The organism is Providencia sp. PROV174, assembly GCF_028480685.1.
GTDB lineage: Bacteria > Pseudomonadota > Gammaproteobacteria > Enterobacterales > Enterobacteriaceae > Providencia > Providencia rettgeri.
Genome location: NZ_JAMPOT010000022.1, coordinates 1 through 56,908, shown reverse-complemented (window position 1 = coordinate 56,908; position 56,908 = coordinate 1). Strand labels below are relative to the sequence as shown.

The 56,908-nt window shown below is 38.5% G+C and carries 46 protein-coding genes; 26 read left to right on the top strand and 20 right to left on the bottom strand.

Annotated elements, in window-relative coordinates; translation table 11 throughout:
• Nucleotides 1-389 precede the first annotated feature (389 nt).
• From metA to aceK, 4 genes are all read left to right on the top strand, one after another.
• On the top strand, nt 390-1,319 hold the full coding sequence (gene metA, locus PSE60_RS17835) for a homoserine O-acetyltransferase MetA (protein WP_210840517.1): 930 nt from the start codon (nt 390-392) through the stop codon (nt 1,317-1,319).
• A gap of 364 nt (nt 1,320-1,683) precedes the next feature.
• Nucleotides 1,684-3,282: a malate synthase A gene (gene aceB, locus PSE60_RS17830; RefSeq protein ID WP_272666319.1), complete on the top strand. Its 1,599-nt coding sequence runs from the start codon at nt 1,684-1,686 to the stop codon at nt 3,280-3,282.
• Nucleotides 3,283-3,338: 56 nt separating this feature from the next.
• Entirely contained in the window at nt 3,339-4,646 is a 1,308-nt protein-coding gene (gene aceA / locus PSE60_RS17825; RefSeq protein ID WP_272666318.1) for an isocitrate lyase, read from the top strand.
• Nucleotides 4,647-4,773: 127 nt separating this feature from the next.
• Nucleotides 4,774-6,513 (top strand): bifunctional isocitrate dehydrogenase kinase/phosphatase, encoded by a 1,740-nt coding sequence (aceK, locus tag PSE60_RS17820; RefSeq protein ID WP_272666317.1) that lies wholly within the window; start codon nt 4,774-4,776, stop codon nt 6,511-6,513.
• Nucleotides 6,514-6,574: 61 nt separating this feature from the next.
• On the opposite strand, the gene PSE60_RS17815 is transcribed toward aceK, so the two are convergent.
• Together PSE60_RS17815 and edd are read right to left on the bottom strand one after the other, a co-directional pair.
• On the bottom strand, nt 6,575-7,216 hold the full coding sequence (locus tag PSE60_RS17815) for a bifunctional 4-hydroxy-2-oxoglutarate aldolase/2-dehydro-3-deoxy-phosphogluconate aldolase (RefSeq protein WP_272666316.1): 642 nt from the start codon (nt 7,214-7,216) through the stop codon (nt 6,575-6,577).
• 27 nt (nt 7,217-7,243) lie between these two features.
• The gene (gene edd, locus PSE60_RS17810; protein WP_371032014.1) at nt 7,244-9,094 is read right to left on the bottom strand and encodes a phosphogluconate dehydratase; all 1,851 of its coding nucleotides are present in this window, start codon (nt 9,092-9,094) and stop codon (nt 7,244-7,246) included.
• A gap of 313 nt (nt 9,095-9,407) precedes the next feature.
• On the opposite strand from edd, the gene PSE60_RS17805 reads away from it, so the two are divergent.
• From PSE60_RS17805 to PSE60_RS17795, 3 genes are all read left to right on the top strand, one after another.
• On the top strand, nt 9,408-10,199 hold the full coding sequence (locus tag PSE60_RS17805) for an N-acetylmuramoyl-L-alanine amidase-like domain-containing protein (RefSeq protein WP_272666315.1): 792 nt from the start codon (nt 9,408-9,410) through the stop codon (nt 10,197-10,199).
• A gap of 442 nt (nt 10,200-10,641) precedes the next feature.
• The gene (locus tag PSE60_RS17800; protein ID WP_238563030.1) at nt 10,642-10,899 is read left to right on the top strand and encodes a helix-turn-helix domain-containing protein; all 258 of its coding nucleotides are present in this window, start codon (nt 10,642-10,644) and stop codon (nt 10,897-10,899) included.
• Between the two features lie 526 nt (nt 10,900-11,425).
• Entirely contained in the window at nt 11,426-12,313 is an 888-nt protein-coding gene (locus PSE60_RS17795) for an N-acetylmuramoyl-L-alanine amidase (RefSeq protein WP_210838992.1), read from the top strand.
• Nucleotides 12,314-12,388: 75 nt separating this feature from the next.
• Here PSE60_RS17795 and iclR read toward each other — a convergent pair whose 3' ends face one another.
• On the bottom strand, nt 12,389-13,219 hold the full coding sequence (gene iclR / locus PSE60_RS17790) for a glyoxylate bypass operon transcriptional repressor IclR (RefSeq protein WP_210838990.1): 831 nt from the start codon (nt 13,217-13,219) through the stop codon (nt 12,389-12,391).
• Between the two features lie 203 nt (nt 13,220-13,422).
• On the opposite strand from iclR, the gene metH reads away from it, so the two are divergent.
• The 3 genes from metH (at nt 13,423) to PSE60_RS17775 (ending at nt 19,407) form a co-directional block, all read left to right on the top strand.
• Entirely contained in the window at nt 13,423-17,106 is a 3,684-nt protein-coding gene (metH, locus tag PSE60_RS17785) for a methionine synthase (RefSeq protein WP_272666314.1), read from the top strand.
• A gap of 70 nt (nt 17,107-17,176) precedes the next feature.
• Nucleotides 17,177-17,767, top strand: a complete 591-nt coding sequence (locus PSE60_RS17780) for a hypothetical protein (RefSeq protein WP_181937095.1) — start codon at nt 17,177-17,179, stop codon at nt 17,765-17,767.
• 164 nt (nt 17,768-17,931) lie between these two features.
• Nucleotides 17,932-19,407, top strand: coding sequence for a tetratricopeptide repeat protein (locus PSE60_RS17775; protein ID WP_247605416.1), 1,476 nt, complete (start codon nt 17,932-17,934; stop codon nt 19,405-19,407).
• Between the two features lie 61 nt (nt 19,408-19,468).
• Here PSE60_RS17775 and lysC read toward each other — a convergent pair whose 3' ends face one another.
• The gene (gene lysC, locus PSE60_RS17770; protein ID WP_210838982.1) at nt 19,469-20,845 is read right to left on the bottom strand and encodes a lysine-sensitive aspartokinase 3; all 1,377 of its coding nucleotides are present in this window, start codon (nt 20,843-20,845) and stop codon (nt 19,469-19,471) included.
• A gap of 370 nt (nt 20,846-21,215) precedes the next feature.
• Between lysC and pgi the strand changes: the two genes are divergently transcribed.
• The 3 genes from pgi (at nt 21,216) to ubiA (ending at nt 24,691) form a co-directional block, all read left to right on the top strand.
• Nucleotides 21,216-22,862 (top strand): glucose-6-phosphate isomerase, encoded by a 1,647-nt coding sequence (pgi, locus tag PSE60_RS17765; RefSeq protein ID WP_210782687.1) that lies wholly within the window; start codon nt 21,216-21,218, stop codon nt 22,860-22,862.
• 319 nt (nt 22,863-23,181) lie between these two features.
• A complete protein-coding gene (gene ubiC, locus PSE60_RS17760; protein ID WP_272666313.1) occupies nt 23,182-23,685 on the top strand; it encodes a chorismate lyase in 504 nt (167 codons plus the stop codon).
• Between the two features lie 151 nt (nt 23,686-23,836).
• Nucleotides 23,837-24,691 carry a 4-hydroxybenzoate octaprenyltransferase gene (gene ubiA / locus PSE60_RS17755; protein WP_272666312.1) on the top strand — a complete coding sequence of 285 codons (855 nt, stop codon included), beginning with the start codon at nt 23,837-23,839 and terminating at the stop codon, nt 24,689-24,691.
• Nucleotides 24,692-24,774: 83 nt separating this feature from the next.
• Here ubiA and plsB read toward each other — a convergent pair whose 3' ends face one another.
• Nucleotides 24,775-27,264 (bottom strand): glycerol-3-phosphate 1-O-acyltransferase PlsB, encoded by a 2,490-nt coding sequence (gene plsB, locus PSE60_RS17750; protein ID WP_272666311.1) that lies wholly within the window; start codon nt 27,262-27,264, stop codon nt 24,775-24,777.
• 126 nt (nt 27,265-27,390) lie between these two features.
• On the opposite strand from plsB, the gene PSE60_RS17745 reads away from it, so the two are divergent.
• Both PSE60_RS17745 and lexA read left to right on the top strand, forming a co-directional pair.
• Entirely contained in the window at nt 27,391-27,765 is a 375-nt protein-coding gene (locus tag PSE60_RS17745) for a diacylglycerol kinase (protein WP_004915220.1), read from the top strand.
• A gap of 136 nt (nt 27,766-27,901) precedes the next feature.
• A complete protein-coding gene (gene lexA / locus PSE60_RS17740; protein ID WP_004915217.1) occupies nt 27,902-28,519 on the top strand; it encodes a transcriptional repressor LexA in 618 nt (205 codons plus the stop codon).
• A 167-nt stretch (nt 28,520-28,686) separates the two neighbouring features.
• Here the strand turns inward: lexA and zur are convergent, their stop codons facing one another.
• The gene (gene zur, locus PSE60_RS17735) at nt 28,687-29,202 is read right to left on the bottom strand and encodes a zinc uptake transcriptional repressor Zur (protein WP_272666310.1); all 516 of its coding nucleotides are present in this window, start codon (nt 29,200-29,202) and stop codon (nt 28,687-28,689) included.
• Between the two features lie 964 nt (nt 29,203-30,166).
• Between zur and PSE60_RS17730 the strand changes: the two genes are divergently transcribed.
• From PSE60_RS17730 to PSE60_RS17700, 7 genes are all read left to right on the top strand, one after another.
• Nucleotides 30,167-30,760 carry a fimbrial protein gene (locus tag PSE60_RS17730; RefSeq protein WP_125894947.1) on the top strand — a complete coding sequence of 198 codons (594 nt, stop codon included), beginning with the start codon at nt 30,167-30,169 and terminating at the stop codon, nt 30,758-30,760.
• A gap of 96 nt (nt 30,761-30,856) precedes the next feature.
• Nucleotides 30,857-33,346, top strand: coding sequence for a fimbria/pilus outer membrane usher protein (locus PSE60_RS17725; RefSeq protein ID WP_272666309.1), 2,490 nt, complete (start codon nt 30,857-30,859; stop codon nt 33,344-33,346).
• 33 nt (nt 33,347-33,379) lie between these two features.
• Entirely contained in the window at nt 33,380-34,117 is a 738-nt protein-coding gene (locus PSE60_RS17720) for a fimbria/pilus periplasmic chaperone (RefSeq protein ID WP_272666308.1), read from the top strand.
• Nucleotides 34,118-34,128: 11 nt separating this feature from the next.
• The gene (locus PSE60_RS17715; protein WP_272666307.1) at nt 34,129-34,620 is read left to right on the top strand and encodes a fimbrial protein; all 492 of its coding nucleotides are present in this window, start codon (nt 34,129-34,131) and stop codon (nt 34,618-34,620) included.
• Nucleotides 34,621-34,631: 11 nt separating this feature from the next.
• Entirely contained in the window at nt 34,632-35,126 is a 495-nt protein-coding gene (locus PSE60_RS17710) for a fimbrial protein (protein ID WP_272666306.1), read from the top strand.
• Nucleotides 35,126-35,680, top strand: coding sequence for a fimbrial protein (locus PSE60_RS17705; protein ID WP_272666305.1), 555 nt, complete (start codon nt 35,126-35,128; stop codon nt 35,678-35,680). Before PSE60_RS17710 ends, PSE60_RS17705 begins: the two co-directional genes overlap by 1 nt.
• Before the next feature lie 66 nt (nt 35,681-35,746).
• Nucleotides 35,747-36,613: an MrpH family fimbial adhesin gene (locus tag PSE60_RS17700; protein WP_272666304.1), complete on the top strand. Its 867-nt coding sequence runs from the start codon at nt 35,747-35,749 to the stop codon at nt 36,611-36,613.
• A gap of 79 nt (nt 36,614-36,692) precedes the next feature.
• Here the strand turns inward: PSE60_RS17700 and PSE60_RS17695 are convergent, their stop codons facing one another.
• From PSE60_RS17695 to PSE60_RS17660, 8 genes are all read right to left on the bottom strand, one after another.
• Complete coding sequence (locus PSE60_RS17695) at nt 36,693-37,169, bottom strand: FidL-like protein (RefSeq protein WP_272666303.1); 477 nt, start codon at nt 37,167-37,169, stop codon at nt 36,693-36,695.
• Nucleotides 37,170-38,141, bottom strand: coding sequence for a winged helix-turn-helix domain-containing protein (locus tag PSE60_RS17690; protein ID WP_272666302.1), 972 nt, complete (start codon nt 38,139-38,141; stop codon nt 37,170-37,172).
• Nucleotides 38,142-38,581: 440 nt separating this feature from the next.
• A complete protein-coding gene (locus PSE60_RS17685; RefSeq protein ID WP_272666301.1) occupies nt 38,582-40,576 on the bottom strand; it encodes a TonB-dependent receptor plug domain-containing protein in 1,995 nt (664 codons plus the stop codon).
• Nucleotides 40,577-40,706: 130 nt separating this feature from the next.
• Nucleotides 40,707-41,552, bottom strand: a complete 846-nt coding sequence (modD, locus tag PSE60_RS17680) for a ModD protein (protein WP_272666300.1) — start codon at nt 41,550-41,552, stop codon at nt 40,707-40,709.
• The gene (locus PSE60_RS17675; protein ID WP_272666299.1) at nt 41,549-42,367 is read right to left on the bottom strand and encodes a class I SAM-dependent methyltransferase; all 819 of its coding nucleotides are present in this window, start codon (nt 42,365-42,367) and stop codon (nt 41,549-41,551) included. The genes modD and PSE60_RS17675 overlap by 4 nt, the downstream gene beginning before the upstream one ends.
• An 11-nt stretch (nt 42,368-42,378) precedes the next feature.
• Complete coding sequence (locus tag PSE60_RS17670) at nt 42,379-43,146, bottom strand: ABC transporter ATP-binding protein (protein WP_272666298.1); 768 nt, start codon at nt 43,144-43,146, stop codon at nt 42,379-42,381.
• On the bottom strand, nt 43,143-44,159 hold the full coding sequence (locus tag PSE60_RS17665) for a FecCD family ABC transporter permease (RefSeq protein ID WP_272666297.1): 1,017 nt from the start codon (nt 44,157-44,159) through the stop codon (nt 43,143-43,145). The genes PSE60_RS17670 and PSE60_RS17665 overlap by 4 nt, the downstream gene beginning before the upstream one ends.
• A complete protein-coding gene (locus PSE60_RS17660) occupies nt 44,156-45,193 on the bottom strand; it encodes an ABC transporter substrate-binding protein (RefSeq protein ID WP_272666296.1) in 1,038 nt (345 codons plus the stop codon). The genes PSE60_RS17665 and PSE60_RS17660 overlap by 4 nt, the downstream gene beginning before the upstream one ends.
• A gap of 200 nt (nt 45,194-45,393) precedes the next feature.
• Between PSE60_RS17660 and gntR the strand changes: the two genes are divergently transcribed.
• The 3 genes from gntR to gntU all read left to right on the top strand — a co-directional run bounded on the left by gntR (nt 45,394) and on the right by gntU (nt 48,714).
• Entirely contained in the window at nt 45,394-46,389 is a 996-nt protein-coding gene (gntR, locus tag PSE60_RS17655) for a gluconate operon transcriptional repressor GntR (RefSeq protein ID WP_004915189.1), read from the top strand.
• A gap of 430 nt (nt 46,390-46,819) precedes the next feature.
• Entirely contained in the window at nt 46,820-47,362 is a 543-nt protein-coding gene (gntK, locus tag PSE60_RS17650; protein WP_210839312.1) for a gluconokinase, read from the top strand.
• Entirely contained in the window at nt 47,359-48,714 is a 1,356-nt protein-coding gene (gene gntU, locus PSE60_RS17645) for a gluconate transporter (RefSeq protein WP_272666295.1), read from the top strand. The genes gntK and gntU overlap by 4 nt, the downstream gene beginning before the upstream one ends.
• An 86-nt stretch (nt 48,715-48,800) precedes the next feature.
• On the opposite strand, the gene PSE60_RS17640 is transcribed toward gntU, so the two are convergent.
• From PSE60_RS17640 to PSE60_RS17615, 6 genes are all read right to left on the bottom strand, one after another.
• A complete protein-coding gene (locus tag PSE60_RS17640; protein WP_272666294.1) occupies nt 48,801-50,588 on the bottom strand; it encodes an ATP-binding cassette domain-containing protein in 1,788 nt (595 codons plus the stop codon).
• 184 nt (nt 50,589-50,772) lie between these two features.
• Nucleotides 50,773-51,273 carry a hypothetical protein gene (locus PSE60_RS17635; protein ID WP_198641976.1) on the bottom strand — a complete coding sequence of 167 codons (501 nt, stop codon included), beginning with the start codon at nt 51,271-51,273 and terminating at the stop codon, nt 50,773-50,775.
• 4 nt (nt 51,274-51,277) lie between these two features.
• Nucleotides 51,278-52,528, bottom strand: coding sequence for an HlyD family efflux transporter periplasmic adaptor subunit (locus PSE60_RS17630; RefSeq protein WP_238563033.1), 1,251 nt, complete (start codon nt 52,526-52,528; stop codon nt 51,278-51,280).
• Complete coding sequence (locus PSE60_RS17625; RefSeq protein WP_272666293.1) at nt 52,509-53,735, bottom strand: TolC family protein; 1,227 nt, start codon at nt 53,733-53,735, stop codon at nt 52,509-52,511. Before PSE60_RS17625 ends, PSE60_RS17630 begins: the two co-directional genes overlap by 20 nt.
• A gap of 4 nt (nt 53,736-53,739) precedes the next feature.
• Nucleotides 53,740-54,660, bottom strand: coding sequence for a hypothetical protein (locus PSE60_RS17620; protein ID WP_238563034.1), 921 nt, complete (start codon nt 54,658-54,660; stop codon nt 53,740-53,742).
• Nucleotides 54,611-55,066: a hypothetical protein gene (locus PSE60_RS17615; RefSeq protein ID WP_198641979.1), complete on the bottom strand. Its 456-nt coding sequence runs from the start codon at nt 55,064-55,066 to the stop codon at nt 54,611-54,613. The genes PSE60_RS17620 and PSE60_RS17615 overlap by 50 nt, the downstream gene beginning before the upstream one ends.
• A 222-nt stretch (nt 55,067-55,288) precedes the next feature.
• Between PSE60_RS17615 and PSE60_RS17610 the strand changes: the two genes are divergently transcribed.
• On the top strand, nt 55,289-56,908 hold a 1,620-nt coding region (locus tag PSE60_RS17610; protein WP_272666292.1), incomplete at its 3' end, for an Ig-like domain-containing protein.

Sequence of the window (56,908 nt, the reverse complement as noted above, 5' to 3'; positions counted from 1 at the left end):
TTAGCATTCAGGGGAGGAATGCGATTGAGGGATATAAAGTAGTGAGTAACAACTCTGATTTCATATTTGTAATGGAAATTAAATCATCACCATAACTTGGCCGGTGGTATAGAAGTTAACCTGATAGGCCAATCAAATAACGGTATCTTAGATATAATTTATCGAAAAATTTAAATAGTTTATGGTAAATAAAAATAGCAGTCATTAATACAATATATTGAAAATAAAAAGATTAATGTTTGTATATAATCATTAGGAATAAGCTATAAATTACAGTGCTTGAAATTATTTCATTTAACCTTGAAACGCTCGACAAGACGAATAACATTGGTTAGATTATTTAGCATTCTAGAAGTCTAAACGTATATATGTGTAAAAGGGGATGAATGATGCCAATTCGTTTACCAGACGAGTTACCTGCTGTTAATTTCTTGCGTGAAGAAAATGTTTTTGTCATGACAACGACAAGAGCGAGTCTTCAGGAGATCCGTCCCTTGAAAGTGCTGATTCTGAACTTGATGCCTAAAAAAATAGAAACGGAGAATCAGTTTCTTAGGCTTTTATCAAACACGCCTTTGCAAGTTGATATCCAATTATTGCGTATCGATCAGAGAGAGTCTAAAAACACCCCTACTGAGCATTTGAATAATTTTTATTGTGATTTTGAAGATATTAAAGATCAAAACTTTGATGGGTTGATTGTAACTGGTGCACCGCTTGGGCTAGTTGAATTTACTGATGTGTGCTATTGGGAGCAGATTGAAAAAGTTATCGAATGGGCAAAAAAGCATGTTACTTCAACGCTTTTCGTGTGTTGGGCTGTACAAGCTGCTTTAAAGGTATTGTATGACTTACCAAAATGGACCAGAGAAGAAAAATTATCAGGGATTTATCAGCATGATACGTTAGAACCGTACGCTTTATTGACTAGAGGGTTCGATGGATCATTTTATGCACCTCACTCTCGTTACGCTGATTTTCCTGAAGATCTTATCCGACAGCATACTGATCTAGAGATCTTAGCAAGTTCACAGGAGGCAGGCGCTTATTTATTTGGGTCAAAAGATAAACGCTTAGCATTTGTGACTGGCCATCCTGAATATGATGGTGACACTCTGGCACAAGAATATTGGCGTGACCTAGAGGCTGGAATTTCGCCTGAGATCCCATGTAATTATTTCAAAAATGATGATCCCAACGGCCCTCCGATCGTGAGTTGGCGTAGTCATGGGCACTTGTTGTTCTCAAATTGGCTGAATTATTATGTGTATCAGATCACACCGTTTGATCTTACGAATATGGAACCAACATTAGATTAAAAAAAGAAATATAAATTTAAGAATTACAATTAAATAAGAATTTAAACTGGTTATACCAGTTTAAATCAAGCTTATATAGTAAAAAGTGGAACCATAGTTAGTCTGAAAGCAGCTATTTTTAGCTGCTTTTTTTGTTTCCAAAGAAAAATTTTAAAAATACAGTTTTCTATAATTAGTTGATTTAACGACTATTTAACATTTAAATATAGTTAAAGGAATTGATAGTCAATTTGTAATTTTTTTAAAAATTCATTTTTATCAATACGATATGATTGTTTTTAAATATAATGGAAATCGTTTTTGATTTATTTCTATTTTGATCTTATGCTTAATTCATAGTCAACGATGAATGAGGGTTTGGTCGATGGAGCAGCAATTATCTATATCGGAATTAACATTCACAAAGAATATTAAACAGCTTGATAATCAAGTATTACATACTGATTCCATTGCATTTCTTTCTAGGCTGGTTGAAGAGTTTCTTCCTCATAGAGAAAAACTATTAAAAGATAGAGTGCTCAGACAGCAAAAGATAGACGCAGGTTCTTTTCCTAATTTTATTTCGGAATTTAATTCCATAAAAAAATCAGACTGGAAAATACAAGGTATTCCTAAAGATTTACAAGATCGCCGTGTCGAAATTACGGGGCCGGTTGAGCGTAAAATGGTTATTAATGCTTTGAATGCTAATGTAAAAGTATTTATGGCAGATTTTGAAGATTCCCTCTCACCTTCATGGGAAAAATTGATCGATGGACAAATCAATTTAAGGGATGCAGTTCGCGGTGATATTTCTTATACCAATGAAAATGGAAAGGTCTACCAATTAAAATCAGCTCCTGCAGTTTTGATTGCACGTGTTCGTGGTCTTCATTTAGATGAAAAACACGTTTTATTAGGCGACAAACCGATTCCTGGTGGACTATTTGATTTCGCTATTTACTTTTTTAATAACTACCAAGCGTTATTAGAAAAAGGAAGTGGTCCTTATTTTTACATCCCAAAACTTGAGTCTTGGGAGGAAGCTAAATGGTGGAGCGATGTCTTTAGTATGGCAGAGGATCTGGTGGGCATACCTCGGGGAACGATTAAAGCAACCGTACTGATTGAGACATTACCCGCAGTATTCCAAATGGATGAAATCTTGTATCACATGCGTCACCACATCGTGGGGCTAAATTGTGGGCGCTGGGACTACATATTTAGTTATATCAAAACACTGAAAGAGCATGCAGACCGAGTATTGCCTGACCGCCAAGTTGTCACAATGACACAATCATTTTTAAGTGCTTATTCACGCTTATTAATTAAAACATGCCACCGGCGTGGCGCATTTGCGATGGGGGGAATGTCTGCTTTTATACCGAGCAAAGATCCTCAAGAAAATGAAACTATTTTAGCGAAAGTAAAAGCAGACAAAGAATTAGAAGCGAAGAATGGGCACGATGGTTCTTGGGTTGCGCACCCAGGTTTAGCAGATACCGTTATGAACGTGTTTGATCAAGCACTTGCTGGGCACCAAAACCAGCTACATGTATCTCGTGATTTAGATGAAGAAATTACTGCTAATCAGCTGTTAGAGCCTTGTGAGGGCGAGCGAACCGAAGTAGGGATGCGGGCTAACATTCGTGTTGCTGTGCAATATATTGAATCATGGATTTCAGGGAATGGCTGTGTACCTATCTATGGTTTGATGGAAGATGCTGCGACAGCAGAAATTTCACGTACTTCAATTTGGCAATGGATCCGCCACGGTAAAACATTGTCCACTGGTGAAAAAGTCACTAAGGCATTATTTGAAGAAATGCTGGATGAAGAGTTACAGGTTATCCAAAAAGAACTCGGTGATAAGCGTTTTCAAAGCGGCCGCTTTCGTGAGGCTGCGGAATTAATGAGGCGCATTACAACGCAGGATGAACTTATAGAATTCCTAACTATCCCTGGATACCAATTATTAGATTAAGCATAGTAAATAGAAAATTCGATAAACCCTACATATTCTTATAAAGGAATTGGATCATGACAACATCGCGCTTAGAACAAATTGCCCAATTAGAAAGTGAATGGAAAAAACCACGTTGGAAAGGTATTACTCGCCCATATACTGCGGAAGAAGTAGTGAAATTACGTGGTTCTGTGAATATCGAACACTCTTTAGCACGCAAAGGTGCAGAACGCTTTTGGGATCAATTACATGGCGGTTCAAAGAAAGGTTATGTAAATGCACTGGGAGCTTTAACGGGTGGGCAAGCGCTACAACAAGCGAAAGCAGGTATTGAAGCTATTTATTTATCAGGTTGGCAGGTAGCCGCGGATGCAAATACTTCATCAAGTATGTATCCAGACCAATCACTTTACCCTGTTGATTCAGTGCCATCGGTAGTTAAGAAAATTAATAATACTTTCCGTCGTGCAGACCAAATTCAGTGGGCGAATGGTATTGGCCCTGACAACAAAGAGTATATTGATTATTTTTTACCTATTATCGCGGATGCGGAAGCTGGGTTTGGTGGGGTATTAAATGCCTTCGAACTCATGAAAAATATGATAGAGGCAGGGGCTGCGGCTGTCCATTTTGAAGATCAATTAGCCGCGGTTAAGAAGTGTGGTCATATGGGTGGGAAAGTCCTTGTACCTACTCAAGAAGCTATTCAGAAGCTGGTTGCTGCTCGTTTAGCGGCGGATGTTTCAGGTGTACCAACTATTTTGGTTGCTAGAACGGATGCCGATGCAGCAGATCTCCTAACATCTGACTGCGATGCTTATGATGCGGCTTTTGTTACTGGAGAGCGCACCTCTGAAGGTTTTTTCCGTACCAAAGCAGGAATTGAGCAAGCGATTAGCCGCGGGCTAGCTTATGCACCATATGCAGATCTTGTTTGGTGTGAAACGTCAAAACCTGACCTTGAAGCAGCAAGGCAGTTCGCTGAGGCTATTCATGCTAAATTTCCTGGTAAATTGTTAGCTTACAACTGCTCTCCATCATTTAATTGGAAAAAGAATTTAGATGACAGCACGATCGCGCGTTTTCAGGATGAACTTTCAGCAATGGGCTATCGCTTCCAATTCATTACGCTGGCAGGTATTCACAGTATGTGGTTCAACATGTTTGATTTAGCCCACTCCTATGCACAAGGTGAAGGCATGAAGCATTATGTTGAAAAAGTTCAAGAATGCGAATTTGCTGCAATTAATAAGGGTTATACCTTCTCTTCGCATCAGCAAGAGGTGGGAACAGGTTATTTTGATAAAGTGACAACCGTTATTCAAGGTGGTACTTCATCAGTGACGGCTTTAACTGGGTCGACTGAAGAAGAGCAATTCTAGTCAGATTATTTTCCTTTTGATCGGTGTTTCTGGTGTCTTTGTTGGTTAGCTATATCTGTTAATTTTTCAGGCACGTTTAGTGCCTGTTTTTTATTCAAAATGAGTCTGTATTCTAATAGGGGTGGTTATGATATTGACGACAGAACAGATAATAGCTCAGACTATTTTACAGGGGTTTGATGCTCAATATGGTCGTTTCCTTGAAATAACCTCAGGTGCACAAGAAAGGTTTGAACAGGCAGATTGGCATGCAATTCAGCATGCAATGAAAAGGCGAATTCAACTGTATGACCACCATGTTGGGTTAGTTGTCGCTCAGCTACAGTTTATGGGGTTAGTTCAATCTTTAACGCCAGATAAACTGGCACAGATAAAAAATGTTTATAAAACCTTATTACCGGATTACCCAAGGTTTGAAATTGCGGAAAGCTTTTTTAATTCAGTTTACTGCCGGCTATTTCAGCATCGGGAGCTGACACAAGATAACCTATTTATTTTTACGTCTCAGCCTGCGAGACGCTTTTCTATTGCTCCTAGGCCTCTAGCTCGAGAATACGTTGTTAATAATAATTTAGGTGAGTTATTGTTTGCAATATTAAGTGGATTGCCACTAAGGCTAAAATGGCGGGATTTGAATTTAGATATTCATTGTATTATCAATGTATTAAAAACAAAATTTCCCAATATTGAAAGCCAGAAAGTCAGCTTTCATATCGCAAATGAGCTATTTTATCGTAATAAGGCCGCTTGGCTGATTGGTAAAATTTATATTAATGATGAGGCTTATCCATTCTTACTTCCTATTCATCATGATGATTTCCAGAACATTTATATCGATACGTGTTTAACCGAGTTTGATGAAGCCAGTATTGTGTTTGGTTTCGCTCGTTCCTATTTTATGGTGTATGCCCCTTTTCCTGCAGCACTGGTTTTTTGGTTGAGGGAGATCTTACCCAGTAAATCAATTGCTGAATTATATATGGCAATTGGCTGTCAAAAGCATGGAAAAACAGAGTACTACAGAGAATACCTCGCCTATATTAATTTTTCACGAGAGCAATTTACGGTTGCACCAGGTGTGAAAGGAATGGTGATGCTGGTCTTTACATCGTCTTCTTTCGATCGGGTTTTTAAAATTATTAAGGACCAATTTGCACCACAAAAACAGGTAACACGAGAGCGGGTTTTAGAATGCTATCGTTTGGTTAAAGAGCACGATAGAGTTGGTCGTATGGCTGACACCCAAGAGTTTGAAAATTTTGTGATTAGTAAATCCTCTATCAGCGATGAACTAATGACGGAGTTATTGAAAGAGACTCCATCTCAAATTGAAGATTTAGGTGATAACATATTGATTCGTCATCTGTATATGGAAAGAAAGATGATCCCATTGAATATCTATATGGATAATGCCTCTGATACACAATTGCATAATGCATTAAATGAATATGGCTGGGCGATTAAGCAATTAGCGGCTGCAAATATTTTTCCTGGAGATATGTTATTTAAAAACTTTGGGGTAACGCGTCATGGCCGTGTTGTTTTCTATGATTATGATGAAATCTGTTATATGACTGAAGTGAATTTTCGTAAAATTCCTGAGCCATTATACCCTGAGCAAGAGTTGTCTAGTGAGCCATGGTATAGCATTGGTGAGCAAGATGTTTTTCCTGAAGAGTTTGCCTCTTTTATTTGTCAAAATGAGAAAATTCGTCATTACTTGCAACAATATCATGCAGATTTATTTTCAGCAGATTATTGGCAAAAGTTACAAAATAGGATTTTAGCGGGGCATGTAGAAGATGTTTATGCCTACCGAGAAGAATTACGTTTTTGTCATAACTTCAATGAGGTTGCATCATTATAATAGTATTCATTAAAGGCAGTTAAAAACGACCCAGCAAGGGACTGAGTCGTTTTTCGAGGCGTTATTTTTTTACGCCTTGTACAGCCTCTTGTGCAAGCTGGGTAATTTTTTCGTAATCACCTGAATTCAAAGCATCTTCAGGAACTAACCAAGAGCCGCCAATGCACATAACACTATCTAGCTCTAAATAGCTAAGGTAATTAGCGAGTGATATTCCACCCGTTGGGCAAAATTTGACTTGTGAGAAAGGGCCGGCAATAGCTTTTAGCGCCTTAACGCCACCGTTGGCTTCCGCTGGGAAAAATTTAAATTCTTTCAAACCATACTGCATGCCAAGCATAAGTTCAGAAACAGTTGAAATACCAGGGATTAAAGGAATATTTCCTTTGGTAGCGGCATTGAGTAATTCATCCGTCAAGCCGGGGCTAATTGCAAATTGTGCTCCAGCTTCAGTGACTTCGGCGAGTTGTTTTGCATTGATAACAGTACCTGCACCAATAATCGCTTCAGGTACTTCTTTGGCAATGAGGCGAATAGCATCAATAGCACACTCAGTACGTAAAGTAACTTCTAAAACTTTAACGCCACCTTTGACTAATGCTTTTGCAAGAGGAACCGCTTGTTCTAATTTTTTGATAACAATAACAGGGACAATAGGGCCTTGTTTTAATACGCTTTCAGCGGTCATTTTCCAATTATTCATTTTCTATTCCTATTCAATGAAAATAGATTAAAAATCAATGCTACAAGCGCCTTCTTCGGCACCTGATAAGTGTCTTCTTAATGCACCGAAAAGTTCCCTTCCACAACCACTACGTTCTGCAGTTAAATCAGCTTCAAAGGATTGGCGTTTATTGAGTTCTTCTTCATCAACCAGTAATTGTAATTCTCCAGTCAATGCATTTACCCTAATGATATCGCCATTTTTTACTTTTGCTAACAGTCCGCCATTATAAGCTTCAGGTGTGACATGAATTGCGGATGGTACTTTGCCGGATGCACCGGATAAGCGGCCATCAGTAACTAGCGCGACTTTGTAGCCTTTATCCATAAGGACACCAAGAGGTGGCATTAGCTTATGAAGCTCAGGCATACCATTTGCAGATGGGCCTTGGAAGCGGACAACGATGATACAATCTTTATTGAGTTCGCCTGATTCAAAGTGTGCTGCAATCTCATTTTGGTTATTAAATACGACTGCTGGAGCTTCAATGATTTGATTTTCTGCAGGAACTGCTGATGTTTTCATCACAGCGCGTCCTAAATTCCCTGAGAGTAATTTTGTACCGCCATGGGGCGAGAAAGGGCGGTCTATTTCAGCAATAACTTCAGGATTGAATGAGGTTTTAGGGCCTTCTCTCCATTCTAATTGACCATTATTTAGCCATGGTTCCATAGTATAACGTGCTAGTCCAAACCCTGAGACGGTGTGGACATCATTATGCAATAAACCTTTTTGCAATAGCTGGTGGATAAGCAAAGCGACGCCACCTGCGGCTTGGAATTGGTTGATATCCGCTTGGCCATTAGGATAGATACGGCAAATAAGTGGAACAATGGCAGAAATATCGGAGAAATCATCCCAATTGATAATGATCCCAGCCGCTCTAGCTATAGCCACAAGATGCATAGTTAAGTTAGTTGAGCCGCCCGTTGCAAGTAATGCGACGATGCCGTTGACAATCACTTTTTCGTTAACCAGTTGACCGATAGGTAAGTACTGACCTGATTGTTCAGTTAAACGCGTAATTTGTCGTGCGGCAGCTTCTGTTAATGCATCTCGTAGTGGAGAATCAGGTGGTACAAATGATGCGCCGGGTAGATGTAATCCCATCACTTCCATCATCATTTGATTTGAGTTGGCAGTACCATAAAAAGTACAAGTACCGATACCATGATAAGACGCAGCTTCCGCTTCTAATAAGGCGAGTCTATCAACTTTGCCTTCAGCATACAGCTGGCGAATGCGAACCTTTTCTTTATTTGGTAAACCCGTTGCCATTGGGCCTGCTGGGACAAATATCGCAGGAAGGTGGCCAAATGAAAGTGCGCCAAGCATTAAACCTGGAACAATTTTGTCGCAAATACCTAAATAGAGCGCACCATCAAACATATTATGGGATAAGCCAATGGCAGTTGACATTGCAATGACATCTCGACTTAGCATCGATAGCTCCATCCCATCTTGACCTTGTGTTACACCATCGCACATTGCGGGAACACCTGCAGCGACTTGGCCAATTGAGCCTGCTTCTAATAATGCTTTTTTGAGTTGTTCTGGGTACTTGTCATAGGGGCGATGCGCTGAAAGCATATCATTGTAGGAGTTGATGATAGCAATATCAGAGCGAGTCATGCTTTTAAGAATTTGTTTTTCTTCGCTTTGGCATGCTGCAAAGCCATGGGCAAGGTTACCACAAGCGAGTGATGCTCGATGGACGGTCATACTACGAGCCAGCTCTATTTTTTTGAGATAAGCAGCTCGAGTTTTCACTGAACGAGAGATGATACGTTGAGTGATGCGATCAAGTTCTTTATTGATCACCGAAGGATTTGTCTCTTTAGAGGTGGTCACGCTCATGATAATTGCTCCATAGTGCAGTAAAAAGATGAATCAAACTGCAAGTCAATTTGGGTTATGCCTATCGTTATTTACTCGAGTACTATAGCACTAATGTTACCGGTAACATTGTTAAATGAAAGCGAAGGCGTTGCAATATAGAAAATGAATATTCGAAGCTATCTGTGATCTGAATCAAATTTATAATATGGTATGGACAGGGTAGGAAATAGACAAATAAGCATGCTATAGTGGCTTTTTTGGTGATTTTATCATCAAAATTCAATTAGATAATTGTCGAAGATTAGGTTGTATTAATGAGAAGAACGGTGGAATGTTAAGGTTAGCTATAGCTGCATTTATATTGTTATTAGCAAATTTTGTTAGGGCTGAGGTTGTTTTAGCTTCGGGGTCATATAACATTTTAACTGAGGTTTTTAATGGACAAGCGGCAATGCAATTACACAATGCCTCACAAGCAGAAAAAATTGATGCATTGACACAATACTTTTTAACCACACCTTACAATAAACAAACATTGAATATGAGCCCACTTTTAGCCGAAGAATTAGTGATTAATTTGAAAGAGATGGACTGTATGACATTCATAGAGTACACCGAAGCGTTTAAGCGTTCAAAAAATTACGAACAGTTTGTATTAAACTTAACCAATATTCGGTATATCAACCAAAATATTACCTTTAAGCATCGTCGGCATTTTTTTTCTGATTGGGCGCAAGAACCTGAAGCTATTGTGGTAGATATTACTAACGAACTAAGTTCACATGCCATTAAAGTCAATAAACAACTTAATTTAAAATATCATGATCAGCGATATATATCGGGTTTGCCTATAAAGGATAGAGTAATAAACTATATTCCAGTTAAATATATAGATGATGATTTAGTGTCAAGATTAAGAACGGGGGATTACATTGGTATTTATTCAGAAAATCATGGGTTAGATGTGAGCCATGTAGGGGTTGTAATACGTAAAGAGAATAAAACAATATTTAGAAATGCTTCTTCACTGCGTAGAAGTTTTCAGGTTATTGATATCGAACTGAATAGTTATTTAAAAGGGAAGGCAGGGATTGTTGTTTTTAGGCCTAAATCAGATTATTAATCTGGTTATTATGGGAATTATAATAATAAAATAAATTATTAGCCTGTTTTTTTGATTTAAAAAATGAGTAAATCCAATATTTATGTCTGTATAAAATTAACACATAAAATGGAAAATAATTAATAATAAAAAACATACAATTATTTTGATTGGTTACTAATTATTGCTAGTAACATTTAAAATGTAAAAGTATATTAAATTATCGATTTGATCAAAAAAAATATAGGGTGATGATTTTTTTATAAAAATAAAAAAACTATTGTAAAGCAATAGATTGCTTTATGCATATTATGCAGGTCTTTTTTTTTGTATATAAAAATGATGTTTGCCTATCAATCTTGTGACATTTGATTGCTCATAACTATTTTAAATAGTTATGATTAATTTTATAATGAATAAGACTAGCTAAATTATTTTTCTTATTTAAATTTAGGAGATGGTTATGCATATAGCTAAAAAGAAAAATGTTTATGCATTATTAGGTAATCATTTACGTAAGGCTAGAGTAAGTAAGGGATTGTCAGGAAATGAGTTAGGTTCAATTATTCATTTGAGTCAACAGCAGGTATCACGGTATGAATTAGGTGTTAATAAGTTGAGCTTAGATAAACTAATTGAAATTGTCATTTTTTTAGATATTGATATTAATGAAGTTACTAAAATAATTGCTAAGCAGGTTGAGTATGAAAAAATGAGCTAGCAGTAAACTAAGTAAGATTATTTTTTTATTTCTCTTTATAAAATTTTATGAATTACCTTATTCTTTATAGAAATCTCCAGTATAAGAAAATAGTTTATAACTTATACGTTACAGAGAACTAAACGATTAATTTTACATAGTAGCTGGAAAATTATTTTTTATGATAAGTACTTAAAATTGAAAATAATTTAAAATCTAGCTTCTAGAAATAAAAATAATCAATTCAATTTATCTTTATTTTAATGGTCGATGAATTTGTTGGTACTCATAATGATAACTTTTCTAGTACTTACTTCTGTTTTTGTGATATCTCCTACTTTTTAATGCAAAAGGAACTTTCTACGGAGTAATGAAACCTTTTTTGTTTCTAATATGAACTGAAAAGGTTTTAACACTATGTATTTTAACATTTATTTTATTGTTTTATCTATATTATTAGGTTTTTGGTGTATGAAAATTGATAGTATTGTTGACCACGGAATGCTTAAATATAGCTTAATTAATAGTAGAGTAAGGTTATGGTTCGATGTTCAAATATATAGGGATATTATTTACCTTTTTACTACTAGGCTGTTCGGCCTCGAACAAGGGTTACTATCTCGATAACCGTTACCCATCAAAAAATAGTAGTCAACGTATTCAATATGTCATTATTCACTACACCGTTTCTGATGATGCGCATTCTATAGTCACATTAACGCAAGGTAAGGTGAGCTCCCATTACCTCATTCCAAGTGTACCTGAAACTAAAAATGGCCGGCCTGTTGTATTACAACTCGTTCCTGAGTCATTAAAATCATGGCATGCAGGTGAAAGTTATTGGCTACAGCATAATGGTTTGAATGATACTTCTATTGGGATTGAAATCGTCAATGCTGGATTACAAAAAGATGTAAAAGGAAAACGATATTGGGCTCCTTATAATGAAGCGCAAATTACTGCATTGATCCCTCTCCTCCAAGATATTATGAAGCGCTATAGCATTCCCCCAGAAAATATTATTGGTCACAGTGATATCGCACCACTGCGCAAGCAAGATCCAGGTAAAGCATTTCCATGGCAACGTCTTGCTCAACATGGTATAGGGGCTTGGCCAGATCCTAAAACCGTGACTAAATTTTTGGCGGGGCGTAATGCTAATGAGCCTGCAAGCGTGTTACACATTCAAAAAGCACTTCATTTTTACGGCTATTCAACAATTCCTCTATCAGGTCAGTTAGATTCACAGACGAAAAAAACATTACGTGCTTTCCAACTGCATTTCCGGCCGAGAGATATTGAAGGACAAGCGGATGCTGAAACAGAGGCTATCGCGTTGGCACTCATTGAAAAGTACCGTGATATGCAAAAATTTAAGTTATTTGAAAAGACCTCGCTGTTGCCTAATGTATCAACAAACCAGCAAGGTGATTAGAGGGCAGTAAAAGCTCTGTAAGGTTAAGCTAAAGTGAAATACAGGTTGCTTTGTATTTCACTTTTCACCGTTAAGCTAGCGGTTTGCACCATATTCATGGCTTATTTCTTTTGCGGCCTTGATTACCATGGCGCCTAATTCAGTAATACGGTCATCCGTGATACGTGATAATGGGCCTGAAATAGAAATAGCTGCAAACGCTTCTTTGTGCTCATCATAAATACAAGCCCCAATACAGCGTAGCCCTAAAGCATGCTCTTCATCATCATAAGAAAAACCTTGTTTTTTAGCCTGTTGTAAATTCTCTTTTAAGGCGGATGGGTTAGTTAATGTATAAGGCGTATAAGCATGTAAACCTTTACGGCTTAAAAGTGGAATCAGTTTGTCTTCTGTTAAATTAGCAATAAACGCTTTGCCTGCACCCGAAGCATGTAATGGCAGTTTTCCACCGATCGGTGCTGACATTCTCATTAGCGCATTGCATTGTACTTGGTCAACAATGACGGCATCGTACTCTGTATGGTCTAGGATAGCTAAATTGACGGTTTCCCCAGATTCATCCATTAAGCGACGCAGTATCGGGTGAACGAGGGCTAACAAATTACGACTCTCTAAGAAGCTACTACCAATGATAAAGGCATGAGAAGCAATAACCCATAGGCCTAAATCGCCGGTTTGGCGAACAAATCCATGTTGTTCCAACGTCATTAATAGGCGATGTGTTGTTGAGTTTGGTAAGCCAGCTTGCATCGCAAGGTCAGTGAGGGCGATTCCCCCTGTTGATTCGGAAATATATTCCAACAGTGTTAATCCACGACTTAATGATTGAACTTGTCCTGCTGCAGCTGCGCCACTTGCCGGCCCTTTTGCTTTTTTAAGTTTCTTAGTAATTGGTGCCGTTGCCATTAAGTCTCTCCTGACTGTCATTTAGCTTCTATTATGAACTATTTCACTTGAAAATACTCATCGGATCAGTGAAAAGTGTGCTCTTGTGCAACCTTGAAAAACTCTCATCATAACAGCGAATTTTCACGAGAAAAGTTGTGATAGGATGTTAAAGGTAAAAATTTGACTTATTTCTCAGTGTTCCATTTCAGGAGGGCAGTGCAGTGTCCGCAAAAGTTAATCAATTAGAACAAGAATTAAAAAAACGTATATTGGTATTAGATGGCGCTATGGGAACAATGATCCAACAACATAAGTTGTCGGAAGCCCAGTTTCGCGGAGAGCGATTTGCGGATTGGCCGAGTGATTTAAAGGGAAATAATGATCTATTAGTCTTAACTCAACCAGATATTATTCGAGATATTCATTCTCAATACTTTGAAGCTGGAGCGGATATTGTTGAAACCAATACTTTTAACTCAACATCCATTGCGATGGCTGATTATAAAATGGAATCTCTTTCCGCTGAAATTAATGAAGTTGCTGCGCGTCTTGCCCGTGAATGTGCTGACGAGTGGACACGTAAAACGCCAGAGCAACCGCGTTATGTTGCTGGAGTCTTAGGCCCGACAAACCGTACCGCTTCTATTTCTCCGGATGTTAATGATCCCGCTTATCGCAATATCACCTTTGATCAACTCGTTGAAGCTTACCGAGAATCTACCCGATCTTTAGTCAAAGGTGGGGTAGATCTGATCATGATCGAAACCATTTTTGACACATTAAATGCGAAGGCAGCGATCTTTGCGGTAGAAACCGAATTGGAAGCTTTGGGCGTATCTCTACCGATTATGATCTCGGGGACGATCACGGATGCCTCCGGTCGAACATTATCAGGGCAAACAACAGAAGCATTTTATAATTCATTGCGCCATGCACAGCCGATATCATTTGGCTTGAATTGTGCATTAGGTCCTGATGAGTTACGCCAGTATGTTGCTGAATTATCAAGAATTGCTGAATGTTATGTCAGTGCGCACCCCAATGCAGGGCTACCCAATGCGTTTGGTGAGTATGACCTTGATGCGCAAAATATGGCCGAAAAAATTCATGAATGGGCAACCGCAGGGTTCTTAAATATTGTTGGTGGATGTTGTGGAACAACGCCATTACATATCAAAAAAATGGCAGATGCAGTAAAAGGCATCACTCCACGCCAATTACCGTCACTACCTGTTGAATGCCGTTTATCTGGTTTAGAACCGCTAAATATTGGCAAAAAATCATTATTTGTGAACGTTGGGGAAAGAACCAACGTGACAGGCTCGGCAAAATTTAAGCGGCTGATTAAAGAAGAAAATTACCAAGAAGCTTTAGATGTGGCACGTCAGCAAGTTGAAAATGGTGCACAAATCATCGACATCAATATGGATGAAGGAATGTTGGACTCCCATGCGGCGATGGTACGTTTCTTGAATTTGATTGCTGGCGAGCCAGATATTGCACGCGTGCCGATTATGATTGACTCCTCAAAGTGGGAGGTCATCGAGGCGGGGCTTAAGTGCATACAAGGTAAGGGGATCGTCAATTCAATCTCAATGAAAGAGGGAGTTGAGGCATTTATTGAGCACGCTAAACTATTACGCAAATACGGTGCTGCAGTGGTCGTCATGGCATTTGATGAAGTTGGCCAAGCAGATACACGCGAGCGGAAAATTGAAATTTGTCGTCGTGCTTATCAGATCCTGACCGAAGAGGTCGGCTTCCCTCCTGAAGATATTATTTTTGACCCAAATATTTTTGCCGTAGCCACAGGAATTGAAGAGCATAATAACTATGCAGTTGATTTTATTGAGGTCTGTAAGGATATCAAGGCTCAGTTACCTCATGCGATGATTTCTGGTGGGGTTTCCAACGTCTCTTTTTCATTTAGAGGGAACGACCCTGTACGCGAAGCGATTCATGCTGTTTTCTTGTACTACGCCATTCGTAATGGAATGGATATGGGGATCGTTAATGCGGGGCAGCTCGCTATCTATGATGACTTACCTTCTGAATTAAAAGACGCTGTTGAAGATGTGATTTTAAATCGTCGTGATGACAGTACGGAACGCTTGCTTGAACTGGCGGAAAAATACCGTGGAGCAGGAGCCGGAGAGCAGCAAGTTCAACAAGCGGAATGGCGTAGTTGGGAAGTTGAAAAGCGTCTTGAATATGCACTAGTGAAAGGGATTACTGAATTTATTATTGAAGATACTGAAGAGACTCGTCAACGTGCTTCTAGCCCAATCGAAGTGATTGAAGGCCCCTTGATGAACGGTATGAATGTGGTTGGAGACTTGTTTGGGGAAGGCAAAATGTTCTTACCTCAAGTGGTGAAATCCGCCCGTGTAATGAAACAAGCAGTAGCCTATTTAGAGCCTTATATTCAAGAGCTTAAACAATCAGGTAGCAGTGCAGGAAAAATCTTACTCGCTACGGTAAAAGGCGATGTCCATGATATTGGTAAAAATATTGTTGGCGTTGTTTTACAGTGTAATAACTATGAAATCATTGATTTAGGCGTGATGGTTCCATGTGAAACTATTCTAAAAACAGCGCGTGAAGAAAACGTCGATATTATTGGGTTATCTGGTTTGATTACACCATCTCTTGATGAAATGGTGCATGTCGCTAAAGAGATGGAAAGACAAGGGTTTACCTTACCATTACTGATTGGTGGGGCGACGACATCAAAAGCACATACTGCCGTGAAAATTGAGCCAAATTACAGTGGGCCAACAACTTACGTGCAAAATGCTTCTCGAACAGTGGGGGTTGTCTCGGCGTTATTGTCAGCAACACAAAAAGCAGATTTTGTTGCGCGTACGCGCCGTGAATATGACACTGTGCGCTTACAGCATGGCCGAAGAAGGCCAAAAACACCCCCAGTGGCACTGGATGTGGCACGTGCGAATGCGGTAAATATTTATTGGCAAAGCTATCAACCACCTGTACCAAAATTTCTGGGTATTCAAAAAGTCACAGCATCTATTTCAACGCTGAGAGACTATATTGATTGGACACCATTTTTTATGACTTGGTCGCTGGCGGGGAAATACCCGCGGATCTTAGAAGATGAAGTGGTTGGTTCTGAAGCGCGTAAGCTATTGAAAGATGCTAATAATATGTTAGATAAGCTTGATAAAGAAAGCTTACTAACACCAAAAGGTATTTTTGGTTTATTCCCTGCAAACCGAGTTGGCGATGATGTGGAAATTTATACCGATGAGTCAAGAAGCCATGTACAAGTGATGGGGTTGAATTTACGCCAACAAACCTTAAAAACTGAGTTTCCAAACTATTGTTTATCTGACTTTGTCGCGCCAAAAGATAGTGGTAAAGCCGATTATATTGGGGCTTTCGCAGTGACAGGGGGCTTAGAAGAAGACGCGCTTGCTGATGAATATGAACAACAGCATGATGATTATAATAAAATTATGGTTAAAGCGCTGGCGGATAGGCTAGCGGAGGCATTTGCTGAATATCTACACCAACAAGTCCGCAAGCAATATTGGGGTTATGCAGCTGATGAAAACTTGAGTAATGAAGAGCTTATTCGTGAAAATTACCAAGGTATCCGCCCTGCACCGGGGTATCCGGCTTGTCCTGAGCACACAGAAAAGGCCAAAATTTGGCAGTTATTGGATGTGGAAACGCAAATCGGCATGAAACTCACCAGTTCCTATGCGATGTGGCCAGGTGCTGCGGTATCAGGCTGGTATTTTAGCCATCCCGAAAGTAAATATTTTGCAGTAGCTCAGCTACAAAAAGACCAAATTGAGGATTATGCAGAACGTAAAGGGATGTCGGTAACCGAGTTGGAGCGTTGGTTAGCACCAAACTTAGCTTATGACCCTGAAGATTAAAAACCAGATCAATACATTGATTTTTCATGTATTCGGCACCATCTTATAGGTAATACATTAGAGGGGTCCAATGATGAGCTATGAATTTATTATTGAAGAGGAGCTGCCGCGTTCGGCAGTTTTTCCTTATCAGATCCAAAACAGTGCGGCGCCTGAAACGTTTATGATGAGTGAAGACGCGGTGAGCGCCATGATGAGTGTTTTACAGATCATGGATAAGCTTGATACCGATGATTCACTGAATGAGCACTGTTTTAATCAAATTTGGTTGAAAAGCGAGCTAACACCGGCAAGAGCAGAAGAAATTTATCTGTTTTTAGAAGAAAATCTAGCGGTAGAACCCGTGCCTTCAGAGGAAGAAATCGCTGCTTTTCATCAAGCCCAAGTTGATGAAAATAAACTGTTATCCCAAGAAAGCCCTAAAGACGGTATGGTACCCGTACATAAATTTTCGACTAATGACGGTTGGTTGGTGACCACGAAAGAGTGTGAGTGGATTGCGGAAGTGTTTTCACCAGAACTCGTGAGTGAAAATCACTTTGTTGTTTCTCAGATTTCTGAGCTGTGTAAAATTAGCCACCGCACATTGGAAGCCCTGTTAATTGAGTGGGGTAAATTTAATTTATTTGCCAGTAAACATGGTGGTTACCGCGTTAATTAAGCTCTGCGGTTTATTTTGGAGACAAAAGTTTCGGTAAGAAGCTGGCGTCTCCTCCATTTTCTTAATAATTCTTTTGTAATTCTACTTTTTCAGCCAACATCCCTTATGAATTTTTTATTGGAGTGATATGTTAATGAGATAACGCCAATAAATAGGTCATGGTGATGAAATTACGTTCTTTTCTGTTAGTTCTCTATGTTAGCGGTATTTCCCTTGCGCAAGCTGGCAATATCGTTGAAGCACCTTCTGTGAAAGATAAGCCGAATGCGCTACAGGCGCAGCCTAAAAGTACGCCTATACCTGATGAATTCAAAGCAAAATTGAAGTTAGCGACTGCCGGAGATGAAGAAGCGATGGTGGATGTTGGGCTTGCTTATATGGATGGGACTGAATTTTTAGCTGTCAATGAGCAAGAAGCTTATCGCTGGTTCAAAAAGGTGGCTGACCGAGATAATACAGATGGCGATTACTATCTTGGGATGTTGTTGCACAATCAGGAAAAATACCAGCAAGCGGAACAATGGTATCGCCGAGGCGCCGAAAAAGGCGACGCATATTGCCAATATGCGATGGGTTACTTATATGAACATGGTATTGGGGTGGAGCAAAATTTAAAACAAGCGAAAGCATGGTATGCAGAAGCCGCAGAGCAAGAGCACGCTAACGCACAGTTTGCGATGGGGCTGTTTTATCATGATGGGCTAGGTGGTGATACCGACTACCAAAAGGCGAGAGAATGGTATGAAAGAAGTGCGGGAAATAATATTGCCGCTGCTGTGAATAACTTAGCGGTGATGTATGAAAATGGCGAAGGTGTAGAGCCGGACGACGAAATGGCGATTTACTTATATCGCCAAGCCGCCAATATGGGTTCTGCGACAGCACAAGTGAATATGGGTGACTTTTATCAAGAAGGCCATAGTGCAATAGAAAAGAATAGCTACCAAGCGATGTACTGGTATAAACGTGCTGCGCAACAAAACAATATTGCAGCGCAACTGGCGATTGCGAAAGCCTATGAACAAGGCGATGGCGTTGGTAAAGACCTCGCCGAAGCCTTTATCTGGTATGAACGTGCGGCACAAAACAAATCCCAAGATGCAGGAATGAAAGTGGCTGAATTCTATGAAAAAGGGTTAGGTGGCGTTAAAAAAGACCCAGAAAAGGCCATTGAGTGGTATATGTCACTTGCTAATAGTGATGATAATGCGGCTCAAATTAAGTTAGCGAAGATGTATGTGTCTGGTGAATTGAAAAATGTGGATGTAAATAAAATTGTGAGTTGGCTGCAACTGGCACAAGAAGATAGCATCGAAGCTCAAAACCAGTTAGCTATCTTTTATTTAACGGGAACGGGTGTGGCGAAAAATTCGCAGAAAGCTCGGCAATTACTGGAAAAAGCGGCATTTAAAAAGAACAGTGATGCACAAAATAACCTTGCGGTGATGTATGCACGAGGCGAGGGAGGGGAAAAAAATATTTTCCGTTCGGTAATGTGGTTTGAACGAGCGGTAGAGCTCGATAATGAAACAGCAAAAGGGAATTTAGCGCTTTTAACACAGAATAAAGGTGTGACAGGTAAAATGTTGCAATACACCAGCAGTGTTGCACAACCCAACAAAAATACTGGAAGGGATTAATTTTATAAAAAAGAAGGCGATCGTGATGATCGCCTTTTGGTATTTTGATCAAACTTCTACACTATTCAAATAAGTTACTGTGCAAGGTACGAACGATCTCTTCAGCATCATTTCCTGGGACCAATAAACAAATATTGTGGCTACTTGCGCCATAGCTGATCATGCGAATATTGAATGACTCAAGTGCGCCAAAAATTTGCCTTCCTAGGCCGTTCACTTGCGACAGTTCATTACCAATGATTGCAACGAGCGCTAAATTCTCTTCCACTTCGACACGACATAATGCGGATAACTCTGTCATCAGCGCATTGGTGAGTAAGCTGCCGTTAGTTCCCGTTGAGCCCGTTGTATCTAAAGTGAGTGCGACACTGACCTCTGACGTCGTAATTAAATCCACGGAAATATTGTGGCGCAGTAAAATGGTGAAAATTTCCGCTAAGAAACCTCGAGCGTGCAACATTTTTAGGCTGTGTAAGGTGAGTAATGTTTGTTTGCGGCGCAGTGCTAATGCCCTAAATTGTGGTGGATTAGTGGTTTTATCACACACAATGGTACCGCCAGCTTCGGGTGCTTTACTTGAACCAACAAAAACGGGGATCCCAGCACGTACTGCAGGAAGGAGTGTCGCTGGATGCAAAATTTTTGCACCAAAAGTCGCCATTTCAGCCGCTTCATCGAAAGCAATTTCATCAATGCGTTGGGCATTCGGTACGACGCGAGGGTCTGTGGTGTAAATTCCAGGAACATCAGTCCAAATATCGACGCGTGATAAATTAAGTACTTCAGCTAACAGAGCGGCGGTGTAGTCACTTCCACCACGTCCAAGCGTTGTCGTACGGCCTTTTTCATCACGGCCAATAAACCCTTGGGTGATCACAACCGACTCGGAAAGGCGCGGCATGAGTTGTTGTTCTGACAATGCTTTTAGCTGAGTCAGTTCTGGCTCAGCACGACCAAAACTGTCATTCGTTCTCATCACTTTGCGTACATCAAACCATTGGGAATTAGCATTACGTTGGCGTAGGACTTCAACAAATAGTAAGGTTGACATTAATTCGCCATGGCTGACCATTTCATCCGTTAATGCATCGGAAGTGGCTAAAGCAGCCGAATCAGCTAAATGTGCAATATTATCGAGTAACCGATTGATTTCTTCACGAATAACATCAGCTGTTTGTAGATTATCAATAATTGCGTATTGAATATCCTTCACTTTTTTTAGCAGTTCATTGCGTTTATCCGCATCGCAGCCTTCAGCCAGTTCGATTAATAAATTGGTAATGCCAGCAGAAGCTGAAAGTACCACAACTCGCACATTTGGGTTGGAAAGAACGATATTGGCGCTGTTGTTCATCGCTTCAAAGTTAGCGACGCTGGTGCCGCCAAATTTGGCGATAACATACTGATGGTTGCCTGTTGAAGGCGCTGCGGTATTCATGGTGTCAATCCCTTTGGTTAAACCTAATCTTTATATAGATTTATCGGGTAAATGGGATTGCGTCAATCAAGAATCGAAGTAAATCAGTAATTCTAATGATAGGTAATTTATTATCGGTTTTCTCAATATACTCGTCATACTGCAAGCTACATGGGTGTTGGCTGCGTTCATTGAATTATTGAGAACATATACCCGCTGTTTTTTTAAGTGGTATGCATTGAAAGTGCGTATTTTAATAAAAGGGGTAATTAAGTCTGGAAAAGTGCGGCAGAATTGGGGAATATCAATGTAACGCAGAAAACCGATAAGTCTCGTTTTCGTGACGGGGTACAATCTATTTCTATTTAATATTATTTGGAGAGTGTTATCCATGAGAAGTATTAATCCAAGCCAAACGGCTGCATGGCGGGCGCTAGAGCAACATTTTGCGCAAATGAAAAATGTCCATATGCGCGATTTGTTTGCACAGGATAAAGACCGCTTTACTCATTTTTCGGCGACGTTCGATGGTCAAATCTTAGTGGATTTCTCCAAAAATAGAATTACACAAGAAACATTGGAACATTTATTAGCCTTAGCAAAAGAAACAGAGCTAGAAAGCGCTATTAACAGCATGTTCCAAGGTGAGAAAATTAACCGTACTGAAGACCGTGCTGTATTACATACTGCTTTGCGCAACCGCGATAACACCCCTGTTTATGTCGACGGCAAAGATGTCATGCCTGAAGTGAATGCGGTATTGGATAAAATGCAGCAATTTAGTCAGCGCATTATCAGCGGTGATTGGAAAGGGTACACCGGTAAAGCGATTACTGATGTGGTGAACATCGGTATTGGTGGTTCAGACCTTGGTCCATTTATGGTGACAGAAGCACTACGTCCATACAAAAACCACCTAAATATGCACTTTGTATCGAATGTGGATGGTACACAAATTGCGGAAACGCTGAAAAAACTGAACCCAGAAACGACACTGTTTTTAATTGCGTCAAAAACGTTTACAACGCAAGAAACGATGACTAATGCGCATTCTGCTCGCGATTGGTTCTTGGCTGCGGCAAAAGATGAAAGCCAAGTGGCTAAGCATTTTGTGGCTCTTTCAACGAATAGCGAAGAAGTTGCGAAGTTTGGTATTGATACCAACAATATGTTTGAATTCTGGGATTGGGTTGGTGGCCGCTATTCATTATGGTCAGCAATTGGTTTATCAATTATTTTATCGGTTGGCTTTGATAATTTCGTTCAATTATTGAGCGGCGCCCATGCGATGGATAAACATTTTACCCAAACTCCATTAGAAAAGAATATCCCTGTGTTGTTAGGTTTGATTGGCATTTGGTACAACAATTTTTTTGAAGCAGAAACTGAAGCGATTCTGCCATACGACCAATACATGCATCGCTTTGCTGCATACTTCCAACAAGGCAATATGGAGTCGAACGGTAAATATATTAGCCGTGATGGAAAACCTGTTACTTATCAAACAGGCCCGATTATTTGGGGTGAGCCAGGAACCAATGGCCAACATGCGTTTTATCAGTTGATCCACCAAGGAACGAAGATGATCCCATGTGATTTTATCGCACCTGCGGTAACGCATAACCCGTTAGGGGATCACCATGAAAAATTGTTATCGAATTTCTTTGCGCAAACCGAAGCACTGGCATTTGGTAAAACGCGTGAAGTGGTCGATGCCGAGTTTGCTGCACAAGGTAAAAATGTCGCGGATATGGAATATGTTGCACCTTATAAAGTGTTTGAAGGCAACCGTCCAACTAACTCTATCTTATTGAAATCCATCACACCATACTCGTTAGGTGCATTGATTGCGATGTATGAGCACAAAATTTTCACCCAAGGGGCGATTTTAAACATCTTCACTTTCGACCAATGGGGGGTTGAATTAGGTAAACAGCTCGCAAGCCGTATCCTGCCTGAATTAGAAAATAGTGATACCGTGAGTAGCCATGATAGTTCGACCAATGGTTTGATTAACAGTTATAAAGCTTGGCGATAAATTACTAACGTATTACTTAAATACTTCAATATAAGGTAGGAGCTTCCTACCTTATATTGTTTGGTTGATATATTGTTTATTCGATTGTTTTTTAAGCAATCAAATCTAGTTTATTATGATATTAATGAATTTTATTATTATCGATAACTAGCTAGTAATTAAAAAACTTTTCACTATATTTTTACATTTTGTGTTGAAAATGTGACTTTTTATATAAATTGTTAGCTAACTTTAACCTTGTCGTAAAACAACGTGATATCCTATTGCGTAAGAAATACAGTAAATCATAACCATGTTATTCATGGTGGAATTTTAAGTAATGGATGAAACGCTTTTTACTTCTCAGCCGATTCACTGGCTGGCGGAGAACGATAAAATAGTGCCTGCCAATGTATTAGATTGGCTATTAGAGCTCGGCTCCATGACAAAACGTTTTGAGCAACATAGCCAGCAAGTTACCGTGATACCTTATTTAGAGCGCTATATAACGCAAAATAAGCTGAGCGCAGATGAAGCGCAGTCTTTACCTGAAAGCCAGCGTTATTGGGTCAGAGAAGTTGTCATGTATGGCGATGGTATCCCTTGGCTACTGGGCCGAACGATAATCCCTGAAGAAACACTGACCGATGATGACCAGCAGCTGGTGGATATTGGGAGAATGCCGTTAGGGCGTTATTTGTTTAGCCGTGATAGCTTAACTCGAGATTATATTCATATTGGTTCTTGTGCAAACCGTTGGGTACGTAGTTCTCGGTTAAGATTATCGGATAAACCTTTACTATTAACAGAAATATTTTTACCTGAATCACCTGCATATCGTTAACTATTCTAAGTATTTTGAATTTTCAGGTCTTTGCAATGACACTATGCCAACAAATATAAATCAGTAAGTTGCAGAGGTTGGTGGTATTAAAATATACCCAATTTGAAGTATGATGGAATTCGAAAAGGAGCACGACAAAGTGGAGGGAAGTATGACGCTCAGTAAATGGCATGCATACAGCCGTTTAATGCGTATTGATAGACCCATTGGTTCACTGTTGCTATTGTGGCCGACATATTGGGCATTATGGATTGCGGCTCAAGGTACGCCAAGTTTACATCTTTTAATTGTATTTACTGCTGGCGTATTTTTTATGCGTGCAGCTGGTTGTGTCATTAATGACTTTGCTGATCGCCATTTTGATGGCCACGTAGAGCGGACTAAACACCGCCCACTCCCGAGTGGCGACGTAACAGAAAAAGAAGCAAAAATATTGTTTGCTAGCCTCGTTGGCCTTTCTTTTCTGCTGGTTTTGACACTCAATTCAATGACTATTTGGTTGTCGATTGCAGGTTTGGCCTTAGCATGGGTTTACCCTTTTGTTAAGAGAGTCAGTAACTTACCTCAAGTGGTGTTAGGTGCGGCTTTTGGTTGGTCAATTCCAATGTCTTTCTCTGCTGTTGGTGAAACCTTGCCTGTTGTTTGTTGGTTACTGTTCTTAGTTAATATTATTTGGTCGGTGATCTACGATACTCAGTATGCAATGGTAGACCGCGATGATGATTTAAAAATTGGCGTGAAATCAACCGCTATTTTATTTGGGCAATATGACAAACTGATTATTGGCTTACTGCAACTATTGATGGTTGGCTTATTATTGGTAATTGGCTCACTGGCGGGCTTGGGAACTCTTTATTATGTTTCATTGGTGTTAGTTGCAGGTCTATTTATCTATCAGCAGCAATTGATGGTTAATCGTGAACGTGCACCTTGCTTTAAAGCCTTTATGAATAATAACTTTGTTGGCTTAATTTTGTTCATTGGTATTCTTATTAGTTATTTTTAAATTACCGTTATTGAGCCAAAGTAAAAAAGGTCATGTTATTTCTAACATGACCTTTTTGGTTTTACGGATTTGAGAAAACGCAATTAGCTTTTCACTTGTTCCGGAGATTGCGTGCTTTCAGTTGGTTTTTTTTCAGAAAACTCATCGTCTTGGCTAACACTTTCAATGGTTAAACGAATCTCAGGTGACATCAAGCGAGCCAGAACTGCGTACAGTTTCTGTGCATTGGTAACAAAGATATCATTTTCATTATTATCAATGTAGCCTTCCTCTCTTAGGGTATCGACCAATGTCGAGAATACCGCTTTATCAAAGAATTCAGGAGCGTTAATACCGTGCAAAACAGAAAGGCGTTGCGCAAGGATACGACTTTGTTTTTCCAATGTATTACGGCTAATTTCAGGGCTCGCATTGAGTAATGACAATGTGATTGCATAACGTTGCAAAGTCTCCCGAACGCCTGCGGCTAAGAGCTGCAATGGGCGAATACGGCGAGGATTTAGCACCACCATATCGTCTTCTTTTAGGCAAATTAGCTTTTGGTTATTCAGTTCATCAATTAGCGTATCTACCGTCTCATGTAGCTCATCACTGTTATAACGCATAAACAGTTCTGCTTTTAAGAATGGGTAAATTTGGCCTACTTGATAGTGAATATCTTGGCGGCTAATGCGTTCATGGTGTAACACAATGCTAGTTATTAGCGATGGTAATACTAATAAATGATGGATATTGTTACGGTAATAGGTCATCAAGACGGCATTTTCGCGAGGAAGAATGATAATATCCCCCATGCTGTCTTTTTCGACTTCAAATTTATCCATTTGCAAAGCATGTTCTAACAATTGCTCGGCGGTTTTATTTGGCGTTGTAGCATCTGCGGTGTATGGCACATTGCGCAATAATTGCAGGTAACAGTCGACTTGTTCAACCAGTTGCTCACGAGTCAGTGAGCGTTGACGAGAAGCCAGTAACGCAGTCGCACACAGGTTAATTGCATTGGCTGCGGCTGCATTATTAATATTGACCATAATGTTATCGGCTAACGAACTGACTGTTGGGTTTAGCCAAGTTGGTCTTTGTGGTTCGATAGGGTCGATAGAGTCGCGCCAATCAGGTACACGCTGGTTGAGATAGTGTGGAAGCGAAATTGGCTGGCCAAAGTTAACATAGCCTTGGCCTAGGTTGCGCAATTTACGTAAACCGCGAACCATAGAGAAAAAGCCTTCTTTCTCTTTTTCTGCACCGCGCAGTTCTTTGGCGTAAGTACCCACTTCCATCACATGCTCATACCCGATGTAGATAGGAACAATGGTGATAGGGCGTGAGTCACCGCGCAACATCGCTTGTAACGTCATGGAGAGAGTACCCGTCTTAGGCTGTAATAAACGACCGGTACGTGAGCGCCCGCCTTCCACAAAGTACTCGATGGAGTAACCTCGGGCAAATAGCTCACTTAAATATTCGCGGAAAACGGTTGAATACAGTTTATTGCCTTTGAACGTTCGGCGAATAAAAAAGGCCCCTAAACGACGGAAAATAGGCCCAGCAGGCCAGAAATTGAGGTTGATCCCCGCGGCAATATGGGGGGGAACTAGCCCTTGATGGTATAGCACATATGAGAGCAGTAAGTAGTCCATATGGCTACGGTGGGATGGCACATAAACGATTTCATGGCCGTCTTGTGCTAGCTGGCGGACTCGTTCAGCGTGCTGAACATTAATGCCTTGATAAAGGCGATTCCAAGTCCAACTAAGAACCCTATCCGTTAAACGTACTGCTTCATAAGAGAAATTGGCTGCGATTTCTTCCATCATCCCAACGGCATTTTGCTGAGCTTTTTTGAGTGGAATTTTTTTACTGCGCGCTTCGTCTTCAACGGCTTTTTCAATTGCTTTTGACGTCAATAACTTATTAAACAGCTCATAACGTGCAGGGAGTTTTGGCCCAACTGCCGCGAGACGTTGGCGCGAATAGTGAATACGTGCGACACGAGCAAGTTTGTTGGCAATAATGGTGTCTGTACCGTGGTCTTGTGCCATTTTCCCAATAGAGACAATCGGAGATAAACGTACGAAGCTGTCACGTCCTAACCATAAAACGGCGAAGAATTTTTGGATACCGTTTAACAGTTTCAGTGGTGGTGCTGGGGTATGGCCTTCACGGCCAGGTGAACGCCCAAACATCACGGATGCCGGTAGCATTTGAATATCTAGATTTGGGTTGTTTTTATGCAAATCTAAATAAGCATGGAATGTTTTTACTGAATCCTTACGTGGATTCGGTGAATAATAGCGAAAAACACGTGGGCCATCATCGATAAAAACGTAGGCCGGAAGCTTCGTTCCATTGATATCATTGTCGACCAGCGGGTCTGGCAGACCAATAGCTAAGCATTGGTGCCGTAGCGTGAGGAGGTCAGACTTCGAATGATAAGGTAATACGTATAGGGTTGGCCTGTTGACATCAAGCTGCAACTCAGTGACGGGATCCGAAGGAATTAGTTTACTTTTTACCAATAATTTAAGTGGTAAATTCAACGTGTTGTAATATATTTTACGCCATAGTGACATAAATGATTATAGCCTCTTGTTAACAATGCTGCACAATCATACCAGAAATACATGGTTAGATCTGTTACTGACAATTCACTTTGACCGTAAAAATCGATTATTGTTTGTATTTTTTAAGGAATAAATATGGCGAGTCAAGTTAAGGGCTTCACGCGAGTGATTAAAGCAGCGGGGTATTCCCTTAAAGGTTTGAAGGCAGCTTGGGTTAATGAAGCGGCATTTAGGCAGGAATCTGTTGCTGCGATTATTGCAATTTTTATCGCATTTTATTTAGATATCAGCTATATAGATAGAATTTTGTTAGTGAGTTCTGTTGTACTGGTGGCAATAGTCGAATTACTGAATAGCGCGATAGAAGCCGTAGTTGACCGTATCGGAAGTGAATATCATGAACTTTCAGGGAGAGCTAAAGATATTGGTTCTGCCGCAGTATTTGTGAGTATCGGTTTAGCGTTGTTTATTTGGGTACTCGTATTATGGCAGCGCTATTTCCCTGGTTAAGGTGTTTGGTTACTTAATCAGGTAAAAAGAAAATAAATCGATAACAAATGCTTAAATTGAGCGATTTAACTGTTCCAAATCTTCATTTACCTGTATATACTCACAGCTTGACTGTATAAACAAACAGGGGAACGGAATGAAAGCACTGACGGCTCGACAACAGCAGGTTTACGATCTGGTGCGTGACCACATTTCGCAGACGGGTATGCCTCCTACACGTGCTGAGATAGCAGCAAGCCTTGGTTTTCGTTCGCCTAATGCGGCAGAAGAACATTTAAAGGCTTTAGCACGTAAAGGGGTTATTGAAATCGTTTCAGGCGCATCTCGAGGTATTCGTCTGCTTCTTGAAGAAGAAACCGAAGATCAGGGGTTACCTCTGATTGGACGTGTAGCCGCTGGCGAACCATTATTAGCACAGGAACATATTGAGAGCCACTATCAAGTTGACCCTGAGCTGTTTAAACCACATGCCGATTTCTTATTGCGTGTGAATGGGATGTCCATGAAAGATATTGGTATTATGGATGGCGATTTATTAGCTGTGCATAAAACACAAAATGTACATAACGGGCAAGTGGTTGTTGCACGCATCGAAGATGAAGTCACTGTTAAACGTTTTAAGCAACAGGGTAACCGTGTTGAGTTAATAGCAGAAAACCCAGAATTCGAACCTATTGTTGTTGACTTGCGTCAGCAAAATTTCACTATTGAAGGTTTAGCGGTTGGGGTTATTCGTAACAGTGATTGGTATTAATTTTCGTTAGCAACCAGCTGTAATAGTAGGTTACAGACGGCGAAGACGATTGCAGGCAGATTTCATGGTTTTATTCTGAAGTCTGCCTGTTTTGTTTCCTTTCTTATATTTTTTCTCTTCTCTATTTTCTCTTTGCATTTCATCAAACGATATAGCAATACAGCTATTTATTTCTTCTTAGGGGTTATAGGTTGTTCATGATTATGATGACAATGTTCGTGATCTTGGCAGCTATTCACCTCGTCGCAATTTTTACATAAGCCATGGTTTTCCACAACGGTATGCCTTAAGCGGAATTGGTGCTCATCTGCTAAATTAATAATTGCGGCTTCTATCGTTGTGCAATCACTTTCCGTTACGCTTCCGCACTGGTCGCAAATTAACATAACAGAGATATGGCTTGGGTTATCAAAATGGTGACAGACAACATAGCTGTTGGTTGATTCGATTTTATGGATAAAACCTTGCTCCATTAAGAACTCAAGGCCACGATAAACAGTAGGTGGCTTAGCTTGAGGTTCAATTTCACGTAGTAAGTCGAGTAAATCATAAGCACTGATCGCACCATGCTGTTGTGCTATTAGGCTCAATACCGTTTCTCTCTGTGGTGTCAGCCTGACGCCTCTTGATTGGCAAATATGTTCTGCCATCGCAAGAACTTTTTTTTCACTCATCTTTTCCATTTTACTGACCCCACCCGTTGAAAAATGCAAATGTTTACTGCACACAAGTTTATCACAGTTTCTTGAACTATAGAGAATCAAGAGATGAATGCGTTGCTATCAAAAAATTTTAGCTTTGTTGAGTATTTTTTTGACTAATAAAGAAAATACAGGGAGTAATTAAATAAAATATAAAAAATGATATTTCATTTTATTTAAAAACAAACAGACAAAATGAAACATATATTAAACAAATGTATTATATATACATAACTAATTATGAACAGTTAATTGAAATGTTTGGTTTCAATTTGATGTAATTTTAATTAAGACTTATCTTACCTGTAATTTACAACCTTCGATTTATCACTTCTTAATGCTCAGTTTTCGAACCTAATGTTTGTATTTGATAATTATAACCGATTTAAATTCTAATAAATCAATTTATATAGATTTAAACTCCAATATAAATTTATCTATAATTTGACATATTTTGAGATATTTATAAGTAAGAAATGATGGTTTTATATAAATTTTTCTAAGTAATAAATTTGAAATGTATATTTTAGCATTGCTTTGGTTTTATATATCTTAACTTTTAATTTGTAAGGTTGTTTATTCTGGTTTAACTCTAAATTTGTGTTCATTTTGACAATAAATATCGGTTATGTAGAATTGACATCAGAAAGTTTTGGCAGGTATGTGTAAAAAATCATTTTCTATTTCTATATCAATTTTTGAGAATTAACTTTCACAGGAATTATTAATATTGAATAGAAAATAATGAATTAAAAAATTTAAACTTTTTAAAAATCATAAGTGAGAAGGATCTTATTTATATATTCACCTCTAATCTGAATGAAATTAATGATGTTGGATGACTGAAAAATTTCACTGTTAAGTAATCAAAAAAATAAAACTGATTCCTTATCAATAAAAATCAGAAAAGAGACAGCTACTTCCTACTCATTTAAAGGAAATGTTTATGAAACTGAATAAATTAGCATTAACTCTGGCTTTAGGTTTAGGTGTTGGGATTTCTGGTGTTGCAGTGGCTGAAGATCCAGTAACTCCACCAACGGTTGAAAGCTCACAAGGTGAAGTTCGTTTCACTGGTTTCATTAATGATGTTCCATGTTCAATTGATGCAAACAACTTAAAACAATTAGTTGAGTTTGGTGAAATTGCATTACATGAACTGACATCTAACCAATACCGTTCAGATAACAGAGACTTCGATATCGTATTGAAAAACTGTTCAACTGAAACGTATAAAAACGCAAAAATTACCTTCACTGGCCCAACTATTTCTGGTTTCCAAGGTTTCACTGGTGACTTACTTGGCTTAGGTGGAAAAGTTAAAAATGCGGGTATCGTAATCACTAATGGTGCTGACAAAGTTGTTGAATTTGGTAAAGCATTCCCAGGTACAGGTGATGGATACGCATTAAATGCAGGTGATGGTAAAGAAACCACTCTTCATTTCTCTGCATACGTTAAAGGTAATGAAGCAGCGGACGCAAAAGCAACAACTGGTAGCTTTAACACCGTTGCTAACTTCAAAATTATTTACCAATAAGTTCAAGCTTAGTTAAGTAAAAACATGTGGCGTATTGATGACGCCATATGTTTCTACCTTCTTTTTCATTTTTAGTCTGATAGGCGGCATAGTTGAATGAAAAGCATGAAACTCAATTTAATTACAAAATTAATGCTTTTAATATTAACGCCAATGATTGCATTTTCTGAAGAGGCGGTTGATTTTAATACTGACTTTTTAGAAGCAGACAGTACTGAAAATGTTGATTTTAGTAAATTTTCTCACGCCAATTATATCCCACCTGGAAATTACTCTTTAGCTATCTCTGTAAATAAAGTCAAAATTTCCATGGAACAATCTATTATATTTTTTACGCCTAATTATGATGAAAAAATATCATTAGCTTGTATTACGCCTGAATTATATGAGCAATTAGGATTAAAGCCAGAGTGGAAAAATAAAGTCACTTGGTTACTTGATGGCCAGTGTCTAGATATTCGTTCTGTACCCGAAATGCGAATTCAAGGTGACCTTGCAAAAAATATTGTCGACATCAGTATTCCTCAAGCTTATATGGAATATGAAGACCCGAATTGGGATCCACCTTCACGTTGGGATGATGGCATTTTAGGTGCTTTTATCGACTATAATGCAACGGGCCGGGTTGTTAAAAAACAAACGGGTGACAAAGGAACAGATTCAGGTATTACCGCAACTGGGACAATGGGCACTAATATTGGAGCTTGGCGTTTTAGAGGTGATTGGCAAACACAGAAAGGCCAATTAAATAAAGGTGGCCAATCATGGTCATGGAATCAGTTATATGCATATAGAGCTATTCGCTCTTTAAATTCAAGGCTAACGTTTGGTGAACAGTATCTGTCTTCAACACTGTTCGACAGTATTCGTTATATTGGTGCGAGTTTAGAAACCAATGAATCTATGCTACCTCCGCGTTTACAAGGCTATGCACCTGAAATTGCGGGAGTTGCCAAAACCAATGCGACCGTTATTGTGAAGCAAGATGGCCGTATTATTTATCAAAAAGAAGTTAGCCCTGGGCCGTTTCGTATTCAGGATGTGAACTCTTTTGGTGGCGGTACGTTAGATGTTTCTATTCAAGAACAAGATGGTAGTGTGACCAACTATAAAGTGGAAACCTCTCGTTTAGGGACATTGACTCGACCAGGTCAGCTGATTTACCAGTTTGTTGTGGGTAAACCGACTAAGAATGAACATGATACTCAAGGGCCAGCATTTAGCTTGGGATCTTTATCATGGGGTGTGACTAATAATACAACCGTTTATGGTGGTGTTCTTGGTTCATCAGAGTATCAAAATATTGCGATTGGTTTAGGCCGTGACTTAGCGCCATTTGGTGTATTGTCAGGGAACTTGAGTATTTCTCGTGCTGAAATGGGAAGAACCGAAAATAACCAAACATTGACGGGGAATTCGTATAACTTAACTTACTCCAAGCAATTTGATGGTATTAATAGCCAAATTACGTTTGCGGGTTATCGTTTCTCTGAAAAAAACTATATGAGCATGAGCCAATTTATTGACCGTCGCTATAATGAAAGTACGGTTGATAGTGGTAAAGAGCTCTATACGATTATCTTTGGTACGGCATTCCCTGAATATAATACTAATATGTATTTAAACTATTCACATCAAACTTATTGGAATAGAACATCAACGGATCAATACAATTTAACGGTTTCCAATTATTTTGATTTAGGAAAAATTAAAAATTTAAGCCTTAGTTTGACAGCTTACAAGACGAAGTCAGATCAAAATGATGATGACGGTGTATATCTTAACTTAAATATTCCATTGAATGATAACCAAGCGAGTATTAGTTACTCAGGATCTTATGCAAGAAATACGAACAGTCATAGCGTTAATTATTATGACCGTATCAACGAACGCAGTACTTATTCAATTTCAGCAGGTACCTGGGATAAAGACAAGGTAACAACATCAGGGATGTACAACTATGATGGTGATACAGCGCAACTTAATCTGAGTGGGACTTATATTCAAGATAATCAATCAGCTCTTTCGATGCAACTGAAAGGGGGCCTGACCATGACTCAAGAAGGTGGTGCTTTACACCGTAATACTTCAATCAATGGCGGGTCAAGAATATTGTTAGATACGAATGGTGTTGCTGATATCCCAGTGCAAACAGGGATAACACCGATACGAACCAATCGATATGGTAAAGCTGTTATCACCAGTGTTATGGATTATAACCGTAATAATATACGAATAGATTTAAACAATGTGCCGGATAATGCAGAAGCAGTTCAATCGACACAGCATGCGACATTAACAGAAGGGGCTATTGGATACCGGAAATTTAATGTCATTCAAGGTGAAAAAATATTGGGAACAATTCATCTTGCAAATAATAGTTATCCACCATTTGGTGCATCCGTCAAAAATGAAAATAATGTTGAAGTTGGCATCGTTTCAGATAACGGATTTATTTATTTAGCGGGTATTAACCCATCAGATATTCTTGAGGTGACTTGGGGTAATAACTCATCTTGTCATATTCAATTACCTGAAAAAATAGAAAGTGGCATGGAACATACAATGTTGCTGCCATGCAAATAATTATAAATATGTTTTAACGTCAACGGTGAAAATATGAAACTTATAAGTAAAGTTCAAATTATAACTGCGATAAGTCTTTCTTTATTAACGCAATCAGCTTATTCAGCAATTGCATTAGATAGAACTCGTGTTATTTATAATGAACAAGACAAAACAGTCGGTATGGGACTGACTAATGAACATTTGACTAGCCCGTATTTAGCTCAGGCGTGGATAGAAAATGACAAAGATGAAAAAGTAAACTCACCTTTTGTTGTGACTCCACCAGTGCATCGTATCGAAGCTAATTCTAAAAGCCAAATTAAAATACAGGCAATTCCTGCTGTAGCACAGCTACCTAAAGATAGGGAAAGTGTTTATTACCTCAATGTGAGAGAAATTCCACCACGTAGTGAAAAAGTAAATGTGTTGCAAATTGCATTACAGACAAAAATTAAACTTTTTTATCGCCCCGCAGCAATTGCGATTAAAGAAAGAATGGAAGTTATTCCTCAAGAAAATGAGATGAAGATCTTTAAGCAAGGCGCGAATTATACCGTGAAGAACCCATCGCCTTACTTTTTATCTATTACGAAACTGAAAAAAGGTAATACAGAAGTTCAAAATTTTGAACCTGTAATGGTTGCGCCATTTAGTGAGGCAAGTTTAGGCAAAGTTGCTAACGATTTAGGTTCATCTCCAACGTTGGTTTATCTCAATGATTTTGGTGGAACGATGGATTTGAAATTTAGTTGCAGTTCAGCTGAATGTACAGTGCTACCCAGAAAATAAGGTTTGATGCCATGATGTCTATTAAAACATTAACAAAGGTATTTGTGTTATTACTCACTTTACAGATATCGAATGTATTTGGTTTTTCAGGATTCCTGTACATTGATATTAAAGGAGAAGTGCTATCAAAGCCTTGTTCAATTAATAATGGACAAACAATTGAAATTGATTTTGGCGATGTATTAACAACACGTGTCCAAGATGAGGTTTATAAAGCGCCCATTGATTATACGGTGACGTGTAAAGATGGCGTCCAACCTAAACTGAACATTTTTATCGAGGGTATATCAGCAAGTTTTGATCAACGCTTACTAAAAACAGACGTTGATAATCTCGCAGTGTTATTTAAAGCGGATACCAGCGATTTCCCTCTGAAAAATAAACGCGCTTTTAATTTTGCAAATCCATTAAAACTGTATGCCGTATTAGTGAAAAAAAGTGGTACAGATTTACCCGCAAAAAGTTTTACGGCAAATGCGACGTTGAAAGTGGAGTATCAATAAGGGGCTGAGATGTGAAGATTGTTAATAACATAATCGGGTTGGTATTACTCAGTACCATTTTATCGTTTACATCAGTCGCTAAGGATTATGAAACAGAGATTAAGATTAAAGGGAATTTAATTACACCACCGCCTTGCCATATTGATGATGGTAAGGATATTGAAGTCGATTTTGGCAATGTATCAATAAAGTCAATTCAAGGTAATGACCAAAAAAGACAGGTTAATTACCAGATTCAATGTGGCGAAAATAAAAATAATTGGTCTATGTATCTGATGTTAGATGGAATAAAAAGTGACTTTGATAGAAATGGGTTAACTACTGGCGTTAATAATCTTGCAGTAAAATTCCAGCTTGCGGATACCGAATTGGAGTTAGGTAAAAAATACCTCATTAATCCTAGCTCCCCGGGTGTACTTTGGGCTGTATTAGTCAGAAATGGCAATAATGAATTAAAGACCGGTGATTTTATTGCTAATGGCACCATGGTCGTGGAGTATCAGTAATGAAAAAAACGCCCTCATTTTTAATTGGAACATTATTTTCTTTGATAACAATGACATTTTTAAGTAGCAATATTGTTTTCGCTGCTAAAAACAATATCAAAGTCAAAGGAACGTTGGTGAATTCACCTTGTGTCGTTTTACCTGAAAATAAAACGATGGATGTGGATTTTGGGGATATCCGATTATTAGATATTTATGACCCGACCTACCAATTACCGCGTAAAGAGCTAACACTTGTATTATCGAATTGTGATTTATCTATCGCCCAAAAAATGAAAGTGAAATTTACCGGTGCTGAACATGGACAAATGTCAGGGTATTTAGCTTTGACAGGTGCAGAATCTAATCCAGGTTTGGGAATTGGCATTGAACTTTCTAGTGGTGAAGAAATTAAAGTAAATCAATTTTCATCATTGGTACCGATTCTTAAAACCGGAAAAAATGAATTGAAATTTAATACATTTCTCAAAGCAACCCCTGATGCGATCAATAACAAGCAAATTAAAACAGGGCGTATTGCGGCAACGGCAACTTTTTTATTTGAGTACGAGTAATTTTATTCTCAGAACCTCATCCGATGATGATATCAACACGTTCAAATGAATATAAAGAGATATAAAATGGGAAAACGAATTCAGCAATTAATATTAGCCATACCGTTCTTATTTTTTGGTGTGGGAAGTTACGGTTCAACCTATTTTTCTTATGTGGAAGAAGTTGAATCAACCAGCGCTACTAATAATACTTATCATTATCAATTTGATTATTGGAAAGCTAGTTCTCCAACAGAAGGTAATCCCTGTGTCGCTGTATTGGGGGCTGTTGGTGCTAAAAAATGTTACTTTACAATAAACCACTTACATGAAGGTAAAGACACTGGTGGTGTTGCTTCTCGAATAGATTGGGATTGTCGTATTAATTTTGCAACCTATAAAACCATGGAAGCCATCATTGGTGATGCAAGAGATTTGTGCGGGCTAACTTTTCCATATAGAGGGTCGAGTCGGCACAGTGGAAGGATTACAACAGATGAATGTGTTGGGCTTTTTTTAGGAGATAGCCAACGTGAGAGTAAAGGGAAAATATTACCGGGTGGAATTTGTGGGATAGCTCCCCCTCCAGCAGGAAAATGTTATTTTACCTCACCGACAGGTAGTGCGAATTCTCTTGAACTAAATCACGGTGCTTTAAATGCAGATGAACTCAATGGTGATGTAGAAACTGGATTATTTTATATTCAATGTAATAAGGATATGAGTGTTAAGGTTTCTTCAAACTTACAGCAAGATAATGTGTATTTACGACCAAATGGTGAATTGCAGTCTTACGTGACATTAAATAATCAATCGGCATCAAAAGGATTGGTTCAATCAGTAAAAGCTAATCAAGTTTGGCCAGTACAAGTGGCATCAACACTAAGAACCAATGGTGCAGTTGCTCCGGGGAAATTTAGTGGCCGCATTACCCTTGTTTTAACTATTCCATGATTTAAATAGATATTTGGATTCGTCATTTCCCATGTTGACGGTTTTGCCTACTTAAACGTAATTGTTGGTAGGCTTTTTTTTATTGAATTTGGCAAGTGAAAGCGGAGTAGGATTCATCTTTTATGATATAAATATTGTCTTCCATTTTAGTAATGTTGACATAATATTTTATTTTATCTTTTTCTAATTGGATAAAGTTCGAAAATAATTTCTCTGGAATGTTGTCTGAACTGGTTACTGACGTCGATGAGAACGTAACTGCATAGTTACCTTTGTGGTCAACATCTTGATAATCAAAATAAAGAGCTCTATCTAACCGATAAATTTGGTTATTATCTTTTAAGTAACCATACATATTCATTCGACCTTGCTGGTTTGCGGAAATTTGGATATTAACTCTTGATTTTAAACTTAAGCCATCTTGAGTATTGTTATCTTTAATCCATAATATTTCAGAGTGACAAATTTGAATGCTATGACTATTTTTTTTGATCATGAATGATGCAGTCGATGCTGCTGCTATCAAAACTAATGATGCCACAAGATATTTTTTCATTTAGATTCTCTGGTCATTTATTGAGATACAATCGTATTTTTTATTAATTTCTTTGCAAATACTAATGGAGATATTTTTATCTATAGCATAAGATTTATTAAAATCTGATAAAAGAATAATTCTCTTTGGTTCATCACATGGAATATTATATTTATTCAGTTTTTTATTTACGATAGTAATATTATCTTTAGATATACTCCCTGCCATATCAATCGGTGTTTGTATTACGCAGTTTCCATTTGAGCTCACTGTCAGATAGTGATTTACCGGGTTAGGTTTATCCATTGAATACTGAATAAATAAATAGATTAAATAACATATTGCCAATGTTGAAATTGCTAAAAATAATATTTTTAAGGTTTTTTTACTCTTATTTTTATCGATTATCTCATCTTTCCTATTTTGAAGGGGGAGTGTGCTATCAATAACCATATTATAAGTAAGGTCATTCTCTATTTTACCAATAGAGCTTGGTGGTTCATCAATAGTGGGTATGAGTGAAGGGTGGGTCGTTAGTTGGCTATCGACTGACTGTGGAAAGGCGTCTAAGGTTTCAATATAATCATATTTATCATTTAGATAAATAATATCTTCTTTTACATGACTATTTTCAGCCTCTCTATTTTCATGTATGGATATATGATTATCGAGGCGAAAGCCTTTTTTAGGCACGGTAACGATCGACTTAGGGTCGATACCAATTTGTTCCAGTTTTTTTCTTATTTCACTAATATAAGTATTTAAATTATTGTTAGAGCCAACTAGTCCATATTCTTCCCATACACTAGTTAAAAGTTCATCGCATGTTGCAATGCCTTTTTTAACATTTAATAAAATGATTTCATTGAATAACCGAGCAGCAGGCTTAGATAATTCAATACTTTGATTTCGATCATTTTTTAGATATATTAAACTTGTACTCTGTTCGAAAATATATTTTTCATCAATAGTATAGTCATGTGCCTCGTTCATAGATTCCGCTTGCTCTCTCTAATTAAAAGGACGAATAGCAAAGCTACAAATAATTGCAGCTAATTTAAGTTAATAAAAATTTTAGATAAATATTATTATTTATTATAGTTTAAATACTGAATCAATTAACTGCAAGTATTGTGAGGTGAGCTTTTTTGTAATGAATTAGCAAATTTATTGAATCGACACCCTGATTGGAATTAAAAGCTATATAAAAATAACTTTTAGGCGGTGAAGTCTGTGTTTATGGTAAGTTTTGTGTAAAAACAATATTTTAATCTAAATAACTCCAATGTGGTGTGTGGATGTTCTTTTTTAAGAGTGCTCCTAGTTATTTGTACTTAGCTCAATGTTTAATTATCTCTGTGGGACACAGATTAATCTTATTTTATTTATATATTATTAGGCAATGATTAAAGTCATTGCCTAATATATTTAGATTAGTATTTATATTCAATACCTAAGCAATAATTACGGCCTTCTTCAATATACCCATTAGTATATTCATATGATTTATCGAATAAGTTATTAACTGATGTATTAACAGATATCCCTTGTCCAAAATCATAATCTAAACGTAGGTCAGTCTTAGCATATCCACGCACCTTGCTATCCGCATCGACATAATTAAAGGCCCAGCTTCTTGCTTCTTCGGTTACGGTAATGCTGAATGGCTCATAAGGGGTAAATTTTACCCAAGCGAAGGCTTTGTGGGTAGGTAATTCTGCAATATGTTTAACGCTGTAGTGTTTTGGATCAGCATGAATGTAGCCGTAGCTGAAACCCGCTTCCAACCAATCGGTAATTTGCCCGTTAGTCCCTAAATCAATCCCAAAGTAGTCAACTTTGCCGCTGTTACGATTTTCGAGGATATAACCTCCATCCTGATTAGTACCAACACGATGTGCCATAATGGCATCAGTTACATGGTTATAATAGAGACTTGAAGTATATGACCAAGTGGGTGAGATATGTCCCTTGTAAGTCAAATCATAGGTAAGAGCACGTTCAGTATCGATATGTGGGTTAATGACGAAGGTGTCGTCACTTTTCATTTTTTCTTTGGTATAACGCTCTTTCTGCGTTGGGAAACGGCTTCTTTCTGAAACTGAGAATTGCACGGTATCTTCATTTGCTAAGTGGTAGCGAGCCATGACTTCCCAGTTGAACGCATGTTGGCTATTACCATCGTATTTTTCAAAATCACCAGATTTGTAATCATAGCGCTTGCCGTCAGCACTTTTGCGCCAGTCATAGCCAATACCACCAATAATATCTAAGTTATCCATGGCAACCCATTGATATTCGGTAGCAATAGAATAGGTATTATCTTTATAGCGGTCGAATGGGACATCTCTTTTGGCGCGTGCACGGTGGACGTCTTCTTTCCAGTGTGCAGCAAATGACAGCATATCTAATTCACGCACGGTGAAATCAACACGCATGTCAGCACCGTTACTGTAATCATCGTAACGGCTGTAGTTATAAAGGCCTTTTTCGTAATCTTTGACAGATTTATACTGATGAAGCGTATTTTTGAATGTATCGTGGTATAGGCGACTCTGTAAGGCGATATCGTCGGTGACTTGGGTTGTACCGTTGAAATAGATACTTTCTTTGTCATAAGCAGGCCACTGCCAAATTTGAGGCTTGCTATTTGTCACACTCGGTGGGCTATTTTTATCGCCATCTTGTTTTAAATAAGTCACGACGTATTCATCTGCTTCTCGTGGTGTCCAGCCTACTTTCACCATCATACGTTTGTCATCAGTTGCCGAATTCGGGCGACGACCATTATTACCCGCTAATGGGTTATTATTTTCTGAACCCGGTATTCCCATAAAGCGCTGCTTATATTGACTGCCACTGACTTGAATAAAGCCGAGATCGTTACGACCCCCTAAACGTGCGCTGATATTGTGGGCGTTATCTGCACCGCGGGCAAAACCTTGGTTTAAGCTAATATTGGCTTCAAAGGGTTTTTGAGGCGTGGCGGTGGTTAAGTTGATAGCCCCGCCCATCAGGTTCGGGCCTTGTAATAGAGAGGTGTAGCCGGTAGATAGCTCAACGCTGGCTAGCTCGCTAGTCATAAAGCGGCCAAGGTCTAGTGTACCGTCATAAGGCACGTAAGTTGGAATACCATCAAAGAAAATAGGTACTTGGCGGCTATCAAAGCCACGTACATTGACTTGAGTTTCATTGCGGTTTCCTGATTTTTGAATAGAAACTCCAGGCATTGTGCTTAGCGCCTGTGCGACGTTTGTTTTATTCAACTGCTTCATTTGGCTTTCTGTGATGACGTTAGCATCAGCTGCAAGCGGGGTGCTCCAAACGGACATCACATCGGTATTTTTTTCAGTGTTAGGTGAGGCTGCGTAGCCCTGTGTCGTAAATAAAGCCATCCCAACCCAATAGGTAATTTGTTTTACTTTCATTATGTCTTTCCAGTTTTATGAATAGCGATATATTATTTTTTATATAACGATATGCGTCATTAACCATCAGTGGATACAGCCGACGGGTAGGCTGTTTCTACAAAGTTTTTTTTGACGCTAACTTCTTAGCTTACTGCTTAAAAATCTTCACTTTTATATCTCGCGGTGCTGCGTAGTAAGGCGCTGATGTAATTAAGAGTGACACACCAGTTTGCGCGAATGCTTCTATTGTTTTTAAATTAACTCCACCAGCAATGGATAGCCGACAAGGTCGGTGGTGTTGCTTAGTGAGTTCTTGTAATTGCTGAATTTTTTCAATGGGCAGTTTATCGAGTTGTACAATATCGGCTTGTGCATTGATTGCAAGAATGGCCTGCTCGTAATTATCGGCCTCAACAATAATCATTTTTTCTGGGGCTGCTTGGCGCAGTGTTTTTATATGGCTAGCCCAATCATCTGGGTTTTCAAGGCATTGACGATGGTTGGTGAACAGTAAAATGCTTTCTGCGCTGCCAGCTCGATGAATAATAGCGCCCCCTGCCAAAATCGCAGTTAAGGCAAGAGGCTTGGTATGAGGAATGGTTTTTCGAGTACACGCAAGCTGCCCATCCGGTTGATATTGCCGCAAAATACTGACCATTTGCTGGGTGTAGTGGCTAACACCACTACACCATTCAAGCACGTTTTGCACCGCTTTCCAGCCTTGATGCAAGGCTTCAATCGGCCCAGTGGCAGAAATTAAAACACTTTGCGGCTCAACCAATTGGCCATCTTGAAAATGGCAATCACATGTGATCCCCAGCTTCTCTAGCATGCGTTTGGCGATAGTGAGCCCACTGATACAACCTCCGAATTTAGATGTAAAGGTTATTATCCCCATTTGGGACTGCAAGCCGAGTGCCCGTGTGGTGAGGTCTCCGTATTGAATGTCATCTAGCAGTAGTTGGTCGATTAATGTATCGGGTAGGTAAATCATAATGTTAGTTCCGATTCATCAACCACATCCCAAGATACCATTGCCCAATCTCTGGATGGATAATGGATTGTTTTACCTAAAGCCGTTTGCTCATCATAGTACTTACGTAAGATAGCGGTTTCTTCTGGGGTGATATTTTTAAGAGACCAATTGACGCTGTCAGCGAAAGTGTCAAAGCTATCAAACCCACCTTTCTTAGGGCTTTTGATAAAATCAACGCGCGCATTAATGCCCATTTGATGCAAAATATTCACGGCGTAAATATAGGTTGGCAGACGAATAACTTCGCGGCCTATCAAGCGAATAATGTGTTCATCAATAAATGTTGGGTTGATGGTATGAGTGGTGTAAACCCGTAATTTTGTTTGGCGATTGAGCTTGAGTAAAGCGGCTTTTAAATCATCAACGAGTGTTGAACGCGATGCCACTGAAATATCCACTTTTGGCAATGAACTCCAATCATCTTCCCATGCGAGTACTTCAAAGCGTGCATGTGCAATAGCGAGTTCTTTTGCGCGCAGTTCAGCCATCTCAAGCATGCCACGACTATAATCAATACCAATAACATTTTTGAATTCATTCGCAAGGCACAGGCTGATGGAGCCAGGACCACAGCCTACATCAAGCAGCGTTTCAGCACCTGTTAAATCCATTAACTCACGAAATTGGACTAAATATGGGTCATGAGGGTTAGCGCAAGTTTGCGCCATTTGTTGTGCTTTTTTATCCCAATGTTCCGGTTCTTTACGGCTTCGTTGAGCTTGTTGCATATGTTGCTGGTACATTTTTGCAAAATCGATTTGATTGATTAACATGGCTTCTGACCTTAACTAGAAAACGTTGATGGAAGCTGAAAGTGAGCTTGAATACTATGTTTATCCACATTATAGAGGGCTGACAAGTTAGTAAGTGTTAACATACATTTTGGTAACCCTTGTCTCGCTTTTTGCTGTTGATTAAGCAAAATAACATTGTCAGCAATGGCTGCGGCATGTTGTGGATGGTGAGTTGACATCAAAATTGTCATACCGTGAGATTTTAATTTTTCGATTTGCTCAAGTAGGCGAATTTGATTACCAAAATCAAGGCTAGCGGCAGGTTCATCCATAATTAGAAGTAATGGCTTTTGTATTAAAGCCCTTGCTATCAATACTAATTGCTTTTCTCCGCCACTAAGCGTGCTATATAGGCGTGATGCTAAATGTGAGATATTCAGATGCTTGAGTTGTTGATAGGCTAAACTTTTTTCTGTTTCTTTAGGAACCGAAAACAATGAAATATGCGGTGTTAAGCCCATCATAACCATATCAAGTACCGTGAAGGTAAAGGGGGTATCATGAGCTTGGGGAACATAGGCGACAGTTTTGGCGATTTCGCGTGGTTTAAGGTTCTGAATCTCTTGCCCATTGAGCCAGACCTTACCTTTAATTGCCGGTAATAATCCCAGTAAAGTTTTCATTAACGTGGTTTTACCGCAGCCATTAGCGCCTAATAAGCAGCTAATCTCACCTTTAGGTAACGAAAGATTAATACTGTCAATGATTGATATGCCATGATAGCCAATAGCGACCTCTTGCAAAGACAAAATACTCATTTCACCCGCCTTGTCTGCAACAAAATAGCTAAAAAGAAGGGAGCACCAATTGCAGAGGTTAAAATGCCTATGGGTAATTCAATTACCGCAATAGTCCGTGCTAAGGTGTCTGTAATGAGTAATAAAATAGCACCAATTGCCAGTGATGCAGGGAGCTGATAGCGAAAGTTAGCGCCCACTATCATTCGAGTGATATGAGGCACAATCAAGCCTATCCAGCCAATAATTCCCGCAATAGAAACCGCACTTGCCGTGAGTAAGGTGGCACAAACAATGAAGATAGCACGGGTTAAGCTGACATTGATCCCAAGGCTTTTAGCTTCTTCATCCGATAAACTGAGTAAATTCATTCGCCAGCGTAATAATAATAACGGAATAATACCGATAACCATCATCGGTAACACAGAGACTAAGTCAGCTTGGGTAATCGATGACAATCCACCTAACAACCAAAATGTGATGGAAGGCAGTTGAGTGTAGGGATCAGCAAGAATTTTCATTAAAGAGATGGCTGAACCACATAGTGCACTGATGGCAACACCAACCAGTACCAAGGATAAAATAGGATCATGTTGCCGCGCTAATCGAGCAATAAAACAGACTAAGGAGACCGTGATTAGTCCACCAATAAATGCGCTCAGTTGAATGTAAAATAAGGATTGGCCAAAGAAAATACCGATAACAGCACCCACGCCAGCACCGGCGGAAACGCCTAAAATATCAGGGGAAACTAATGGGTTACGGAACATACCTTGGTAAGCTGCTCCTGCAATAGCCAGACCTCCACCAATGACAATAGCGGCTAACGTGCGAGGAAATCGTATTTGCCAGAAAATGGTTTCATGGCGCGGGTTGCTCAACTCGCTATGAGAAGATAACTGGCTGACAAATAGATGATAAAGCTCATTGAATGTAAGTGAGTACTTACCACTTATTAAGGAAATAACAAAACTTATTAATAAAATGATGATTAATATAAGGGATCTTCTCCCTTGTCTCAGTACATCATTCATGATTTTTCCATGAGCAAATCAACTTGCTGTGCTGTTAATGATGAATGGTAGAAATGAGTAAAAAACTCAGCAATATCATGCTTAATATTCACTGCAATGTTTTTATCAAAATGACTTTGTAGGCGCCTCATTCCCAATAGGCGGTTAACCCCTGGAGGCCCATCTAACCAACCAAATGGCATACCACTAAATAGTAGTAGTTGGTTGTTGGCGATGGCATCAAGGCCTTTCCATAATGCGGAATTTGTCATCAATTCAATGGATTCGTCATATTGAGTTATAATGATGTCAGGGTTCCATTGATATAATTGCTCCATAGAAACCGTAGTCAGGCCATGGAAATTAGGAATATCAACTACATTACGTAACCCGAGTATTTCAATCGCTTCAGTATGAATTGAGCCCTTAGCGCCAGTTTCTAAACCTTTTGCTCCTCTTGCAAGGTAAAAACTCAGCGATTTCTGTTGGTTTTGATTGGCAAATAAAGTGGCATCACTAATATAGCGTTGAGCGAGTTGGCTCAGTGTTTGAGCCTGCGGGATAACGCCTAAAATTTCACCTAGTTGTGTAAGTTGTTGAGGTGAATCTTTTAACCCGCCTGCGATTAATAAATAAGGTACATGAGTTTGTTTGGCGACCTTTTCAGCTTGTGAGCGATAAGTTTCGTCAATGTTTCCAGTATCAATGATCAGGTCTGGGCTATAAGACAGCAGCTGCTCAAGAGAAAGGGTACTCCCACGGCCTGCTAAGCGGCCATAAACAGGTAGATCAAGCCATTGTGGTGCAAAAAGACCGGTTTGCCCTTTTTTCAGCGAAATAGAGGCGAAACCCACCATTTTTTCAGGAGCTAATGCGAACATCAGTAAGTCGGAAGGAGGACCTGAACTGATGACTCGGTGAATATTTTTTGGTGCTGGGAGTTTTCCAAATATGGCAGCTTCAACGGCTAGGCGAGTTTGCGCAAAGCTCGGTAAGCTGTAAAAAATAGCCAGCGCTGCACTGGATTTAAGGAACTGCCTACGATTGATTGCCATAATCTAATTTTATTGCTTCGTTATGATAATAATTATATAACGCGAAAATTAGCGGAGTCATGATAGAGAGTCAACCATAAAAGTTGCCGTGCTCAGAAAATTCGATGTTTATGTGATGTAAATCAGTAACAAAGATTGCTATCCATTAATAGATAGCAGAACATAGTTATCGTTAACGAATTGGATATCGCTTTGAACTTATGAAGAAAAAAAGACCTTCTTTGCAGGATGTTGCCGACCAAGTTGGCGTCACAAAAATGACGGTGAGCCGTTTTTTACGAAACCCTGAGCAGGTTTCAGAAGCTTTGCGTGATAAAATTGCTCAAGCGGTGGAGGCTTCCGGGTATATTCCGAATAAGGCGCCCGATATTTTATCGAATTCAACCAGTCATGCTATTGGGGTGCTACTGCCTTCTTTGACTAACCAAGTTTTTGCCGAAGTCATCCGTGGAATTGAAGCGGTGACAGATCGTCATGGTTACCAAACCATGCTTGCTCACTATGGTTATTTAGCAGAAAAAGAAGAAGAGCGGCTGACCTCGCTACTTTCTTATAATATTGATGGTGTGATTTTAGCCGAACGAACACACACTGAACGCACATTACGTATGCTGAAAACTGCGGGGATCCCTGTTGTTGAGATTATGGATAGCGTTTCTCCTTGCTTAGATATCGCAGTGGGTATCGATAACTTTGAAGCTTCTCGCCAAATGACCCAGGCGATGATTGAGCGTGGCTGCCGTAAAGTTGTGTATTTAGGGGCAAGGCATGATGAGCGTACTTTTATTCGTTTAAAGGGTTATGAGCAGGCCATGCTCGATGCAAATCTTGAGCCTCGTAATGTGATGACACAAGCTAGCTCGTCGTATTCGCTAGGCGCTCAACTACTGCACGATTGCCGTGCTAAATACCCAGATACCGACGGTTTATTTTGTACCAATGATGACTTGGCGATAGGGGCGATTTTTGAGTGTCAACGTCTAGGAATTCAAATTCCACAAGACCTTGCTATTTCAGGCTTTCATGGCCATGACGTAGGGCAAGTGATGACCCCAAAACTGGCAAGTATTTTGACGCCAAGAGACCAAATGGGACGTAAGGCGGCAGAAGTTTTGTTGGCAAGAATGTCTGGTAAGAAGCTTGTCGAGACGCATTTTGATGTAGGGTTTTCTGTCCTTACTGGCGAAAGTATCTAATTTTATCCGTCATACTTCGCGCCGTAGCGTCGTTGCCCGCACTTGCTAACTCTAGTCACATACTTATGTATGCTCCCAGAGGTTAGCTCGATTGGCGTCTAGCTACAACACGAATTATTTAGGATAAAGAGCACGCTATAATGCGAGTTATTAATTCAAATTATTTAGGGTAGCTTTATCCGTCATACTTCGCGCCGTAGTGTGAATTATTTACGATAGCTTTATTTGTTGAACTTCAAATTATTAAAAACTTATATCTTGGCACCCTCTATATTATTGCGATAACTATCACAAATCTGTTCTCTTCTTCGCCAATTTGATTGCTAAATAAATCTGCACTGATGATAATGTTACCCGTAACTTGTTACCGGTAACAAATGCCGGTTTTTAACTAAAGCCAGGACAATAGTGAATATCTGAGGAGTTTCCGATGAATGATACCCAAAAACAAAACTATACATTTGTACTAATGGGGGTATCGGGTAGTGGTAAGTCTGCTGTTGCCACAGGTGTCGCACAGCAACTGCAAGCTGCCTTCCTTGATGGTGACTTTCTTCACCCTAAATCAAATATTTTAAAAATGGCATCGGGTCATGCATTGAATGATGATGACCGCCAACCTTGGTTGGAAGCATTAAACCAAGCGATTTTTGCTATGCAGAGAACCAATTCTGTTTCTTTAGTGGTCTGTTCAGCACTGAAGAAAAAATATCGAGATATTTTAAGAGTTGATAATAAAAACTTATTTTTTATCTACTTGAAAGGAGATTCAGTTGTCATTGAAGAAAGATTAAAAGCACGTAAAGGGCACTTCTTCAAACCTGAAATGTTAAAAACTCAATTTGCTACTTTAGAAGAACCAACTACAGCAGAAACTGATGTTCATGTTGTTGATATTCGCCAAACACTTGAAGATGTCATCGGTAATACCTGCTCAACGATTAAACAAATTGTCGCAGGAGAGAAATCATGAACTCAGTCGAAACGCTTAGCACGTTAACCTTAGTGCTAACAGCTGTTGGCTCGGTCGTTTTACTTTTATTTTTAGTCATGTATGCACGGTTGCACGCTTTTGTTGCATTAATGATCGTATCAATCGGAGCTGGGCTATTTTCAGGGATGCCTGTTCAACAGATCACTGAGACCATGCAAAAAGGAATGGCAGGAACACTCGGCTTCTTAGCCATTGTCGTAGCATTGGGCGCTATGTTCGGTAAAATTCTGCATGAAACAGGCGCATTAGACCAGATAGCGAATAAGTTACTTAACCTGTTTGGTGAAAAAAATGCACATTATGCTGTCGGTGTTGCAGGGCTGATTTGTGCATTACCGCTCTTCTTTGATGTGGCGATTGTCTTGTTAATCGGAGTGGTGTTTGCGGTAGCGAACCGTACTGGCCATAACGTTGTTCGTCTTGCTATCCCATTATTTGCAGGGGTTGCCGCTGCAGCAGCGTTCTTATTACCGGGGCCAACCCCAATGTTGGTTGCATCACAAATGGGCGCAGATTATGGCTGGATGATTTTAATTGGTCTGTGTGCTGCTATCCCAGGCATGATTTTAGCAGGACCTTTATTTGGTAAATTTATCAGTAACTTTGTTCATATTGATATTCCAGCAGATTATCAAGCACCAAATACAGAACATGGCAAAATGCCAAGCTTTGGATTTAGCTTGTGTTTAGTGCTTTTCCCATTGGTATTAGTGGGTTTAAAAACCATCGGTACACATTTAGTTGAAAAAGGAACCACGCTTGAGCATTGGTTAGAGTTTATCGGTCATCCTTTCACCGCATTACTGCTAGCGTGTTTACTGGCGATTTATGGCCTAGGTTTCCGTTATGGTATGGATAAAGAAAAGGTCATGGCAGTTTGTTCTGCAGCGATTCAACCAGCTGGGATCATTTTATTGGTGACGGGTGCTGGTGGTGTATTTAAACAAATTTTAGTGGATTCAGGTGTCGGCCCTGCGTTAGGTGACTCTTTAATTGGTGCTGGCTTACCGATTGCGGTTGCTTGTTTTGTATTAGCTGGTGCAGTACGAGTTATTCAAGGTTCTGCCACTGTTGCATGTTTAACTGCAGTAGGCTTGGTACTCCCTGTTATCAGTGAGTTAGGTTACTCAGGAGCACAGCTGGCGGCTTTAGCGATTTGTATCTCAGGCGGTTCATTGATCTTAAGCCATGTGAATGACTCTGGTTTCTGGCTATATGGCAAGTTTACGGGGGCGACAGAAGCGCAAACCTTAAAAACTTGGACAGTCATGGAAACTATCCTTGGTACGACAGGGGCAATCGTTGGTATGGTGTTCTTTATGTTCTTGTAATACGGTTCATAAAAACACACCAAAGTTAAATTCATTGAATGAAAACTTAAGCAAAGCGCCCACAATTAAGTGGGCGTTTTGCTTTATTAGCTCAAGCTAATTTTAGGAATAACAATTTCATTGTGATGCTGTGGGGAGTTAATGCGTTTAGCGTGACCCGATGATAATTCAATATGTGCTGTAAAAAATGAGGCTAACCCTAAGTCGTGAGTAGAAAAGAAAATAATTGATTTGTTTAATTTAAACTCTTGTTTCATTAATTGTAAGAATGAGAGTGCATCAGAGGTTGCCATAAATGATGTTGATTCATCTAAAAATAGCATGTCAGGTTGTTTTAATAGAGCAAGGACGAGCTGTAACTTTTGTTTTTCCCCGGTAGAGGCGGCGATGTCAGTGACGAGTGTATCGTCTAATGTTTCTTTACTTATCAGTAAATTCGGGCAACATAATTTGGTTAGTCGAACAATGATACTGTTATCGAATACACCGTAGAAATTAAAATTGTCACGAATGCTGCCATGAATGAATGCTGAAATACCATTATGGTAGGCAATTTTTTCGGTTAAAAAGGATTGGGAAATTTCATCGATACCAATACCATTGATTGTAATATCCCCTGATGAGTATTCTGAAGTTCCACATAAGGCTTTCATTAATGATGTCTTTCCTACTCCTGAAATACCCGTAATACCGATGACATCACCGGGTTTGGCTTCAATATTGAGCGGGTTAATAATCGTTTTACCATGAATACTAACGCTAAGATTTTTTGCACTAAAATGTGTTATTGAATCTGTTGTTATGCCATCTACTTTGAAATGAATAAGCTGATTGTTTTTTAACTGATCAATACTGGATTTGATATGAAATAGGTGCGTTTTTACGATAAATAAGCGATTAATCGCGCTTGTGATTGCACCAGAAAGTCGACCATTAATGATCATGACGGCAATTACGGAAGCTAAGCTTAAACTCCCTTCACCGATAGCCAAATAGCTAGCTATGTACATTACGATCATGGATAAAAACGTATTTACTTTGATAATTTCCATCCAATGGTGATTGGCCTCGCTTAGTTTTAATTTTATTTTTTCATCTTCATTAGTTTTTATACTGATGTACTGCTTAAAATGATCATCTCTGGCAAAACAAAGTTCATGTTTTTTTTGTTCTAATGAGTAGTACATGGCTGATTTTTCATAGTTTAAGGCATTAGCTCTCAGCATATTTTTGTAGGAAAGAAAGCGGACGTGCAGACATAAAAAGATAAGCCCAGCATAATAGCTCAATAGCAATAATGAATAAAAACCTAACATGCCAATAATGCAAAATGAAAATAAAATGGCTAACCCAATATCATAAATAATTTGTGGTTTAATTTCCCATATTTGTAAGATTGACGCTTCTGCTGTTCTTACCTTAATTGAAGCACTTTTACAGCTAGATTGTTTTAATAGGTTAACAAAATAACGATTAAAAATGCTGATATTAAGCTTTGTTTTTTTTATATTTTGTTCATGAATAATGTGTTTAATAAAAAACTCTAAACCAATAACGACAATGAAAATAAAACTAATATATAAGATTGAGCTTATGGACTCGCTATAAACGAGTCGGGAATTAAATAGGTTTGAATATAAAGGCAATAATAGTGCAAATACGATTAAAGGTAGTGAAAATAAATTTGATTTTGGTGTTAATTTAATCAATGATTTATATATATTCGCTTCATTGAGCATGTTTTCACGTGCAGAGAATGAAAATAAATGTTTATTTTCAATTAGTTGATGTGTTATCGCAGAATCGGTTGTTAGATTGGTTAGCTGGCCTCGATGATTTTTAATGATAATATATTTTTCATCAGTTATCTCCATAATAAACAGTGCTGGTAGCTTTCTTTCACTAAAATCTACAATAGAAACATATTAATAATTGAAAAAATCATTATCAATAAATTCGTTTATATTATTTAGTATATATTTATTGTCATACGAGAGTGTTGGAGGGGTAAATGGTTCTCCTAATATCTTGAAATATTGATTAATAACATCATGGAAATTACTTTCTTTCATTTTCTTCACTCTTCAGGAAGCAAGCGTTAATCCCTTGATTATCTTCAACCGGCTTTAATGCTTTAATGTGTACATTAGGTGTGTTTTTTTTAATTAACACTGTGTTATAGATGGTGTAGGTCATTGCGGCGTCAAAAGATATGTTATTTCCATAACTGCAATAAACATCAATAGATTTAACTTTTTTATTAACAATTAATTTCAAGGTATCGTGGCTAAACATTAATGATTTCACTATGTTATTGCCATTGCCATTGCCATTGCCATTGCCATTGCCATTGCCATTGCCATTGCCATCTACATCGCTACTATCGTTATTTATAGATGAGGAAGTTTCAGTATTGTTGTCATCAATTCCGATAAATGCAGTTTTACCTTTATTTTGTTCAGCTGCCATTGTACTCGATAACACATTGGCTAAGAGTACGGCCATGAGTAATGTCATGGTTGCGACAGCAGCAGATAATGCAGAAATAAAACCTAACATAGGGTCACCAAACGTTAAATGTCATGTTATCGCTAACTAATGCGGTTAAATAATGAAATACTGAAATCTCTTTACTTGAGATATAGAGCATCACCGGTAAGCCGTCATGCTCTGGAAGAAGCTCGGTATTTTGTTCAGGTGTAATTTGTACTGAATAATAGCGTTCTTGGTTGGTTCGTTCTCTGTCAGTGAAGGAGTCAGCGCTAATTTTTGTGACCTTTCCGCTAATGATTTTTTTAAATCCGGGGGAATTTACCACAATTTTTGCTGACAGTTTCGGTGCGATAAAGGGTCGATATTTCGCTAATATTTTACCTTCAATGACTCGTGTATCCTGTTGTTTTTTAATTACCATCACTAAATTAGAAGCTTCAACATAAGAACCTTTTTCTAAATCTTTTTCGATGCTTAGTACCACACCATTCGCTGGCGATAACACACTATTCGCTCTTATTTTATTGCGCAGTAAATCCATCTGCCCACTGTTTTCTAATTTCTCTTTTTTCAGGCGATGAAGGAGAGTTTCATTTTCTTGGATCTCACCGATAAGCCGCGCAGTATATTTTTTTTCTAGCAGTGAGATTTCTCGTAATAGCCCTTGAGCATTTAATTCTCCTGATGTCATCAGTGCGTTGGTACGGCTGAGTTCAGCGTTATTATTGAGTTTTTCAATTTCAGGAGCTCTTGCATTTTTTAATAATAAATCTTTTTTTTTCAGAATGTTAATCTGCTTTTCTAATTCACTAGATTCTTTAATTTGTGAGATATATTTATCTCGCAAATTGCTTATCTCCATGCGTAAGAGAATGTGGCCATAGAGTTCTCTATAGGCGCTTAATGTTTTACTCTGTAACCCTTTCGCAAAGAAAAAATATTCAGACTCTGTTTTTATACTTCCATCAAGGATCTTATTTAACAATTTTTTATTTTCTTCTAACTCATTAATACGTTCATTAGCAAATGTAACGAGGTTGGTTAATGTTTTTTCTTGATGAAAGACATCTAAATTCGTATAGGAAAATAAAATTTGCTCTTTCTCGACCTTATCACCAGTTTTTATCGCGAATTGGTTAATAAACCCAGACGCTGGGCTGACTATTTCTAGTCGGTTGGAGACACCTGAGATAACTCCCTCTCCTGGAGAGGATATTTCGATTTTAGCTAATAAAATATACCCAATAAATAAGGATGTGATACCGAGAAGTATTTTCACCTTTTTAGGTAATTGATTTAGTTTATTTAGATAACGTTTCAATTTCAGTTAACTTCCCTGTTAATTGGACATATTCCATTTTGTTTTTCATATCAGCAATCATTAACTCAGCGATGCGTCTTTCCATTGTTAACATATCAAAAAGTGTATTCACCATTTCATAGAAAGAGGACTGTGATATCTCATATTCCCTTTGTTGGCTATTAATTATTGAACGCATAGTCTTACGTTGTGCATGCAGCCCTGTAAGTTCAGTCGAATTTGAGTTAGCAATTAGTTTTAAATTTTTAATTTTAGCGGTTGATTCTTTATATTTATAATCTGCTTTTCCTTTTGTTGCTTCATACAGTTTTAGTTGAGATTTTTCGCTCAGTATTTTATCAAGGTCAAAAATATTTAATTTAACTTCCATTCCCATGTAAGATTCGTTACGGCTTCTAACTTGATCAATAAATCGTTCTTCAGCAATAACATTAACATTCAAGAATGGGTTTTGTTGATAAGCATTTTCTTTCATTGCCTCAGCTTGCATGCGCAGCAAGTTATATTCATTATTTTGTTGTGCATTTTCACTATCAATAACGGTTGCTTGTAATTTTTTTAATAGATTTTTTGGTACTTGTACACCTTTCGAAGGAAAGGTAATCCCAGATAAAAGCTCAATATTTGATTTATATTGTTCAATCTCTTTTTCTATATTCTGTAGTTCTGTTTCAATCCGTTGCATCAACAAAGAGGCTTGCTCAACATCACTGTATTTTGCTATGCCACTTTTATAACGGTGAGTAATGAGCTTGAAAATATTTTTAGCATTATTATTTAAATCAGCTGTTGTTTTTGTTAGCTCATTGAGGTAATAAATACCAATTAAATTATTTGTTGTTGCGGTGTAAAGTTCTTCTTTTTCTTTGTTTAGTGAAAGTGCGGAAATTTTTAATTTCAAGTTTTTCTCATTAAACCGGTGACTTAACGCAGTGTCATAGATTAATGAACTGGCAGTAATATGACTACTGGTACTCCCATCATGGCTTTTTGTTTTTCCTGATGCTGATATTTTAGGTAGATAATAATAATCTGTCTGTTTTGCTCTAAGGTTTTCAGCCTCTAATTCTAACGCTTTTATTTGAACTGGATTAGAATTTTCTAATACTCGGTTAATAAAGGTTTGAAAGTTTTCTGTGCCTTGATTGGCAAAACTATAACTTGTTGATAGTAAAGTTAATAATAAACCTAATGTGATAGGGCGCATATACTTAATCCATTGATAATAAGGTTAAAAGTTTCTTTCTGCTCTCAATGGTGTTTTCTTTTAGCCATTGCGTAGTTTGGTCGATTTTTAATATTTCTTCTGATATTTTCTCATTTTCATTTCTTTTGTTTATTTTTTCTTCTAATAAGTAAACCGCTAATTTTCTTTTCCAGTCGTCATCAGCGTCTTTTATTGACTGTAAAACGGCTAAGTGGTCTTGTACAGTGTTGGATAAAGTTAGGAGGTGTGACGAAATATCGGTCACAAGTTCATTACTTTCAGTCACAGAAATCATTTTTTGCGCTATAGTAATATTCACTTTCTGTAATTTGTTTAGGGTTTCTTGAATGTGATTAAGTTCTTCTGAGTAATTTACAGATGTCTGTTGTGCAGTTTTTTTATTTTCTTTTTGGTAAAAGAAATGAAAGAAATTCAAACTAACTAATAGCAAAACTGAAATAGAAACACCAAGAATGGACGTTAAGAATGCAAAAGACATTGAATTCAGTGCCATTGAGATAGATGAAATCATAGCATTCATTTTTTCTGAGATATCACCTTCTCCCCCAAGCGATGCTGAGATAGCAGTGATCATCCCTGTTAGGCCAATAAATGTTCCAATTAACCCTAATGATACCGTGACAGATGCAGATAATTTAGTTTGGTTTGAAAGCAATGTATAGTTGCTTTGTTTACTTTTATTAAAAAATCGATGAAATAAGAAGATAATTAAAGGGTAAATATAAATCCCAATCATCGTGTAGCTTATTTCAGGAGCAAGTAATAGACATTGCTGAACCATTTCACGTACTGATTGTAATAAAAAACAAGCGAGAAACGTTGCAGCATAAAAAAATAATCCAAGATAGTACATGTTATTTGTAATCCCAATAAATACATGAATTCCAACCTGGGCAATGTTCACTTGTTCCTTGTTTTAGAACAACCTCTTTATTTATTCCCAGATTTTTAATTAGTGATGCCATATAAAGAAGGTTATAGATGTTTTTTTCTTTACTGTGGCTGACTTTATCATTGATATAACCATTGATAATGATTTTTTTACTTTTGTTTTTAATTATTTCTTGTTTTATTAAAGGAATTTCACTTTTTGATAAATGAATGCCGCCTTTAAAATAAATTCGTTTATTTGGTATGTCTATTTTTGTTTTTTCAAAGTTTAGTTCTCCATAGTGAATATAAGTTTCTGCGGTTTTCATTCCGCTAAAAATAAATACCATAGAAACTAGAATAATTATGCATAATGTTCCACTTAGCCCATCAACCATTGGGGCGAGTTCTTCATCAGAGCTATCGTCATCGTTTTCCATATCTGATTCTTTCATTTTAGAAACAACGTTATTAATTCATGCTCATATTATAGTCGCTATTGCAATGAACTCACTTGAATTTGAGCTCAAAAAGAAAGGATGTCAGGCCAAATTATATTAGAAGGCGTTTTATTTTTAATTAAATGGATATAATTGTTTTTATTAACGCCAGCATGTGAGTATTCGCTGATGACCTCATTTATTAATATAATGATATAGAACATGAAAGATAAAACTATCACAGATAAATTAAAAAATATAGAAATCCAAAAGTTTAAAGTTCAAGGACTTGATTTAATTATCACTAAGCCAGATGGCTCTATTGAGAACATTAAAAATGGGTTGTCAGAAGTTATTTTAGGCAATATGACATTATCGACTGAGCAGGGGGCGATTCTTTCACAAGATGAAATTCTATCCTCAATAACCTTAAATGTGGGCGCCGATGCCGTTTATATCAAAGAGCAATTAACGAGTGATATCGTTGAATATGCAGATAATCAAGCCTCAAAAAATAAGAGTAAACAAATAGATGATGACGAGCAGCAAGATGATAATCGGCAAGATGATGAACAAAGTTTCAGTAAAAAATTGGCAGAATTAAATCAAAAAAATCAACAATTAGAAAAGACACTTCAGACCTTGTCTTCAGAGAAAGATGAAAAAGAAGTGTTATTAAGCTCATCATTGACAAAGCTCGCTGAAGCGAAAAAACAGCTAAATCAAAAAAGCAAAGTAGAAAAAGTACCAGTAGAAGACAGCGACTTAACCTTCTCTCCACCATCTGCACCTGTCGCTATGCCAACAAGTTCCTCATCATCATCCACTCAGTCTGCCAATAAACCATCCGCAACGCCCCAAATAGCTAAACCGATGGCACAGGTTTTTATTCAGGGAAAATTAAGCGAAGAGTCCGACTCAGGTAAAAAGGGCGATAACATTACGAATATTAATACACCAACATTTATGGGTGTCGTTTCTCTCGATAGTCAGGCTTATCTAACGATTAATGATCATAAGTACCCTATAACCGCGGATAAAGACGGGAAATGGTCATTAAAAATTACAGAACCGTTAGAAGATAAAATATATGAATACTCATTAGTTGCTTCTTCCGGTGATGGCAAGCCTGTCACCGTGAGTGGTCAATTTGAAGTGGACACGCAGTTTGATGACCTCTCTGTTAACCTTGATGGGCATTCAAATATTGAAACGACAGGAGAAAGGCTGACGAATAAGCAAGTTCCTACTTTTGCAGGAAAAGCTGAAGTAGGGAGCTCGGTAACGCTAACGATTTCAGGGCAAACATTATCGACAATTGCTGATGATAAAGGGGTGTGGCGAATTACAGTCGAGAAGCCACTGGCTGATGGTGTATTAGCTTATCAAGTTACTGCAGTGGATACAGCGGGTAACCAAAAAACTATCACTGAGAGTGTGACCATCAAAACATCAAAACCCGATGCTAGTGTACTGCTTGATAACTCAGCGGTTTTCTTGACCAATAAAGTCAAGCCAACGCTTACGGGGAAAACAGACCCCAATTCTAATATTATCGTTAAGGTGGCTGGAAAAGAGTACCTCACCAAAGCCAATGAGCAAGGCGATTGGTCACTCACCATCACTGATAACCTAGCAGATGGCTCACATGTATTAAACGTTACGGTAACAGACAATGTAGGGAATCAGGGCATATTTATCCAGAGTCTATTGGTAGATACTACCCCACCCGCCGCACAAGCGGCACTGACCGAAAGCAGTGACTCGGGGATCAAAGGCGACCATATCACCCAACAACAAGCGGTGACCTTGGCAGGGAGCACCAAACCACAATCGACGGTC

Coding starts and splice junctions, on each gene's coding strand:
- metA (WP_210840517.1), top strand. CDS start 390: ATGCCAATTCGTTTACCAGACGAGTTACCTGCTGTTAATTTCTTGCGT.
- aceB (WP_272666319.1), top strand. CDS start 1,684: ATGGAGCAGCAATTATCTATATCGGAATTAACATTCACAAAGAATATT.
- aceA (WP_272666318.1), top strand. CDS start 3,339: ATGACAACATCGCGCTTAGAACAAATTGCCCAATTAGAAAGTGAATGG.
- aceK (WP_272666317.1), top strand. CDS start 4,774: ATGATATTGACGACAGAACAGATAATAGCTCAGACTATTTTACAGGGG.
- PSE60_RS17815 (WP_272666316.1), bottom strand. CDS start 7,216: ATGAATAATTGGAAAATGACCGCTGAAAGCGTATTAAAACAAGGCCCT.
- edd (WP_371032014.1), bottom strand. CDS start 9,094: ATGAGCGTGACCACCTCTAAAGAGACAAATCCTTCGGTGATCAATAAA.
- PSE60_RS17805 (WP_272666315.1), top strand. CDS start 9,408: ATGTTAAGGTTAGCTATAGCTGCATTTATATTGTTATTAGCAAATTTT.
- PSE60_RS17800 (WP_238563030.1), top strand. CDS start 10,642: ATGCATATAGCTAAAAAGAAAAATGTTTATGCATTATTAGGTAATCAT.
- PSE60_RS17795 (WP_210838992.1), top strand. CDS start 11,426: ATGTTCAAATATATAGGGATATTATTTACCTTTTTACTACTAGGCTGT.
- iclR (WP_210838990.1), bottom strand. CDS start 13,219: ATGGCAACGGCACCAATTACTAAGAAACTTAAAAAAGCAAAAGGGCCG.
- PSE60_RS17780 (WP_181937095.1), top strand. CDS start 17,177: ATGATGAGCTATGAATTTATTATTGAAGAGGAGCTGCCGCGTTCGGCA.
- PSE60_RS17775 (WP_247605416.1), top strand. CDS start 17,932: ATGAAATTACGTTCTTTTCTGTTAGTTCTCTATGTTAGCGGTATTTCC.
- lysC (WP_210838982.1), bottom strand. CDS start 20,845: ATGAATACCGCAGCGCCTTCAACAGGCAACCATCAGTATGTTATCGCC.
- pgi (WP_210782687.1), top strand. CDS start 21,216: ATGAGAAGTATTAATCCAAGCCAAACGGCTGCATGGCGGGCGCTAGAG.
- ubiC (WP_272666313.1), top strand. CDS start 23,182: ATGGATGAAACGCTTTTTACTTCTCAGCCGATTCACTGGCTGGCGGAG.
- ubiA (WP_272666312.1), top strand. CDS start 23,837: ATGACGCTCAGTAAATGGCATGCATACAGCCGTTTAATGCGTATTGAT.
- plsB (WP_272666311.1), bottom strand. CDS start 27,264: ATGTCACTATGGCGTAAAATATATTACAACACGTTGAATTTACCACTT.
- PSE60_RS17745 (WP_004915220.1), top strand. CDS start 27,391: ATGGCGAGTCAAGTTAAGGGCTTCACGCGAGTGATTAAAGCAGCGGGG.
- lexA (WP_004915217.1), top strand. CDS start 27,902: ATGAAAGCACTGACGGCTCGACAACAGCAGGTTTACGATCTGGTGCGT.
- zur (WP_272666310.1), bottom strand. CDS start 29,202: ATGGAAAAGATGAGTGAAAAAAAAGTTCTTGCGATGGCAGAACATATT.
- PSE60_RS17730 (WP_125894947.1), top strand. CDS start 30,167: ATGAAACTGAATAAATTAGCATTAACTCTGGCTTTAGGTTTAGGTGTT.
- PSE60_RS17725 (WP_272666309.1), top strand. CDS start 30,857: ATGAAAAGCATGAAACTCAATTTAATTACAAAATTAATGCTTTTAATA.
- PSE60_RS17720 (WP_272666308.1), top strand. CDS start 33,380: ATGAAACTTATAAGTAAAGTTCAAATTATAACTGCGATAAGTCTTTCT.
- PSE60_RS17715 (WP_272666307.1), top strand. CDS start 34,129: ATGATGTCTATTAAAACATTAACAAAGGTATTTGTGTTATTACTCACT.
- PSE60_RS17705 (WP_272666305.1), top strand. CDS start 35,126: ATGAAAAAAACGCCCTCATTTTTAATTGGAACATTATTTTCTTTGATA.
- PSE60_RS17700 (WP_272666304.1), top strand. CDS start 35,747: ATGGGAAAACGAATTCAGCAATTAATATTAGCCATACCGTTCTTATTT.
- PSE60_RS17695 (WP_272666303.1), bottom strand. CDS start 37,169: ATGAAAAAATATCTTGTGGCATCATTAGTTTTGATAGCAGCAGCATCG.
- PSE60_RS17690 (WP_272666302.1), bottom strand. CDS start 38,141: ATGAACGAGGCACATGACTATACTATTGATGAAAAATATATTTTCGAA.
- PSE60_RS17685 (WP_272666301.1), bottom strand. CDS start 40,576: ATGAAAGTAAAACAAATTACCTATTGGGTTGGGATGGCTTTATTTACG.
- modD (WP_272666300.1), bottom strand. CDS start 41,552: ATGATTTACCTACCCGATACATTAATCGACCAACTACTGCTAGATGAC.
- PSE60_RS17675 (WP_272666299.1), bottom strand. CDS start 42,367: ATGTTAATCAATCAAATCGATTTTGCAAAAATGTACCAGCAACATATG.
- PSE60_RS17670 (WP_272666298.1), bottom strand. CDS start 43,146: ATGAGTATTTTGTCTTTGCAAGAGGTCGCTATTGGCTATCATGGCATA.
- PSE60_RS17665 (WP_272666297.1), bottom strand. CDS start 44,159: ATGAATGATGTACTGAGACAAGGGAGAAGATCCCTTATATTAATCATC.
- PSE60_RS17660 (WP_272666296.1), bottom strand. CDS start 45,193: ATGGCAATCAATCGTAGGCAGTTCCTTAAATCCAGTGCAGCGCTGGCT.
- gntR (WP_004915189.1), top strand. CDS start 45,394: ATGAAGAAAAAAAGACCTTCTTTGCAGGATGTTGCCGACCAAGTTGGC.
- gntK (WP_210839312.1), top strand. CDS start 46,820: ATGAATGATACCCAAAAACAAAACTATACATTTGTACTAATGGGGGTA.
- gntU (WP_272666295.1), top strand. CDS start 47,359: ATGAACTCAGTCGAAACGCTTAGCACGTTAACCTTAGTGCTAACAGCT.
- PSE60_RS17640 (WP_272666294.1), bottom strand. CDS start 50,588: ATGGAGATAACTGATGAAAAATATATTATCATTAAAAATCATCGAGGC.
- PSE60_RS17635 (WP_198641976.1), bottom strand. CDS start 51,273: ATGTTAGGTTTTATTTCTGCATTATCTGCTGCTGTCGCAACCATGACA.
- PSE60_RS17625 (WP_272666293.1), bottom strand. CDS start 53,735: ATGCGCCCTATCACATTAGGTTTATTATTAACTTTACTATCAACAAGT.
- PSE60_RS17615 (WP_198641979.1), bottom strand. CDS start 55,066: ATGGAAAACGATGACGATAGCTCTGATGAAGAACTCGCCCCAATGGTT.